Annotated in this window: 34 protein-coding genes; 18 read left to right on the forward strand and 16 right to left on the reverse strand. The window is 71.8% G+C overall.

Annotated elements, in window-relative coordinates; all coding sequences use genetic code 11:
* The first annotated feature begins 96 nt into the window (after window positions 1–96).
* The 3 genes from RM609_RS02965 to RM609_RS02975 all read left to right on the forward strand — a co-directional run bounded on the left by RM609_RS02965 (window position 97) and on the right by RM609_RS02975 (window position 3252).
* On the forward strand, window positions 97–1587 hold the full coding sequence (locus RM609_RS02965; RefSeq protein WP_311607673.1) for an ABC transporter permease: 1491 nt from the start codon (window positions 97–99) through the stop codon (window positions 1585–1587).
* A gap of 59 nt (window positions 1588–1646) precedes the next feature.
* Window positions 1647–2330 (forward strand): ABC transporter ATP-binding protein, encoded by a 684-nt coding sequence (locus RM609_RS02970; protein ID WP_311607675.1) that lies wholly within the window; start codon window positions 1647–1649, stop codon window positions 2328–2330.
* A gap of 118 nt (window positions 2331–2448) precedes the next feature.
* A complete protein-coding gene (locus RM609_RS02975) occupies window positions 2449–3252 on the forward strand; it encodes a hypothetical protein (protein WP_311607677.1) in 804 nt (267 codons plus the stop codon).
* Window positions 3253–3327: 75 nt separating this feature from the next.
* Here RM609_RS02975 and RM609_RS02980 read toward each other — a convergent pair whose 3' ends face one another.
* The 3 genes from RM609_RS02980 to RM609_RS02990 form a co-directional block, all read right to left on the reverse strand.
* Entirely contained in the window at window positions 3328–3747 is a 420-nt protein-coding gene (locus tag RM609_RS02980; protein ID WP_311607679.1) for a DUF3592 domain-containing protein, read from the reverse strand.
* A 211-nt stretch (window positions 3748–3958) separates the two neighbouring features.
* Window positions 3959–4636: a hypothetical protein gene (locus RM609_RS02985; RefSeq protein ID WP_311607681.1), complete on the reverse strand. Its 678-nt coding sequence runs from the start codon at window positions 4634–4636 to the stop codon at window positions 3959–3961.
* Window positions 4633–5223, reverse strand: coding sequence for an RNA polymerase sigma factor (locus RM609_RS02990; RefSeq protein WP_311607682.1), 591 nt, complete (start codon window positions 5221–5223; stop codon window positions 4633–4635). The genes RM609_RS02985 and RM609_RS02990 overlap by 4 nt, the downstream gene beginning before the upstream one ends.
* A gap of 347 nt (window positions 5224–5570) precedes the next feature.
* Between RM609_RS02990 and RM609_RS02995 the strand changes: the two genes are divergently transcribed.
* Window positions 5571–6878 carry a hypothetical protein gene (locus RM609_RS02995; protein ID WP_311607683.1) on the forward strand — a complete coding sequence of 436 codons (1308 nt, stop codon included), beginning with the start codon at window positions 5571–5573 and terminating at the stop codon, window positions 6876–6878.
* 89 nt (window positions 6879–6967) lie between these two features.
* Here RM609_RS02995 and RM609_RS03000 read toward each other — a convergent pair whose 3' ends face one another.
* On the reverse strand, window positions 6968–8101 hold the full coding sequence (locus RM609_RS03000; RefSeq protein WP_311607685.1) for an SDR family oxidoreductase: 1134 nt from the start codon (window positions 8099–8101) through the stop codon (window positions 6968–6970).
* 285 nt (window positions 8102–8386) lie between these two features.
* Between RM609_RS03000 and RM609_RS03005 the strand changes: the two genes are divergently transcribed.
* Window positions 8387–16033, forward strand: a complete 7647-nt coding sequence (locus RM609_RS03005) for an SDR family NAD(P)-dependent oxidoreductase (protein ID WP_311607686.1) — start codon at window positions 8387–8389, stop codon at window positions 16031–16033.
* Between the two features lie 100 nt (window positions 16034–16133).
* A complete protein-coding gene (locus RM609_RS03010; protein WP_311607687.1) occupies window positions 16134–17717 on the forward strand; it encodes a GMC oxidoreductase in 1584 nt (527 codons plus the stop codon).
* A 29-nt stretch (window positions 17718–17746) separates the two neighbouring features.
* On the opposite strand, the gene RM609_RS03015 is transcribed toward RM609_RS03010, so the two are convergent.
* Complete coding sequence (locus RM609_RS03015; protein WP_311607688.1) at window positions 17747–18364, reverse strand: hypothetical protein; 618 nt, start codon at window positions 18362–18364, stop codon at window positions 17747–17749.
* A gap of 251 nt (window positions 18365–18615) precedes the next feature.
* On the opposite strand from RM609_RS03015, the gene RM609_RS03020 reads away from it, so the two are divergent.
* The gene (locus RM609_RS03020) at window positions 18616–19173 is read left to right on the forward strand and encodes an ArsR/SmtB family transcription factor (protein WP_311607689.1); all 558 of its coding nucleotides are present in this window, start codon (window positions 18616–18618) and stop codon (window positions 19171–19173) included.
* Between the two features lie 84 nt (window positions 19174–19257).
* A complete protein-coding gene (locus RM609_RS03025) occupies window positions 19258–20709 on the forward strand; it encodes an alpha/beta hydrolase family protein (protein WP_311607690.1) in 1452 nt (483 codons plus the stop codon).
* Here the strand turns inward: RM609_RS03025 and RM609_RS03030 are convergent.
* Window positions 20698–21171, reverse strand: a complete 474-nt coding sequence (locus tag RM609_RS03030) for a YunG family protein (protein WP_438828372.1) — start codon at window positions 21169–21171, stop codon at window positions 20698–20700. The genes RM609_RS03025 and RM609_RS03030 overlap by 12 nt on opposite strands.
* A 224-nt stretch (window positions 21172–21395) precedes the next feature.
* Here RM609_RS03030 and RM609_RS03035 point away from each other — a divergent pair, with 224 nt between their 5' ends.
* Window positions 21396–22571 (forward strand): serine hydrolase domain-containing protein, encoded by a 1176-nt coding sequence (locus RM609_RS03035; protein ID WP_311607691.1) that lies wholly within the window; start codon window positions 21396–21398, stop codon window positions 22569–22571.
* Between the two features lie 51 nt (window positions 22572–22622).
* Here RM609_RS03035 and RM609_RS03040 read toward each other — a convergent pair whose 3' ends face one another.
* Together RM609_RS03040 and RM609_RS03045 are read right to left on the reverse strand one after the other, a co-directional pair.
* The gene (locus tag RM609_RS03040) at window positions 22623–24569 is read right to left on the reverse strand and encodes a hypothetical protein (RefSeq protein WP_311607692.1); all 1947 of its coding nucleotides are present in this window, start codon (window positions 24567–24569) and stop codon (window positions 22623–22625) included.
* 359 nt (window positions 24570–24928) lie between these two features.
* Window positions 24929–25447 (reverse strand): hypothetical protein, encoded by a 519-nt coding sequence (locus RM609_RS03045; RefSeq protein WP_311607693.1) that lies wholly within the window; start codon window positions 25445–25447, stop codon window positions 24929–24931.
* A 323-nt stretch (window positions 25448–25770) separates the two neighbouring features.
* On the opposite strand from RM609_RS03045, the gene RM609_RS03050 reads away from it, so the two are divergent.
* The 8 genes from RM609_RS03050 to RM609_RS03085 all read left to right on the forward strand — a co-directional run bounded on the left by RM609_RS03050 (window position 25771) and on the right by RM609_RS03085 (window position 48014).
* Entirely contained in the window at window positions 25771–29532 is a 3762-nt protein-coding gene (locus tag RM609_RS03050; RefSeq protein WP_311607694.1) for a type I polyketide synthase, read from the forward strand.
* A gap of 91 nt (window positions 29533–29623) precedes the next feature.
* Window positions 29624–30892, forward strand: a complete 1269-nt coding sequence (locus RM609_RS03055; RefSeq protein ID WP_311607696.1) for a cytochrome P450 family protein — start codon at window positions 29624–29626, stop codon at window positions 30890–30892.
* A gap of 100 nt (window positions 30893–30992) precedes the next feature.
* Window positions 30993–32807 (forward strand): asparagine synthase (glutamine-hydrolyzing), encoded by a 1815-nt coding sequence (asnB, locus tag RM609_RS03060; RefSeq protein ID WP_311607697.1) that lies wholly within the window; start codon window positions 30993–30995, stop codon window positions 32805–32807.
* An 83-nt stretch (window positions 32808–32890) separates the two neighbouring features.
* Complete coding sequence (locus RM609_RS03065; protein ID WP_311608482.1) at window positions 32891–34507, forward strand: amino acid adenylation domain-containing protein; 1617 nt, start codon at window positions 32891–32893, stop codon at window positions 34505–34507.
* A gap of 39 nt (window positions 34508–34546) precedes the next feature.
* On the forward strand, window positions 34547–36340 hold the full coding sequence (locus tag RM609_RS03070; RefSeq protein WP_311607699.1) for an acyl-CoA dehydrogenase family protein: 1794 nt from the start codon (window positions 34547–34549) through the stop codon (window positions 36338–36340).
* 29 nt (window positions 36341–36369) lie between these two features.
* Window positions 36370–45987 (forward strand): non-ribosomal peptide synthetase, encoded by a 9618-nt coding sequence (locus tag RM609_RS03075; RefSeq protein WP_311607700.1) that lies wholly within the window; start codon window positions 36370–36372, stop codon window positions 45985–45987.
* Window positions 45988–46092: 105 nt separating this feature from the next.
* Window positions 46093–47370 (forward strand): MFS transporter, encoded by a 1278-nt coding sequence (locus tag RM609_RS03080; RefSeq protein WP_311607701.1) that lies wholly within the window; start codon window positions 46093–46095, stop codon window positions 47368–47370.
* Between the two features lie 20 nt (window positions 47371–47390).
* Window positions 47391–48014, forward strand: coding sequence for a TetR/AcrR family transcriptional regulator (locus RM609_RS03085; RefSeq protein WP_311607702.1), 624 nt, complete (start codon window positions 47391–47393; stop codon window positions 48012–48014).
* Window positions 48015–48038: 24 nt separating this feature from the next.
* On the opposite strand, the gene RM609_RS03090 is transcribed toward RM609_RS03085, so the two are convergent.
* The 4 genes from RM609_RS03090 to RM609_RS03105 all read right to left on the reverse strand — a co-directional run bounded on the left by RM609_RS03090 (window position 48039) and on the right by RM609_RS03105 (window position 53548).
* Window positions 48039–51254 carry a bifunctional cytochrome P450/NADPH--P450 reductase gene (locus tag RM609_RS03090; protein WP_311607704.1) on the reverse strand — a complete coding sequence of 1072 codons (3216 nt, stop codon included), beginning with the start codon at window positions 51252–51254 and terminating at the stop codon, window positions 48039–48041.
* 303 nt (window positions 51255–51557) lie between these two features.
* Window positions 51558–52133, reverse strand: coding sequence for a CGNR zinc finger domain-containing protein (locus RM609_RS03095; RefSeq protein WP_311607705.1), 576 nt, complete (start codon window positions 52131–52133; stop codon window positions 51558–51560).
* Window positions 52134–52185: 52 nt separating this feature from the next.
* Complete coding sequence (locus RM609_RS03100; protein WP_311607706.1) at window positions 52186–52380, reverse strand: hypothetical protein; 195 nt, start codon at window positions 52378–52380, stop codon at window positions 52186–52188.
* 106 nt (window positions 52381–52486) lie between these two features.
* Window positions 52487–53548, reverse strand: coding sequence for an alpha/beta fold hydrolase (locus RM609_RS03105; protein ID WP_311607707.1), 1062 nt, complete (start codon window positions 53546–53548; stop codon window positions 52487–52489).
* A 285-nt stretch (window positions 53549–53833) separates the two neighbouring features.
* Between RM609_RS03105 and RM609_RS03110 the strand changes: the two genes are divergently transcribed.
* Window positions 53834–54241 (forward strand): peptidase inhibitor family I36 protein, encoded by a 408-nt coding sequence (locus RM609_RS03110; RefSeq protein WP_311607708.1) that lies wholly within the window; start codon window positions 53834–53836, stop codon window positions 54239–54241.
* 33 nt (window positions 54242–54274) lie between these two features.
* Here the strand turns inward: RM609_RS03110 and RM609_RS03115 are convergent, their stop codons facing one another.
* The 4 genes from RM609_RS03115 to RM609_RS03130 all read right to left on the reverse strand — a co-directional run bounded on the left by RM609_RS03115 (window position 54275) and on the right by RM609_RS03130 (window position 57308).
* Entirely contained in the window at window positions 54275–55063 is a 789-nt protein-coding gene (locus RM609_RS03115) for a VOC family protein (RefSeq protein ID WP_311607710.1), read from the reverse strand.
* Between the two features lie 157 nt (window positions 55064–55220).
* A complete protein-coding gene (locus RM609_RS03120) occupies window positions 55221–56171 on the reverse strand; it encodes a carbohydrate kinase family protein (RefSeq protein ID WP_311607711.1) in 951 nt (316 codons plus the stop codon).
* Between the two features lie 122 nt (window positions 56172–56293).
* Window positions 56294–56743: a 2-thiouracil desulfurase family protein gene (locus RM609_RS03125; protein ID WP_311607713.1), complete on the reverse strand. Its 450-nt coding sequence runs from the start codon at window positions 56741–56743 to the stop codon at window positions 56294–56296.
* A gap of 142 nt (window positions 56744–56885) precedes the next feature.
* Entirely contained in the window at window positions 56886–57308 is a 423-nt protein-coding gene (locus RM609_RS03130; protein ID WP_311607714.1) for a cysteine/serine endopeptidase inhibitor, read from the reverse strand.
* Between the last annotated feature and the right edge of the window lie 363 nt (window positions 57309–57671).

Raw genomic sequence — 57671 nt, forward strand, 5'->3', positions numbered from 1 at the left:
TTCTCCCGGGGGGGGGGGCCCCCCCCCCCCCCCCCCCACGTCTTCCTCGCTCGGGCTACCGCATGCCCGGACGGGTTCACCCGTTCAAGGATCCGCATGTTCTTCACGTACCTCCGGCGCGAGCTGGGCCGCCGCAGAAAAGCGGCGCTGGTCGTCGCCTTGGGCCTCGCCCTCGGCATCGCGCTGGTGATCACGGTCACCTCGGTGTCCGCGGGCATGGCCAAGGCCCAGGACAAGGTGCTCCAGTCGCTGTACGGCCTGGGCACCGACATGACCGTGACGAAGGCCCAGCCGGCCGACGGCAACGGCGGTGGCCGACCGAGCTTCGACTTCCGGTCGCGCACCGGCGGCTCGCAGAGCGGCGACCGGGTCGTGCCCAAGGGCTTCCAGACGCTGGACGCCTCGACGGTCTCCAAGGTCGCCGGCCAGGAAGGCGTCTCCGAGGCGGTCGGCGGGCTCTCCCTGAACATCGTCAAGGTCAACGGCGACTTCGACCCCGGCAAGGTCAAGGAAGAAGAGGGCAACCCCGGCGGCAGGCGACACGGCTTCGGCGGTGGCGGTAGCGGTAGCGGCGGGTCGGCGGCTGTCGAAGGCGGCGGCGCCAGGTTCAGCGTCGACTCCTATTCCGCCTACGGCGTCGACGTGGCCCACCCGGGCCTCGGCCCCCTGACCTCGTCGAAGATCACCAGCGGGAGCGGCTTCACCGCGGCGCAGGCGAACGACAAGGTCGCCGTGGTCGACAGCGCGTACGCGCAGAAGAACGGCCTCGCCGTCGGCAAAGCCCTTACGATCAGCGGCAACGACTACAAGATCATTGGTATCGCGACCGCCGACAGCGCCGATGCCGCCGCCAATGTCTATCTGCCGCTCCAGCAGGCCCAGGCCCTCGCCGCCGCCAAGGACAAGATCACGACGGTCTATGTGAAGGCGACGAGCTCGCAGAAGATCTCGGCCGTCAAGTCCACGATCCAGCAGAACGTCCCGGGCACCACCGTGACCACTGCCGCGGACCTCGCCTCCACGGTCTCCGGTTCCCTGTCCACCGCCGCCGACCTGGCGACGAACGTGGGCCGGTGGCTGTCCGTCGCGGTACTCGTCGCCACGTTCCTGGTGGCCGGACTGCTGACGTCCTCCGCGGTCAGCCGGCGCGTACGCGAGTTCGGCACGCTCAAGGCACTCGGCTGGCGCAGCGGCCGCATCACCCGGCAGGTGATGGGCGAGGCACTCGTCAACGGCCTGCTCGGCGGCGTGCTGGGCATCGCGCTCGGCCTCGGCGCGGCGGCCCTTGTGACCGCCATCAACCCGAAGCTCACCGCCCAGCTCGGGGGTGCCGGTGGCGGCTGGGGTGGCCCGGGCGGGGGCTCCGGTGAAGGCGGGCACGGCTTCGGCGGTGGGGGCGGTGGCGGCGGGTTCGGTCATCGGGGCGGCGGCAAGACGCTCGAGATCGCTCTCACCGCGCCGACCAGCCTCACCACGATCGGCGTCGCCGTCGCCCTGGCTGTCGCGGGTGGCCTGATCGCAGGCGCGTTCGGCGGATGGCGCGCCTCCCGGCTCCGCCCGGCCGACGCACTGCGTCGCATCGACTGACGCGCCGCCGCGTCCTCCGTCTCTCCTCTTTCTTCCTCTCCCCCATCCCGGAGCCACCCATGTACAAACTCAGCGGAGTCACCAAGCGCTACCGGCGCGGCCGCGAGACCGTCGAGGCGTTGCGCGGCGTCGACCTCGTCATCGAGGACGGCGACAAGCTCGTCATCCAGGGCCCCACCGGCGGGGGCAAGTCCACCCTCCTGCAGATGCTGGGCGCCCTCGACCGTCCCACCGAGGGCAGCATCGAGCTGGACGGCACCGACCTCGCGCGGCTGAGCGAGTCGGCGCTGACCAAGCTGCGCAGCGAGAAGATCGGCTTCGTCTTCCAGAGCTTCAACCTCATCCCCACGCTCACGGCCCAGGAGAACGTCGAGACCGCGCTCGTACCGCTCGGCGTCGGCGCGGACGAGCGGCGTCGGCGGGCGGCCGCGGCCCTCGAATCGGTGGGCCTCGGTGAGCGCCTGCGCCACCTGCCGAGCGAGCTCTCCGGCGGTCAGCAGCAGCGTGTGGCGATCGCCCGCGCGCTGGTGAAGAACCCGAGGGTCCTGCTCGCCGATGAGCCCACCGGCAACCTCGACGAGGGCACCCGGGACGAGATCATGAACCTGCTGGAGACGCTGTGGAAGGAGAACGGGTTTACCTTCGTCATGGTCACCCACGACTCCGCCATCGCCCGCTCGGCACAACGCCTCGCCGTCATCAAGAAGGGCACGGTCACGGTCACCGAGCGCGCCCGCGCCTGACGACAGCGGCTGGTGAGCTCTCATCGCTATCGACCGGCCCCCGTGCCAAGGTGATCACAAGCATCGCCCTGACCTCGCCGGCACACCGCAAGATGTAAGGTCCCAAAACATGCCACTGGTGTCTTCTGCCGACATACGCCCTCTCCTCGAGCACAGCACCATCGACATCGGCACCATCGTTTTCACCGAACGCCCCAACGACGACGACGTCGTGGTGATACCCGGAGACGGACTGCGCCTCAGCAGTCACGATCAGTCCGGCTACCCCATGGTGAGGCTGGAGCACCTCTCCCGAGACCCGCAGAGCACACCGACCGGGAACTGGGACTACCAGCGAACCTTCACCGGCATTGTGGTCGGCGGCCATGTGTCGGTACTCAGCCTGTTCGGCGTCCACTTCGGGCAGCTGAACCTCCCCAACGGCCGCTACGACCTGCGCCTCCTGAGGCGGCGCGACGAAGCACCGGTCCAAGAGGAAGAACCGCCGCAGTTCATCGACGAAACCATCGAGGAAGACGAGCTCGACGGGCCAACGGAAGACCCCATCGAGCACTGGCTGCTCCAGTTCTGGCCGAACCCTTGGCTACGGGCGATCGAGGCGGGTGGGCGCACGCTGGACAACCCGACCGTGGAAGACCTTCACGACCTACTGGCGGACATGAACCTGCGCCATCGCTTCGTGATCTTTGAAAGACTCGACCTCGAACCTGCCGATCAGCACTACATGCAGGTCTACCTGAACGACGACATGAGCTACCAGGTCGAGTACCGCGAAGGCGGCGCGGACCAGCACTACCAGGCCCACGTCCCGAAGCCACCTGAAATGATCGGCCCCGCGTCCATCGCAAAGCTGATGGTTGATTGGGCGCGTGATCAACAGGGATGGCGTGAGGCGGTCAAGTGGGTCCCCACGCCACTGTGACCAGGCATTACAGCCACGCGTTGACGGCCGCGCCGAGCACGGTGGCCTTGTAGCGCGCTGCAAGCTTGTCGTACGTCAGGGACGTCGCCGGGTCGCCAACGCGATACCTGTACCGATCCCCGTGAACACCAGCCCGATCCCGCCGAAGATCAGCGGCAGCAGCCACAGCGAGAGGAATCCCTTGATCCGCGCATCCTCGGGGGAATCCGGACGGTAGAGCACCTCGACCTGCTCACCGACCTCGTACGCCGGTGGATTGGATCCTGCGGAGTCCCGGAACTTCCTCGGCGTGCCGTCCACCGGCGTGAACTCGACCACCGGGTACGCCGCAGGCGAATCGTCGGCCCGTGCCTTGCGGGATCCGCCGTCGTGGTCCTCTCGCCAGTCCAGGGCCACCACCGTGCCCCGAACCCGCTTCGCATCCGTCAGGAAGGAAACCGACACACCGGTAAAAATCAACCCGACGGCCAAGGACAGTGCCCCGGTGGCGATCATCCCGAACATTAGCCACCGGCGGGCTCCCCGCCCACGCGTCTGAAACTGAATCTCCATACGTCCCCACGTCCCCCTTGCTCCGGACAAGCGAGAGGGACGTTATCCCAGGTGTCTCGGTCGCCATGCTTCCGCCCCGGACGGTCCGGACAGGGCCGCCGCGGACTGGCCGGCTTACGACGCTCACCATGAGACCGGCCTGACCGCGAATCCCTTACAGGACGGCTTTCAGGACCTGAGCAAGGCGTTCCCCGGGGCGGCCGACGACGCCGAAGCTGTGCAGGGTGACCGCGGCCAGGCGGTGGACCTCGTCCACTACCGGTTCAGGCACTCCGCCGCCGGGTGGCAGGTTCCGGCGCCGGTACCGGGATTCCGCGGCCAGCAGCTCGTAGTGGACCACCCCGTCGTCGCTGAACTCCGTCGGCAGGGTTGCGAACTGCTCGTACCAATACCAGCTGGCCTCATGGGTCACGTCAGCCTGTAGGTGGTGCAGGTGCAGACAGTAGGCGGCGCCCCGGTGGTCGGCTCCCGCTGCCAGCTGCCACCAGAACGTGGCGCTGCGCGAGTAGCCGAGGACGGCCAGCAGGCACGCGAAGACGAAGGCGCCCTCCGCCTCGATGCCGGCTCCGCTCGCGAAGCGGCTGAGGCGGTTCCGTGCTTCCGCGTCGTTGACCGCCCACCGGCAGATCCAGTCGAGCGCGACCTGCGCTGTCCGTGCCTCTCGTGCCTGCCAGTTGCGTACCTGACGACGGGGGCTCGGCTTTGACGCGTCGTGTGCCAGTCGGCTGAGCGCTGTGGCTGTGTCGAAGCCCGTTACCGGGGGCGCGGGGACCGTGGCGTCCGCCAGCAGCTCGTCGATCCCGGTTCCCCATCCGCTGGATCCGCCGGTCATACGTTGGCCTCCTTGATCCGGGGGCTCTCCGGCAGGTGCAGCTGTCGTCGCAGGTGTTCCTTTCCCTTCCGGGCGTGATAGTCGGCGGTGCGCTCGTCGAGGCCCAGGAGCCAGGCGATCTTGCGTGTCGGGTAGCCGAGGACGTACCGCAGGACGATGACGTCGAATTGTCTGTTCGGAAGCTGGGCGATGGCGGAGTACAGGCCGATGCTCTCCTCAAGGACCGTCAGCTGGTCACGGGTGGCGTCCATGGCCTGGGTGAAGGCGCCCTTGGCCAGGAACGCGGGCCGGGTGCCCTTCGCGTGCAGCCACCGCATGGTGATCATCCGCAGGATGGACCACGTCTCTTCCTCGAAACTTCTGCTTCCGAGCAGATCGTTCCATTCTGTACGGATTAAGCAGAAAGCCTCGTGAACGGCTTCTTCAGCGTCACGACGGCTTCCGAGGAGCTCCGCGGCGTAGGAGTGGAAGAACTCTTGGGAGTTCAGGTAGAAGGCCTGGAAGTCCAGCGGCAGATCGAACGGGGCGTTCTCGAAGTGGTCGGTGCCGACGTCGGTCACTGTGCCGCTGCCGGAGTTGAGGGGCACGTCGAACGACCCATGTGGGGCAAGGCATTCATCGGACCTCCGACGGTCGACTCCTGTGGCGGTGGAGGCGGGTGGAGCGCCTCTTGTCCCCTATCGAAGCGGTTCGAGGCCCCGAATACTCACGTCGTCGCCCATCGGAAGATTTACATCAAATCAGCGGCAGGCTCAGTCGGCACTCGCGTCTCATCGGACACTTGGAGTGCAGGAGATGACAGGCTTGATCCAATTCCGACAGAAGCGCCCAGTGGCGATGTTGCTTGCCGTGCCGTGGGCTCAAGAAAGTCCGCCGCGGGCGGAGTCGGCTTCGCCGAGCCGGAGTGTCAGTGGGGCGTTGGAGGATTGCGCGCATGCCCCACACACTTCCTCTCCCGATACCCTCCTGGCTCGTCGACCACCACCAGCTGGACCTGACCGCCCTCTACTCCAGCGGGTGGGGCATGGAACACGACGCCGCGGCGCCGGCGCCGAACGGTGACCTGTACGCGCTCTACCGGGTCTGGCGCCACCACCATGAGGCCAAGGGCTCGGCCGAACCGGCCGAGCAGAACTTCGGCTACGGGTTCATCACACGCTACGCCCCGGACGGGACTCCTCTGGCGACTGTCCTGTGCGGCCAGGACGCCCCTGACGGAACCCCATCCGCGCTCACGGCCGGCTCCGGGACGGGCCTTGCGGTCCTTCCCGACGGCACTCTCGCGATGACCGGACTGCCGGACTGCACCTACCTGATCGCACCCGACCTGAGCAGGGTCCTGGCGGCCTACACCATGCCCTACCGCTGGCCCTTCGACGAGGTCGTACCCGGCGACCCGTTCGCCACCGCGATACGGGTGACGCCTCGCGGACGCCTGCTCTGCGTCGCGAGCGAGTTCGGCGTCCATCGCTACGGCAACTGCATCCCGAACCTCATCACCCTCGCCGACGGCCCGCTCGGCCCCGACCACAAACCCAACCTCGAGGCCATCGCCTCGCTCGACTCTCGACCCGCCCACCAGACCGAGGCCGACCAGCGCCCCCACGTCCGCTACCAGGGCCGCCCTGTAGGACTCGAGCACCGGCCTTCACCCTCCCTGCCGGACCTCGTCGCCCGCGACGACGACGAACGCCACTGGTACGACCGGGCCCGCCTCGGTACGGCCGCCGAGCCACTGACCGACGAGCTGTTCGTCGTCCCGGTCCTCGGTCGCGAATTCCGCAGCGGCAGCAGAGGGCAGGTGTTCGCCTTCGCCCTGCTCAACGCCCAGGGCGAAGTCACCGGCCGGCTCGAGGGGCTCGACAAGTACAAGGACAGCCCCTTCACCGGGCGCTGCTACAGCGTCGCGACGGCCCCCGACCACGGTCTGGTCTTCCACCTCAACCGCTACGGCCTGTACGCCTGGACCGCCGACGGCCGGCTCCGCGCCCGGCTCGGCACCGAGGACAAGCCGTTCAAAGCACTCGCCCAGTTCACGCTCATGACGTGCTCCAGTGACGGCGTACTCGTTCTCTTCCACCGCAAGCAGCACCTGATCCTGCGCATCCCGACCCGAGGGGACCTCGACGGTCTCACCGCGACCGTCGAGACCGCCCTACGCGCCTACGCGCGCGAACGCGCGGCCCTGAAGAAGCAGTGGGGACCCGTCAACTGGCACTGGGTCCAGTCGGCCGCCGAGTAGCCATACCACCCGTGATCCCGTACCTCCCGCGTTCCGTCCAGCCCCGGTGCCCGGCAGTCCGGACCCATCGCCTCGCCCTCACGCTCGCCTCACAAACCGGCCGGTGCCTCGGCCGGGGTGAGGGCGCGCAGGAGGTAGGCCGTGCCGAGCGGCGGTGGGTCGGGGAGGCCGGTGACGGCACGCAGGAGGTGGGTGCGGTCGTAGGTGCGGCGTTGGGTGCTGTAGGCGGCCAGGTGGGCGGTGTCGGCGATCACGGCGGACTCCAAAGGGGTGGGAGCGGGGATCGTCGGGCTGATCTGCACGGTCATGCCGGGGTATCGCGCCTCGAAGGCGGACTTGACCAGGGCGACGGGGGTGTTGTGCGGGTGGGTGACGTGGACGGTGTGCACGCCCGCGCCTCGGGCGCGTCGCGCCATGACACGCGTCATGGCACTGACCGCGTAATCGGCCTGGACGAAGTTGAGTGAGCCCCCCGGGTCGCCGGGGACACGGAAGGTCATGGCGGCGCCGTGCGCTTCGCCGTGGAGGATCCGGGTCCGGGTGGCCTCGTCGGCACTGGTGCGCAGCGTGTGCTCGACGAGGCGGGCGAGGACGCCGAGGGGCTGTTCGGGGAGCCCGTCGGGCACGCGCCGGTCGGTGATGAGCAGGCTGGGGCGCAGGATGGTGGCGGCACGACCGGTCCGGCGGCACCACGCGTGGACCAGGCGTTCGGCGGTATGTTTGGTCTCCTCGTAGGGGACGTGGAAGCCTGCCTCGTCGCTGAGGTCGTCCTCGGTGACGTGTCCGCTCTGCCGTCGGCCTGCGACGTAGGCCGTGCTGATGTGCAGGACGTGTGCGTTCGGGGCGCTTTCGGCGAGGTTCAGCACGCCTCGGGTGCCCAGGACGTTCGTCCTGTAGAGGATGACCGGGTCGGCTTGAAGGGCGAGGAGCGCCGCGCAGTGCCAGATCACGGTGACGCCGTCCGTGACGCGCGCGCGTTCGCCGGGTTCGATGCCCAGTTCAGGATGGGCCATGTCGGCGGTGAAGCAGCGCAGCCGACGGAGTGCGTCCGGTTGGATCGGAGGGCTGTCCAGCCATGAGACGGCGGCTTCGACACGGGTACGGAGGTCCGGCGGGGTGCCACGTCCCAGGACGTGAACGGGTTCGTCGGTGCCGTCCGCCAGCAGGGCGCGGAGGATGCGGCAGCCGAGGAAGCCGGTCGCTCCGGTGAGCAGTACGGTCATCGGATCTCCGTAAGTCGTCGGACGGCCCGGGGTCGAGGCGAGAAGGCTGCCCAGGGAGCAGCGGCGCATCGACATCACCCGGCGATGTCACTCGATATAGGCATGCCGTCACTTGCCTATATTCGTCATTTCGAGTGACAGAAAGATCAACGCACCATTTGCGCATTTTGATCTATTCATCACTCAATGATCATTCGCTAGGGTGCCTGGCCGACGGACGCGCAAGGGGCCGACAGAGGCCCGGAGGCTTTGCCACCGCCGGATCCCGGAGAGGGGCACTCCGCCATGCTTCGTGACAAGGACAAGGTACGCGGCACCGACCGAGCGATCGCCATCGTGGGCGTGGCCTGTCGGCTCCCCGGCGGCATTTCCCGGCTCGACGAGCTGTGGGACACGCTGGTGCAGGGCAAGGACATGGTCGGCCGTGTGCCCCCGGACCGGTTCGACACCGACCTGTTCGTCGACACCGCGCTGCCCCGGACGGGAAAGAGCTACACCTGCGCGGGCGGTTTCCTGGAGGACGTCGCCGGGTTCGACGCCGCCTACTTCGGGATCTCCCCGAAAGAGGCGGCCCACATGGATCCACAGCACAGGCTCTTGCTGGAACTGACCGCCGACGCCCTCGACGACGCGGCCGTCGACCCGTCGGCGCTCGCCGGCACCGACACCGCCGTGTACGTCGGCATCTCCGACACTTCCTACGCCGCCTTGCAGATGCTTCAGCCACGCACCGTCGACGCGTACACGATGTCAGGCGCCGCCTCGTCCATCGCCGCCAACCGGCTCTCCCACGCCTTCGACCTGCGTGGTCCCAGCATGGCGATCGACACCGCCTGCTCCTCCTCCCTGGTGGCGCTGGACCACGCCTGCCGCACCCTGTGGCAGGGCACCAGCCGCACGGCGGTGTGCGGCGGTGCCAATGTGCTGCTCAACCCGTTCCCGTACATCGGGTTCTCGCAGGCGTCGATGCTGTCGGTACGGGGCCGGTGCGCTTCCTTCTCCGCGCATGCCGACGGGTTCGTACGGGCGGAGGGCGGCGCGGTCGTACTCCTCAAACGGCTGCGGGACGCCCTCGCCGACGGTGACCGAGTCCGCGCAGTGATCCTGGGCAGCGGCGTCAACTGCGACGGAAGGACCATGGGGCTGTCACTGCCCAGCCCGGAGGCCCAGGAGGAACTGCTGCGCCGGGTCTACGCCGAGGCCGGTGTGCACCCCGACGAACTGGTCTACTTCGAGGCCCACGGCACCGGCACCCCGGCTGGCGACCCCGTGGAGGCCATGGCCGTCGGACGCGCCTTGGGCATGCGACGGATCACAGGCGAACTGCCCATCGGCTCGGTCAAGAGCAACCTCGGGCACCTGGAACCGGCCTCCGGCATGGCCGGGCTGTGCAAGGCCCTGCTCGTCCTCCAACACCGCGTGGCCCCGGCGACCCTGCACGCCGAACCACCGCACCCGGACATCGACTTCACCGGCCTCGGCCTGACGCTGACCACCGAGAAGCGCGCTCTGGCCGACGTCGAACGCCCTGTCGTGGGCGTCAGCTCGTACGGCTTCGGCGGCGCCAACGCCCACGCCGTCCTCGCCTCCCCGCCACCACTCCCCGATCCGGGCGACGGCTGCGCGTCGCCGCCGGAAGGGCTGCCGGTCCTGGTGTCGGCCCGCACCCCGGATGCGCTGTCGGAAGCGGCGGCGGCGATGGCGGAGCGACTCGGGCGCGCCACCGACGAGGAGTTCTACAACATCGCCTACACAGCGTGCCTACGCCGGGGCAAGCACCCCCATCGCGCCGGCGTCCTGGCCCGTACCCCTGCCGAAGCCGCCCGGCAGTTCACCGCGCTCGCCGCCGAGGGCGAGGGCGAGGGCGAGCCGCATGATGTCTCTCCCCCGTCAGAGGTCCCTACGGAAACGGCCCCGGTCCCGGACTCGGCCACAGCCGCCCTTTCACTGCCGCCCGCTGCCGGTGCGCGGGCCGAGGCGGTCACTGGCGGCCGTGTCGCCTTCGTCTTCACCGGCAACGGCTCCCAGTGGGCCGGCATGGGCGCGGACCTCCTCGCCCGGGACCGTGTCTTCCGCGCCGCGGTGGCCTCGGCGGACGCCGAACTGGCCCCCCGCCTGGGCTGGTCGGTGGCCGAGACCCTGGCAGCCCCGGCCGACCAGTGGCGACTGTCCGCCACCGAAGTCGCGCAACCACTCCTCTTCGCGATCCAGCTGGGTGTCGTGGCGGTGCTGCGCGAGCGAGGCATCGAACCCGCCATGGTGCTCGGCCACAGCGTCGGCGAGGTGGCCGCCGCCCACACCGCAGGCGCACTGAGCCTGTCCCAGGCGGCACGGGTGATCGCCGAGCGCAGCGCGGCGCAGGCGGCCACGGCCGGCCACGGGCGCATGGCTGCCGCCGGTCTGTCGCCCCACCAGGTCGAGGAGGCGCTGGCCCCTTACACGGGCCGACTGGAGATCGCCGGGCTCAACAGCCCCCAGGACGTGACGTTCGCGGGCGACGCCGAGGGCCTGGCGCACCTCGGCGCGGATCTGGCACGGCGCCAGGTGTTCTTCCGCGATCTGGGGCTCGATTACGCCTTCCACAGCCGTTTCCTGGACGGCCAGGAGGCCCGCCTCACCGCCGGTCTGGCCGGTCTCGGCCCCTCGCCGCTCACCGTCCCCATGTACTCCACGGTCACCGGCGCCCGGGTGAGCGGCCTGGACCTGGGGGCGCGGTACTGGTGGGAGAACGTCCGCCGGCCGGTGCGGTTCGCGGAGGCGGCCGGCCGGGCGCTGGAGGACGGCGCGGGCGTACTTCTGGAGATCGGCCCGCACCCCGCGCTCGGTACGTATCTGCGGCGCTGCGCCGCCAAGCGTCCCCAGCAGTCCGTGGCCGTCCTGCCGACGCTGCGCCGTGGGGACGACGGGCCGTCGGCCCTCTCCACCGCGTCGGCCACCCTGATCGCGGCGGATGCCGGCATCGACTGGAGCCGGTATTTTCCACGCCCCGGCCGGGTCGCCGAGCTGCCCGCCTACCCGTGGCAGCGGGAACGGCACTGGAGTGGCACGCCGCACAGCTGGGTACGGTCGAGCGGCAGCGGCGTGATCGAGCACCCGTTGCTGGGCGAGCGGCTGCCCGCACCGCTGCCGGTCTGGGAAGGGGCTGTCGAGCCCGTGCTGGTGCCATGGCTGGCCGACCATCGCGTCGCGGGCTCGGTCGTCATGCCCGCCACCGGCTTCGCGGAGACGGCACTGGCCGCCGGCCGGGCCGTGCTGGGCGTTCCGGTACAGGCGGAGCACCTCGACATCGCCGCGGCGCTGGTGGTGCCCTGGGCGGATGCCTCCGGTGTGCGCACCCAGGTCTCCTTGAGCCGGGACGACGGCGTGGTGAGCATCACGAGTACGGATACCTCCGGCGGCGAGCCCCGGCTGCACGCACGCGCTCAGGTGCGGGCGCTCCTGCACGGGCGGCCCGTCCGCCTGGACGTCGACGCGCTGGGCCGGGAGTGCTCCCGTGTGATCGAAGGCGAGGAACACTACGCCGCGTGCGCGGAGGCAGGGCTGCAATACGGCCCCACGTTCCGCGTCCTGCGCCATCTGCGGGTCGGCGAGGGACAGGTCGTCGCCGCCTACGGCTTCGACGCGCCGGGCGAGCCGTACACCGCCCACCCGGCGGTGCTCGACGGCGCTCTGCAAGCCGGGGCACCGCTGCTCGCCGAGGCCACGTCAGCCGGTCACGCTTATCTGCCCGTCGCCATCGGCGCGGTGCGCGTCTGGAGCACGCCCGCCACGACGGGCGTCATCCGGGTCCTGGAACGCAGCCGCGTCGGCGACGAAGTGTGCTGGGACATCACGCTCGCGGACGAGGACGGTACGGTGTCGGCGCAGCTCGACGGCTGTCGTCTCAGGCGCCTCGCGGCATCCCACCGTCTCCCCGTGAGTACGTACGAGACCGTGCTTCGTGCCGCGCCGCACGCCGGGATACCGTGCGCGCCGAACCCTCTCCCCTCCCCTCGGCGCATCGAGGAAGCGGCACGTCCCGGGATCGCCGAGGTCATCGCCCATTGGCGGGAGTCGGGCCACGAGTACATCCCCCTCATGACGCAGGTGACAGCGGCGCGCTGGGCGGCAGGCGTCGCCGACACCCTCCCCGATCCGGCCGTGCCCTTCTCGCTCGACGACCTCGTGCGGCAGGGAGTGCAGGAGCGCCACCGCCGTCTGCTGGCCCTGGCCCTCTCCGTGCTGCGGGACCACGGCCTGGTGACGGTCGAGGCCGAGGGGCGGTGGCGAATGTCGGCGGAACAACTGGACCCGGACGCCCTCCTCCAGCGCTGCCTGGCGACGTCGCCCGCCCACGTCGCCGAGACATCCCTGGCGGCCTATCAGTTGGACCACGTCGCCGGCGTCCTGCGCGGTACCGAGGATCCGATGGAGATCCTGGTCCGGGATCCGGTGGCCAGGTCCCTTGAGCAGATGTACGACATCATCCCGTCGATTCGCTTTCACCACCGACTCGCCCAGGCACTCCTGCGCGAGATCGTAGGCCGCTGGCCCCGGGACAGAACCCTGCGCGTACTGGAGGTCGGCGCCGGCACCGGTGGGGCGACCGCGGCCCTCCTGCCGCTGCTGCCCGCGGACCGCACGCGTTACTGCTTCAGCGACATCTCTCCCTACTTCTTTCCTCGCGCCCAGAAGCGCTTCGAACAGTACGACTTCGTCCACTACGCGACCTTCGACCTGGAGACGGCTCCCGTTGATCAGGGTTTTACGGCCGCCGGCTTCGACCTCGTGGTGGCCTCCAATTCCCTGCACACGGCCAGGAACCTGGACACCGCCATGCGCAATGTCGCCGCCCTCCTGGCACCGGGCGGAATGCTGCTGGCGGTCGAGTCCCACGCCCCCGAGGCCCTGCTGCCTTTCTTCGGCACGCTGGACAGCTTCTTCGGCAACGACGACACCGACCTGCGGCCGGCTTGCGTGCTGCTGCCGCGTAACAAGTGGCCCGCGCTGCTGGAGCGGTGCGGATTCACCGAGGTCGTGCAGACCGGTGACGACAGGCCACCGACCCGCGACCAGTTCTCCACCCTCCTCGCCGGCGTAGGCACCGATCCACGGGCCGAGGGACTGCCCCCACTACCGGATCCCCGGGAGAAGACCGCATACGTCGTCGTGGCCGAGACGCCGGACGAGAGTGGTCTGGTGAACGCCGTGGCCGAAATTCTGGCCGGCCACGGCAGTGCTTCCGTGCGCCCGGTCACCGACGGGGCAGAAGTGACCGACTGGGGGACTCTCCTCACCTCGGGGGACGAAACCCACGCCCCGGCCACGACCACGACCACGACGGTCGAGACGATCTCCGTCGCGATCGTCCTGGGACACGCCCCGCAGACGGACCCCACCGAGCTGGTGGCCAGGGCCACCCGCCGTACGCAGACGCTGCGTTCGCTGCTGATGGCCGGCCGGGGTCTGCCCCAAGGCGTCCATACGGAGCTGTGGCTGGTGACACGACCCTCCGGCGCCGTCCCCACACCGGAGGAGATCACCGACGCGGCCGACGCCATCCCGTGGGGCGTCACGCGCTGCCTGTTCAACGAGCACCCCGACCTGGACGTGCGGCGTGTCAGCCTCCACCGGTCCGAGGACGCGGCGGCCGACGCGCGGCGTCTGGTGCGCGAGCTCCTGGATCCCACCGACGAGGACGAGATCGTCCTGACGGCCCGGGACCGGTTCGTCCCCCGCCAGACGCCGCGGAACCCGGCCCGCCCGGCGGACGGCACCGCGCCGTTCACCCTGCGGGTACGCAACCGCGGCCTGGCCTACCGGCTGGCCTGGGAAGAGACCGAGCCACCCGAACCGGGCCCCGGGCAAGTGGCCCTGGAGGTGCGGGCCACCGCGCTGAACTACCGGGACATCATGCACACCGTCGGCCTGCTGCCCGCCGATCGCGTCGAAGCCGCCGGCGGCCATGCGGACTTCGGGCTCGAATGCGCCGGAGTCGTCACCGCCTGCGGCCCCGGAGTGACCGGGGTCAAACCCGGCGACCGGGTCGCCGGGCTGGCGGCCGGCTCCCTCTCGTCCCACGTGGTCACCGACGCGCGGGGCGTCATTCCCGTCCCCCGCCACATGACGTTCGCCGAGGCCGCGACCCTGCCGGTGGCCTTCAGCACCGTTCACTACGGACTCGTCACACTCGCCCGGCTCCAGCCCGGCGAGACGGTCCTGGTGCACGGTGCGGCCGGCGGGGTCGGGCTGGCCGCCCTCCAGTACGCCGAGGCATATGGGGCCCGTGTGATCGCCACGGCAGGCAGCGACTTCAAGCGCACCTTCCTGCGCAGCCTCGGCGTCGAGCACGTCCTGGACTCCCGTTCCCTCGACTTCGCCCACCAGGTCAGGGAGATCACCGGCGGCGAGGGCGTGGACGTCGTACTCAACTCCCTCGCGGGCGAAGCCATCGCCCGCAGTCTGGAGCTGCTGCGCCCAGGGGGACGCTTCGTCGAACTCGGAAAGCGCGACATCCACGAGAACAAGCCGCTGCGTCTGCGCCCCTTCTCCAACAACATCGCGTTCTTCGGCATGGACCTCACCAAGGTCATGGACGACCCCCGGCAGATCGACGATCTCATCGCCCAGGTCGGCGACAACGTCCTGCGCGACACCTGCCGTCCGCTCCCGCACAGCGTCTACCCGGCTGCCCGTGCAGAGGAGGCGTTCCGGCTCCTCCAGCACTCCCGCCACATCGGCAAGGTCGTCGTCGCCTTCGACCCCGTGGACGAACCTCCGATGGTCGAGCCGCGTGCGCGGCCCTTCCGGCTCGACCCGGAAGGCACCTATCTCGTCACCGGCGGCACGAGCGGCTTCGGGTCCGCCACAGCCGAGTGGCTCGCCGATCTCGGTGCCCGTCACCTGGCCCTGGTCAGCCGACGCGGCGCCGAGGCGCCGGAAGCAGCCGACGTACTCGCCCGACTCACCGACCGCGGCGTGACGGCCGTCGCCTACGCGAACGACGCCACGGACCTGGAGACCATGCGGGCGCTCGTACAGGAGATCGACCACGGAGGCCACCCCCTGCGGGGCGCGGTGCACTGCGCCATGCACGTGGACGACGGCCTCCTCACCGACCTGGACGCGGAGCGCTGTGCCGCCGTCCTGGCGCCGAAAGCGGCCGGCGCGGCGGTTCTGGATCTGCTCACGCGGGACCCGGAATGCGACCTGTTCCTGCTCCACTCCTCGGCGAGCGCCGCGTACGGGACCGTCAAGCAGGCCCCCTACGCCGCGGGAAACCTCTGCCTCGAAGCCCTGGCGCGCCGCCGCCGGCAGCGCGGCGCTCCCACGACCGCCGTCGGCTGGGGGGCCATCGGCGGGACCGGATACGTCGCCCGCCACGGGCTGGAGGATTCCTTGCGGGCCTTGGGCTTCGCTCCCCTCACCCCGAGCGAGGCGTTCGCCACCGCCCGGGAGCTCCTCGCCGATCGCGTGGACGTCGCCGTCGTCACACGAAACGATCTCGCGCAGAGCGCCTCCCTGCTGCCGCTGTTCGGCAAGGCACGCCTGCGCGACCTGGTACCGGCCCAAGGCGAACAGGGCGGGCTCACCACGGAGGAACTGGTCCGGGCCATCGGCCGGATGACCGTCGAGGAGGCGTATGACTTCATCGCCGACGGTCTGGCGCAGCAGATCGCCGGAATCCTGCACATGGATCACGGGCAGCTGGACCACCACCGCAGGCTCGACACATACGGCATGGACTCCCTGATGGGCGCCGAGCTGCTGATCTCCCTGCGCGGGCGCTTCGGCATCGAGATCCCGCTGATGGAGCTGCTGCGCAGCAACGGCACCATCGCGGACCTCGCACGTCTCGTCCACCTGCGGCTCGGGCTCGTGCAGCCGCCCGGGGAATCCGTTGCCGCGTCTGATCTCCAAGAGCGCTCGCTCCCCGGGGATGTCCCGCGGTGACCTCGGCGCACGGCCGGAGCCAAGCCGGCGAGCGCTGAACCGCAGTCCTCCCCCCGTCAGCAGACCAGCTCTCCGCTCGCGGAAAACGCCAGGAGGATTCGTGCCCGATCCGTGTCGCCGGGATGTAGTGGGGCTCGCGGCCAAGGGGGCGCTCGCCGGCATCGCCAGTGCCGTCCTCGGCCGGCCCGGCGGTCCGGCCCTCGCAGCCGCCGCGTCCCGCACACACTTCCGTGCCCTGGTGATCGGCTCGGGCTTCGGCGGCTCGGTCGCGGCATTGCGCCTGGGGCAGGCAGGCGTCGACACCCTGGTCGTGGAGCGCGGCCGGGAGTGGCCCGTCCTCCCTTCCCGGCCCTTGTTCGGCTCGTCCACCCGGATCACCAGCACGATGTTCTGGTTCCGCCGCACCACCCGATGGCCCGGCATGCTCCCCGTTCCCGTCACCCCTGCCCCCGGCGTCGTGGAACTGTCCGAGGAACGCAACCTCGACATCGCCTGCGCGGCGGCCGTCGGTGGTGGCTCCGTCGTCTACACCGGGGTGACGATCGCCCCGCCGCGACGCTATTTCGAGCGGCTGTACCCGCGCGGTCTCCCCTACGACGAGTTCGTCGGCAAGTGGTACCCCACCGTGCGGGCCATGCTGCGCGCCGCCCCGATGCCCAAGGATGTCTACGACTCGGCGCCTTTCACCCACTCCCGGCTGTGGGACCGGCAGATGGCCAACGCGCGGATGACGACCCGCCCCGCCGACTCGACCTTCGACTGGCATGTCGTACGGCAGGAGCTCGCCCACGTCCTCCCGCCCTCCTCGACCATCGGCGAGTCCGACTTCGGCTGCGGAACCGGAGCCAAACGGGACCTCACCCGCACCTACCTCCCGGCGGCCCTGGCCACCGGGCACGTCCAGCTGCGCGCACTGCACGAAGTACGGTCCGTCGGGCGCGGACGCGACGGCACCTACTCCGTCGTCGTGCGGCGCCTGAGCGAGGACGGAGCCACCCTCGGCACCACGGAGTACACCTGCGAGATGCTCTTCCTCGCAGCGGGCGCGCTGAACACCAACCGGCTCCTCGTGGCCGCCCGCGAGGAAGGCCGGCTGCCGGACCTGCCGGACACCGTCGGCACCGGGTTCGGGGACAACGGCGACCAGGTCAACCTGCGCTCCCAGCCCTTGGAGCCCATCGGCCCCACCCAGGGCTCGCCCTGCGCCTCCACCGCCTTCCTTCCGACGGGATTCGGCCTCCCGCTGCGCGTCGAGAACTGGGTGCTGCCCGGCTTCGCCTCCCTCCCGGCGACCGCCACCTTCGCCGTGACGGTGGACACCGACCACCGGGGCACCTTCCGGTACGACCCGTCGAACCGGCGCGTGGTGCTGGCTGACTGGACGAGGGAGAAGTCGGCGGCCGCGGCCCGGGCCGTGCTCGCCTTCAGCACCCGGGTCGGCGAGGCGAACCCCGGCACCCTCCCTGTGACGGTGAACGACCTCCACCCCTTCACCGGCCATCCCGTCGGCGGGTGCGTCATCGGCCGTTCCACGGACTTGGAGGGCCGGGTCAAGGGCTGCAAAGGGTTGTACGTGGTGGACGGTTCGCTGCTGCCGGGAAACGTCGGGGGCGCCAACCCCTCTCTTACGATCGCGGCGATCGCCGAGCGGGCGCTCGCGGGGATCGTCGCCGCGGGCGGATGATGACGGGGGCTGCGGCCGGTCGGGCCGTGTCAGCGGTAGAGCACGAAATCCGCCACACGCCAGGGCTGGAGCCCTTCCTCTGTCAGCGTCACCACGCCCGCGTACACCCCTGGCCGCACCTCACGAATCCAGTCCGTGACAACTCCGCCCATGTCACGCGGGTAGACGACCCTGATCGCCTCGCGGCCGTCGTCCGGGTAAACGGCGTAGTCGACCTCGCCGCGGACCACGCGCAGGTCCGGGCCCATGACCTGGAGCAGATGGCCTCCGCGCTCGTCGGTGTGGAAGACCTTGCCGTGCCACACCGCACCCGCCAGCAGACCGAGCACTCGGTCGGCGGCCGGCTGTCCGCACGCGCTGCACCTCAGCAGCCGGCCGCGCATGGGCCCATGGGGCATCCGGCCCGCGGGGGCTTGCGCGAAGAGCCGGTCGAACGCAGTGCGGCTGCACTCGCCGAGTTCCTCGGCGGCCTGCTCGCCGTCACCACTGCGCACCGTGCACTGCCGCGCGGCGGCAGCCTTGCCCGGCTTTGCCGCACCCTGGGCAGGCGTGGCGCAGAGGGAGAGCGCGAGGACAGATCCGAGGGCGAAGGAGGCAAGGGCGGAACGGCAGTGGTGAGCCGAGCGGGTGACACGTGTGATGTTCATACCCGGAACAACGGCTTCAGGGGCTCGCCGACACGGAAGTCTCGGCCTGAAGCGACACGGTCACCGTCACCGTCACCGTCGCACGGGCTGTGGGCCCCAGCCGGAGCCGATAGGTGGAGCGGGAGAAACTTGCGGTGCATCGGGTTCACCCGCCCGGGAGCAGCTGCCCTCTGGTTCTGCGGAGATGCCGGCTGAGCCCGAGTTACAAAGGGGCCTTGCAAAGCTTCTTTGCAACTTCTAGAGTGCCTGGCATGGCACCCGCTCCTCAGGAGATCACCGACGTCGAGGCCCTCAGGGTGCTCGCGCACCCCATGCGGCAGAAGATCGAGCAATGTCTGCGCAAGGGACCGGCCAATTCCGCGACGCTCGCACGAGAACTCGGCGAGAGCACTGGGCTGACCAGCTACCACCTGCGCCGGATGGCCGAGCACGGGTTCGTCGAGGAGGTGCCCGAGCTGGCCAAGGGCCGGGAGCGCTGGTGGCGCGCCGTGCCCGGTGACCGCAGGTTCCCGCCGTACAGCCGTCAGAGCCCCGAGATGCGGGAGGCGCTGACGCAGATGCACCAGCTGAACCTGGCCGAACTGGTGGAAGAAGCCAGGAAATTCGAGAGCGCCCGCGACACCCTCGGCCCATGGGCGGACGCCGCCATCTTCTCCCGCGCCACCCTGCGCGTGGCCCCGGACCGGCTCGCGGAGTTCTTCGAGGAGTACGTCGCGCTGATCCAGCGCTTTTCCGCACCGCAGCAGGATCAGGCGCCGGATACGCGTGCCGTCCTGCTCCGCCTGCTCGGCCTGCCCGAGACCGACTGATCCGGGCCAGGGCCCTGGCGCTGGCGCTGGAACCGTCCTGCGAACGGCCGTCCACAGACTTTCAGTCAGAAGGGAGAGCACTGCGTGTTGCTGCTCTCGTCCAGAACCCTGATACGCCTGCCGGCCTTCGCCCTGGTGTGGGCCGTGCTGGGCGTCCTCCTCCTGCCGGTGGCCGAGGCCCGTGCCGACGGTGACGGTCTGGTCCGTGAAGAGGTCTCCTTCGCCGGCGGCGATGGCCTCACCCTGCACGGCACCGTCCTCGCCTCCGCGACAGCCCGGGGAAAACGGCCGGGCATCGTCCTGGTCGGCGGCTCGGGTCCCGGCCCCCGGGAGGAATACCGGCAAGAGGCCGAAGCCTTCGCCCGCGCAGGCGTCACGACGCTCGTCTACGACAAGCGGACGGTTCGCTATTCCACGACGCACCGGGACTTCGGGCTGCTGGCCGACGACGCACTGGCCGGAGTGCGCTTGCTACGCGGCCGGGGCGGGGTGGATCCGCACCACGTGGGTCTGTGGGGGTTCAGCGAAGGCGGCTGGGTGGCACCGTTGGCCGCCACCCGTTCCTCCGACGTCGCCTTCGTCATCACCATCGGCGGCCCGGGACACTCCCCGTTGCGCACTCAGGCATGGAATCTCAACACCCACTTGCGCCACCGCGGAGTCACCGGCTCCTTCCCGGACACCGTCGCAGGACCGGCCGCCCGGCTCATCGCCTCCACAGGAGCCTTCCCCGCCGGGGACTATGACCCACTGCCTGTCCTGGAACGCCTGGGACACACACCGGTACTGGCCCTGTGGGGCCGGCACGACACACAAGTACCCCCACAGGAAAGCGCCCAGATCTTCCGGCGCGCCCTCGCCAGGGCCGGCAACGAGCACGCCGTCATCGGCTTCGTCGCCGGCGCCGCGCATAACGGACACCGCACATCCGACGGATTCGACCGGCTGGGAGGCCCCCTTTACCACGGCAAACCCCTGGGCGCCCTCGCCCCCGGCTATGCCGACACCATGACCTCGTGGGTGAACGAGGTGGCCGCCGATCGCCCGCCTGCCTCCCACGCGGCCCCCGCCCCGCCCCAAGCCGTCACGAGCACCCCCGTCCCTGACGGGCGGTACGCATGGCTCGCCCCAGCGTTGCTCCTCCTCGGCTTCGCCGCCCACCCGGCGGTCGCGGCACTACGACGGATCGCCCGGCGTCCGCGCACCCGCGCCCGCACGCCCCGCAGCACGATCCTGCTGCGCTGGCTGACCGCGCTGGGCATCATCGAGGTCACCGGCGCACTGCTCTGCCCGCTCGCGGTCTTCGCAGCAGGCGACGCGGCTGCTACGCCCGTGGTGGCGGGAAGCCCGGCATTCTGGCTGCTCTTGAAGGTACTCGCCATCGGGCTGCTCGCGCTTGCGGCCACCACGGCGGTGACGGCATGGCGCGAACGACACGCGCTGGGCCGCACCCTACGCCTCCGGACGCTGACGGCTCTGACGACGGCGGCAGGCTTCGCGCTCTGGGCACCGTGGTGGGGCCTGCTACGCCCCTGACAGTCTGCCGCGTGGCGTCGACAAAGTCGGGGCCATCCCCCGGCAGGCAGCAGCCGAAGCGTTCCACCGCGCAGGCCCCGGCAGGTCACCGAGATGCTTGGCGACGCGCTTACGCAGCAGCAAGTACTCCTCCCGGCGGCGGAGGGGGCCCGGCGGGCGCTCGACGACACGGGCCGCGGTGACGGTCTGGCCCTGCCGGAACTGCTCGCGTGTCAGGTCGAGTTCGACACCGCTGGGCAGCCTGTTCCACCAGTGGAAGCCGTGCTGGTCCCCGTCTAGGTGGACCTCACCGACGACGAGGTCGCCGGCGAAGATGTCGTTCACGATGAGTGCGGTGATGTCACAGTGCCCCCAGGCGGGATTGTCGGGGCCCCAGTCGGCCCGGTTGTCGGGCGAGCAGGTGTCGGCAGCCCAGCCGGCTCGGAGGGCCCTGTCGAGATCGAGCAGGTTCCAGGTAGTCATCAGGGCAGCATCACAGCCACCACTGACATCAGCCACGATGCTCATCGTCGCTCGACGACCATCCACACGCCCTGAGGGGCGACCCCGACGCGGGCTCGGGGAAGCCTGTAGGGGACGGCCACCGGACACTCATCCCTGATCATGATCACGCCACCGGGATGCGCGTCCTACGGTGACAGGGCATCAGAAAACCGCCTCCGAAGCCCCCGAAAGGCAGCCCGATCATGCGTCGCCGTACCGCCGCCGTCTCCTTCCTCCTCGCCGCCGCCACGCTCGCTCCCGCAGCGGCACCGGCCGTCGCGGCAGCCCCCGCCGATGGAGGAAGCGGCGCCGCCGCCCGTGGGGCCGACAGGGGCGAGCTGCAGCGGGCCCTGGACGCCGTCGTGGCGCAGGGCGTCCCCGGTGTGGTCGCGGAGGTGCGGGACGGGCGTGGTGTCTGGCGGGGCGGCAGTGGTGTCGCCGATCTCGCTGATGGGCGTAAGGCGCGGCCCGGGGACCGTTTCCGGGCGGGCAGTGTGACCAAGAGCTTCGTCGCCACCGTCGTGCTCCAGCTCGTCGCCGAGGGCAGGGTCGGGCTGGACGACCCGGTCGGGCGTCATCTGCCCGGCCTCGTCCCCGACAAGGACGGCGTGCCGGTCACCGTGCGGCAGCTGCTGAACCACACCAGCGGACTGCCCAACTACACCGACACGTTCCAGGAGGAGGGCGCTGCCTACATACGCACCGTCCAGCACTCCGACTACACGCCGCGCGGCCTGGTCGAGGAGGCCCTGAAGCGGAAGCGCACCGACAAGCCCGGCGACAAGTGGGCGTACTCCAACACCAACTACGTCGTCCTCGGCATGCTCATCGAGAAGGCCACGGGCCGCACGCTCGCCCAGGAGATCGACCGGCGCATCGTGCGCCCGCTGCACCTGACCGGTACGTCCGTCCCCTCGACCGCCCACCTGCCCGGACCTCACCTGAACGGCTACGAGCGGCTGCCCGGCGAGTCCACCACGACGGACTTCACCGACTTCAGCCCCACCGCCTTCTGGGGTCCCGGCAACCTCGTCTCCACCACCGCCGACCTCAACCGCTTCTTCCGCGCCCTCTCCGGCGGCGAGCTGCTCCCGCGGCACCTGTGGCGCGAGATGAACACCCTGCACGCCACGGATCGCGGCCCGGAGCGCATGTACGGGCTGGGGCTGGAGAGCAACTCCGGCTTCTGCCCCGGCGAGAAGCCCGTCTGGGGCCACACGGGCAGCGTCCCCGGCTACAACACCTTCAGCTTCACCACGGCCGACGGCAAGCGGCAGATCACCCTCGCCCTCGGCATGAACCTCTTCAAAAGCAAGGAAGCCGATGTGGCAACCGTGAAGGTCCTGTCGACAGCGCTCTGCGCGGCACATGGCAAGTAGCCGGCGAGGCGAAGGGTGCCTCCAGGCACTCTCCACGCCGCTGGGCCGTGGTCAGGCCCGCGTATAAGCATCGCGTGCGAGCCTGTCCTGTAGCAGGGAGTGGCGGAACTGGTAGCTGGCGCCTTCCGCGCGGAAGAGGCGGTGGTCGTACGCGTCCTTGAGGAAGCGCATGCCCAATAGCGGGAAGTCGCCACGCAGTCGCAGTTGGAGGAAGAGCAGGCTGGTCCGCCAGTGATCGGAGATTGCCGCCATGCTCGCGCAGGCGAACGGCAGGCCGAAGCCGATCACGATGAACGGTACGACGCCCCAGCCGGGACCATCCGGCGTCGCGCCGTCGTCGGTGGCTCCGATCACCTCGTTCACCCCGAAGGCAAGGCCGATGCCGAGGCCGAAGACAGTGCTCGTCGCGAGGGCCAAGTTGCGGTCCTGTCGCCACGACGTGTAGGGATCGGTCACCGGGTCCACGAGGGATGCGGGGCGTGCGGCCACGACCATCAGGCTTACGCAGGCCACAGTGAGCGTCGTCAGGATCCCGGCAGGCAGGGCACGGTCCGTTGTGCCGTTGCCCTGGGCGAGGGCGACGCATGTGCCTGCCAAGCCCGCCGGGGCGAGAGCCGGCCAGGAGTACAGGCCCCTCCACCGGGACCATCCGCTCCACCCGGGTGCCGGGGGGATGAGTGTCGCGGTGAAGCCGGCCAGGACGCCGGTCACGACCCCGGCGGCGATCGCGGCGGTCCAGCTGATCGGGCTGACGATGCTGGGGATGGCCGTGACCGTGACCGCGATCGCTACGAGGATGCCGGTCGCCGGGTGGAAATGTCGTCGAGGTGAGGCGCGTTGGGCATACAGTCGTTTGAGCCGGCCCGGCGCCGGGTCGCGTAGTTCGGCGAGGGCCCCTGCCCCGGCTCCCATGGAGATACCCACGATGCTCCCGTAGAGCGCCCCGAACTTGATGCCACGGAAACCGTCCCACGCAACGTATCCGCCAGGACCGTAGGCCAGCACGCAGCCGGACGCGCCGAGGAGGGCACCCGTGATGGCGGTCAGGGCGATGCGGGGCCAGGGTGACGCCCAGTGGTGCAGTCGCCGCCAGTTGAGGTTGTATGCCCTTCCGGCGGCAGGCCCGTCGTGATCGTAGGTCTTCTGCTCGTTCATCCGGCCGGCCACGTAGCCCAGCCACCGCTCGGCCTGCCGTGGCTGATACACCGGCCGGGACGCCGACGGTTCCAGCCGGTAGCGGATCTTCACCAGCCGGCCGAGCAGATATTCCTCGACCTCGTGCCGGGACTCGAACCGTTCGGCGAGTACGCCGTCCAGGTCGGTGATACGGCGTGGAGGGAAGGCGTCGCGCAGCAGCGTCAAGGTCAGCGGCGTGGTGAGGGCTTGGGAGAGCGTGCTGTCCGGCTCGTTCTCCAGGTGTGTGATCAGTCGTTGCCAGGAGGCGAGCCTCGGCATGCTCCTGAGAAAGGCGATGGCGTCGGACGCGGGTACCGGGGAGAGTTCCAGGGCGACGGCTCCGAGCAGATGTCCGTCGGCGACGGCAGCCTCGAATGCGTCGGGGCGGGAGAAGACCACCACACGGTAGGCGGTGCGGTCGAGCTCCCGGAGCGCGGCATGGCGCAGATCGTTCGCCATCTCGTCGAAGCTGTCGAGGAACAGCGAGATCCAACCACCCCCGATCAGCTCCTCGGCCTGCTTGCGCCCGATGCGGTAGTCGTCGACGAGCCGGGCGGCGAGCCAGTCGTCGAGCCTGCGACCGTCCCACCCGACGATGCTCAGCAGCACGGGCACGGGACACTGCGCACGGTCGCCCTCGCGCAGCGTGTCGCGGTGGTCCAGGGCGCGCAACACTGTCAGTAGCGCCGCGTCGGTTTTACCGGCTCCCGGTGCACCCAGCACGACGACGCGACCGGAGACCACCCCGGCGTAGACGGAGAAGAGTCCGGGGATTCCGCCCTCGCGGACCGTCGCGTCGCCGAGCGAGGCGACTTGTGGCACCGACCGGACCAGACGCGGCCGACCCGGGTCTTCCCACACCACCGCTCCTTCACCGGCGACCGGGCGCCGGGTACGGAACCAGCGGACGGGTATCTCCTGCTGCAACTTCCGTTGCCGAGCGGCCTCCTGCCACTGTCTGCGGACCGCGCGTGCCAGCGCTTCACCCGCATCCGGCGGCATCACGTCCCGTCCCCGTATCGAGCCGGGATCTTTGGGGACACCGCTCAATGCGGGGGCGGCAGGCACTCCCACGTAGTAATGGTGGTGTGTCTGCTGGTGGAAGTCACGACCAACGGCCGTCGACCCCGCGCCGCTGGCCGCCGCGTGCGGGGAGCTGGAGGTGCCGTCCGGGTGACCGCTCAGCTCGGCTGCGGGCCCGGTGCGGGAGGGGAGGAGGAAGCCCCGCTCTTGGTGCCCGTGCGCGGAGCGTTGCTGGTGACGGGTCCGGTGACGCTGCCGCCCACCGCGATCGCGCCGGCGCCGCTGGCCGTGACCGAGAGGTCCCCACCAGCGGCCGGACCGCCTTGGCCGGTCGAGACGCCGCCTTCGGGGGTGTGCTGCGCCAGCAAGGTGCGAAGCTGTTCGGCGGCCTGGGTTCGCTCAGCCTCGGCCAGGCTTTCCAGAAAGAGCTCGATACGGGCCTGCCACGCCGCACTCTGACGGATACGTACCTGCTCCGCCGCGGCTGCTTCCGCTGTTTCCAGCTCGCCCGCGGTCCGGTCCAGACGCTCCAGTTCCGCCCGCTCGCGCTGCCCGTTTCCCCGGCCGAACCAGTTCGCCACCGCCTGCCGCAACCCGGTCCACGCGTCCGTACCCGCAGCCTGCACCACGGCCGCCCCACCTGCTGCGGCCAGTGCTGTTAACGCCTCCTCCAACATTCCCACCACCATGCTCTCTCTCAAGAACAATCGCTCTCGTCAGCACGGTATCGCTTCACCCAGTGCCTGCGCAGTGCCATGAGGGAACACACATACGTCGAATCCGTCATCGGTTCTGTCACCGTGGTGGAACCGGGGTGGTGGCTCAGAGCCCGGTGAATCAACGGGCGTGAGGGCGGTCCGCCGCCAGGTTGCGCGTTGCTCGCGTAGTGGCCGTGCCGGGATTCATCAACCCCGCGTAGATCTTCCATAGATATCCCGCGGCTAGCGTCCCAGGACGTCAGCGGGCGAATACGTGTTTGCCCCGGAGAGGGGTTGTCCCGATGGGCCTTGAAGACGCGACGGGCCAGGAAAACGCGATCGCGATCACCGGAATGTCCTGCCGCCTCCCCGGTGCCCGGGACGTCGAGGAGTTCTGGCGCAACCTGCGGGCCGGCAGGGACAGCATCAGCCGGTTCGGCCGGGACGAGTTGCTCGCCGCGGGTGTGGACCCGGCGCTGGCCGACCATCCCGACTTCGTAGCTGCCCGTGGTGTGATCGCCGATGGCGACCGGTTCGACTGGGAGCACTTCGGGTACAGCGCGTCCGAGGCCGAGGGGATCGACCCACAGCAGCGGGTGTTCCTGGAGTGCGCGGCGCAGGCGCTGGACGACGCCGGGGTCGACCCCGCCCGGGCCGAGGGGTGGATCGGTGTGTACGCGGGGTGTGACATCGCCGCCGCGCCGCCGGTGCCCGGCGGCGATCCGGCCCGGGCCACCATGCGGATCATCGGGTACGAGAAGGACTTCCTGGCCACCCGCGTCGCCTACAAACTGGGGTTGCGCGGGCCCGCCGTCACCGTTCAGACCGCCTGCTCGACCTCTCTCGTCGCCGTGCACCAGGCCTGCCGCGCGCTGCTCGGCTACGAGTGCGACACGGCGCTGGCCGGAGGCGTGACGGTGCGGCTGCCGGAGGCCGGAGGGTATCTGTATCAGGACGGCAACATCCTTTCCCGGGACGGGCGTTGCCGTCCCTTCGACGCCTCCGCCAGCGGAACGGTCAGCAGTAGTGGCGTCGGTGTGGTGGTGCTCAAGCGGCTGTCCGACGCCTTGGCACAGGGGGACCGGGTCATCGCGGTGATCCACGGTTCGGCGGTCAACAACGACGGCGGCGAGAAGATCGGGTTCACGGCTCCCTCGGTGACCGGGCAGCGCGACGTGATCGAGCTGGCGCTGGCGCAGGCCGGGGTGGAGCCGGAGCGGATCGGTTATGTGGAGGCCCACGGGACGGGGACGCGGGTGGGCGACCCCGTCGAGCTGGCCGCGCTCACCGCCGCGTACCGGACGGAGGCCGGCGGCGTGGGGAGCTGTCTGCTCGGTGCCGCGAAGGCCAACATCGGTCACACCGGTGCCGCGTCCGGAGTCGCGGGGCTGATCAAGACCGCGTTGATGCTCCAGCACCGCGAGTTCGTGCCGACCCCGCACTTCGAGCGTCCCAACCCCGAACTCAAGCTGGACACCACGCCGTTCCGGATCAGCACGGAGCTGCGGCCCTGGGCGAGCGAGGAACCGCGACTGGCCGGGGTGAGCTCGTTCGGGGTGGGCGGGACCAACGCGCACCTGGTGCTCGGCGAGGCGCCACCGGCCGGGCCCGGGGGCGAGCCGGTGGCGGAGCCGGCCGTCCTGTGCCTGTCGGCGTCCTCGCCCGAGGCGCTCGGCTCGCTGCGCGAGCGGCTCGCCGACCGGCTCGACGCGCCGGACGCCCCCGCCCTCGCCGACGTCGCCCGGACCCTGGCCGCCCGGCGCCGGTTCCGGCACCGGGTGACGGTGGTGGCCGACCGGCCCGCCACGGCCGCGCTGCGGCTGCGCGAGGCCGAGCGGTCCGCGGCCGCCGGGCGGGATCCCGAGACGGCCTTCCTCTTCCCCGGCCAGGGCGCGCTGCGGGCGGGGTACGGACGGGGGGCGCACGCCCTGCTGCCGGTGTTCCGGGACGTCTTCGAGGACTTCCGCGCGCAGGCGCGACGGCGGTTCGGGGTGGAGCTCGCGCCCGTACTCGACCCGGCCACCCCGGCGGAGTGGTTCGCCGACACCAGGCATCAGCAGCTCGGCCTGTTCGCCCTGGGCTACGGACTCGCCCGGCAGCTGGAGAGCTGGGAGGTGCGGCCGGCCGCGCTGTTCGGGCACAGCGTCGGCGAGTACACCGCCGCCGCGGTGGCCGGGGTCTGGAGCCCGGCGGACGCGCTCGGTCTGGTCTGGGAGCGTGCCCGGGCCATGCACGAGGCCCCACCGGGACGGATGCTGGCGCTGCGGATCGACGCGGAGCGGGCCGCCGCCCTGCTCGGCGCGGACGTGTCCCTCGCCGTGGACGGCGGCGACCACGTCGTCCTCTCCGGCCCGGTACGGGCCATCACCGAGCTGGCCGTGACGCAGCGCGAGCAGGGCGTCGAAGGGCGCCTCCTGACGACCGGCCACGCCTTCCACTCGCCGCTGATGGCCCCCTCGGCCGACGAGCTGCGCCGGGCCGTGGCCGGGACCGCGCACCGGGCCCCCCTGGTGCCGTTCGTCTCGAACCTCACGGGCGGCTGGGCCGAACCGGCTGCCGTGGGCGACCCCGCGTACTGGGCCGGGCAGCTCCTGGGCACGGTCCGGCTGGCGGACGGGCTGCGCACCCTGACCGGCGGCGGCGCGCGGGTCCTGGTGGAACTCGGGCCGGGCGACGGGCTGAGCCGACAGGCCGTCGGCGGCGCGCGGGCCGACGGGGTCACAGCCGTGCCCCTGCTCGGCCGTGACCCGGAACGGGAGGAGTCCGCCGTGCTGCGCGGTCTGGGGCGGCTGTGGGAGAGCGGGGTGGAGGTGCCCTGGGACGAGCTCCGTCAGGACGAGCCGCGTCAGAGTGGTGACCGGGGCCGGATGGTGTCGTTGCCGCCCCATCCGATGGCGGGGAGCCGCTGCCGTCCGGCGCCCCACCAGAATCAGCCGGAGGCCGCCGGGGTCGGGCAGACGCCTGTACGTCCGGCCGCTGCCGTACGACAGGACGGATCCGACACCCTCACCCAGCAGCTGGCCGGAGTCTGGCGTGCCTCGCTCGGGACCGACTCCGCGCTCGCCGGGGACGACTACTACGACCAGGGCGGCTCGTCCCTGATGATCGTGGGGCTGCTGGCCGGGGTCAGGGCGCGGACCGGGGTCCAGATCCCCGCCGCGGCCGTCGCCACCTCCCTGACCTTCGGTCAGCTCGTCGCGATGGTACGGGAGCGGGCACCGGACGTCACCGGGCCCGCCGCGCCCACGGCCACCGCCACCGTCACAGCGCCCGCCCGCACAGCCGTGCCCGACGTGCCGGGGCTGACGCTGCTGCGCGACGGCGGACCGCGCGCGCCACTGTTCCTGATCGCGGCGTCGGACGGTGGCACGATGAGCTACCGCCACCTGGCAGCGGCGCTGGACGGCTCCCGCCCCGTCTACGGCATCGAGTCGCCGGGGATGCTCGACCGGCGCCGCACGCTGTACCGGCTGGAGCAGATCGCCGCCCACCAGATCGGCGTCCTGCGCCGTGCCCGCCCGGACGGCCCCTACCTCCTCGGAGGATGGTCGTTCGGCGCGATGGTGGCCCATGAGATGACCCGTCAGCTGGCCGCCGAGGGCGCCCGGGTGGAACTGCTGCTGGCGATCGACGGCTACCTGCCGGACACCGGCGGCCGCCCGGTCGCCACCCGGCCGAGCTGGCTGAAGCAGGCCCTTTCCTTCCAGTTGGAGGCGAGCGTCAAGCGCGGCCGTTCGAGACTCATCGGCGACAGCGGCCCGGCGCGGGGGGCGAGGCACCGGGCCGGCGGCTCCGCCGGGGTGCCCGATCTCGTCCGCGTGCACAACGCGAACCTCACCGCGATGCTGCGGCACCGTCCCCGGCCCGCGCCGTGCGACCTGGTGCTGTTCAAGGCGGCGGCCGACGAGGCCACGTGCGCCGAGCTCGCCCGGCGTCTCGCCCCGCTGTACGGGGGCGGGGTGCGGGTCGAGCCGGTGCCCGGCGACCACTGGTCGGCGCTGGGCCCCGAGCACGCCGCCGTCCTCGCCGACCGGCTGAGCGCGCACCTCGACGCGCTGGCCTGAGCGCGTCCGGCGGCCCGGGCCTGCTCAAGCCGCCGGAGCGCCCTCCCTGATGAACACCGACGAAACCGACCGATCCGAGACGAGGATTCCCGTGTCAGATACCGACCGGGCGAGCTGTCCGCACCTCGCGGGCGCCGCCGACACCGTCCAGGAACTGGGCGCAGGCTTCACCCAGAACCCCTTCCCCGACCTGGCCCGGCTGCGCGAGGCCGGCCCGGTCCACCGGGTGCGGCTGCCCAACGGCACCGAGCGCTGGCTGATCACCCGTTACGACGAGGTGATGGCCGCCCTGGCCGACCCCCGGCTCAGCAACGAGCTGGCCCGCGGCCTGGCGAAGGTGCTGCCGCCCGAGCCGCTGCCGCCGAGCTGGCAGGTGGCGCTGCGCACCAGCGCCCTGCTCGGCCGCGCGATGGCCAACCTCGACCCGCCGGACCACGACCGGCTGCGCAAGCTGGTGGTCCGGGCCTTCAGCGCCAAGCGGATCGAGGGCATGCGCCCGCGGATCCAGGAGATCACCGACGAACTCTTCGACGCGCTCGCCGGGCACACCGAGTTCGACCTGGTGGAGGCGGTGTCCAACCAGCTGCCGATCACGGTGATCTGCGAGCTGCTCGGCGTGCCGTCCTCGGACGCCGACCTGTTCCGCACCGCCGCGCGGGTCCTCGGCGGCTTCGTGCCGGACGACGAGGCAGCCCGCCGGACGATCGAGGCGCTGGACGCCTTCGACGCCTATGTGCGCTCGCTGGTCGAGGCGCGCCGCGCCGAACCCGGACCCGACCTGTTCAGCGAGCTCGCCAAGGTGCCGGAGGACGGACAGGGGCTGACCGACGACGAACTGGTCAGCATGGCGGGGCTGTTGCTCTTCGGCGGTTACGAGACCTCGGCGCAGCTGATCAGCAGCGCGGTGCTCTCGCTCCTGCGCCATCCCGACCAGCTGGCGGCGGTGCGCGCCGACCCCTCGCTGCTGGCGGGCGCCGTCGACGAGGTGCTGCGTTTCGAGGGCCCGGTCAACCCGGGTCTGAACCGCTACGCGCTGGAGGATGTCGAGATCGGCGGTGTGACGATCCCCCAGGGTTCTTATGTGGTCCTCGGGGTGGCCGCCGCCAACCGTGATCCGCGGCACTGGCCGGAGCCCGACCGCTTCGACGTCACCCGGACGGCGACCGCCAAGCAGCTCGGCTTCGGTTACGGACTGCACTACTGCATCGGTGCCCGGCTGGCGCAGCTGGAGGTCGAGATCACCCTCGCCACGGCGCTGCGCCGCTACCCGAGGCTGCGGCTCGCGGTGCCGGCCCACAAGCTCCAGTGGCGGGCCGGGTCGGTGCGCGGGGTGTCCGAGCTGCCGCTGCGCGTCGACTGACCGGGCCGGCCCGCACCGGCGCCCGTAGCGCGGCGCGCCGCCGGCTCCCCTCGTAATTCCCTCCGTTCTCCGCTCTGTTCTTCCTCCGAGAGGTACTGCTATGTCCGGGATCGCCGGTTGGGTCGACCGCGGCCGCGACCTGACCCGTGAAGGTGCGGCCGCCGCTGTGATGACGGCCCGCCTCGTCACCCGCGGCCGTCACGGCGAGGGGCTGTGGTCCAGCCGCTCCGCCGTGCTCGGCCACCGCTCCGACGCGCTGGACCGGGCGGGCGCGCAGCCCGCCGTGGTCCGTGAGGACGGCGAGCCGATCGCCGTGATCACCTTCGACGGGGTGCTCTACAACGCCTCCGAGCTCCGCTCGCGGCTGGCCTCGGACGGCCGCCGAGGGCCGTTGGACACCGACGCGGAGCTGGTGCTGCGGGCCTATCTCCGCTGGGGCCCCGGGGTGGCCGAGCGCCTGGAGGGACTGTTCGCGTTCGCGGTGTGGGACGTGCGGGAGTCGGCGCTGCTGCTGTGCCGCGACCGCTTCGGGGTGAAGCCGCTGAGCTATCTGCCGCTGCCCGAGGGGGTGCTGTTCGCCTCGGAGGTGGCGGCGCTGGCGGCGCACCCGCTGGTGAGCACCGAGCTGGACGCCGAGGGCCTGTGCTCGGTGCTGGCCCAGGTGCGCCGTCCCGGGCACGCGGTGCTGCGCGGGCTGCGCGAGGTCAGGCCCGCGCACGTGGTGCGGTTCGGCCGGGACGGGGTCACCGAGCGGCGCTACTGGGCGCTGGAGGCCCGTCCGCACACCCACGACCTGGCGCGGACCGTCGAGACCGCGCGCGGTCTGCTCGACGACGCGATCGCACGGGAGGCGGGTGCGGGCACGCCGGCGGTGCTGCTCTCCGGGGGCCTGGACTCCAGCGCCCTGACCGGGCTGGTCGCCGGGGTCGCGGGCGGTGCCCCGCGCACGTTCACGGTGTCCTTCGGGGACAGCGCGGCGGCGGTGCCCGACCGGCCCTTCGCCCAGGCGGTGGTGGACCGCGTCGGCTGCGACCACCGGGAGGTCCTGGTCGAGCCGGGTGAGCTGACCGATCCGCTGGTCCTCGACGCGGTCCTCGCCGCCAAGGACTTCCCCTCGCCGTTCGGCGACAAGAACCTCACCCCGTACCTGTTCTACCGGCGCGTCGCCGAGCACGCTCCGGTGGCGCTCAGCGGGGAGGCCGCCGACGCCGTGTTCGGCGGGCTGATCAGCGAGCAGGAGCGGGCCTCCGCCGGGCACCGCACCTTCCCGTGGATCGAGCGGGCCCGCACCTTCGGCATGACGCACGGCATCGGCAACGGGCTCTTCGACGCGGAGCTGCTGGACGAGCTGGGCTTCGCGTCCTTCTGCGCGGAGCGCTACGAGGAGGCCGTGGACGAGGTGGTGCACCTGCCCGGTGCGCCCGGCGACGACCGGCGGGCCCGCGAGATCGACCACCTCCATATGACCAGGCTGTACGAGCAGGCGGTCAACCACTCCGAGCGGCTGGGCGCCGCCGCCGGGCTCCAGGTCCGCTTCCCGTTCTCCGACCACCGGCTGTTCGGCTACCTGTACAACGTCCCGTGGCGGATGAAGTCCTTCGACGGCCGGGACAAGAGCCTGCTGCGGACGATCGCCAGGGACCTGCTGCCCGCCTCCGTGCTGGACCGGCCCAAGGTGCCGTTCCCGATCACCTACCACGCGGGTTACAAGGAGTCGCTGACCGCGCGGCTGCGCCGGGTGCTGGAGGATCCGGGCGCGCCGGTGCTGCCGCTGCTGGACCTGTCGGCCGCGCAGCGCACGGCGGACGACCCCAAGTCGCTGGACCGCGGCGGCTGGCTGGGGCGGGCCGACGTCGAGATGGTGCTCCAGCTGGACGGCTGGCTGCGTACCCGTCAGATCGTGCTGGCGCTGTGAGCGCCCTTCCCGCGCCCCGCGCCGGCGCCCCAGCCCCCGCCTCGTACTCCCCCACCCCCACCTCAGCGAAGGCCCACGTGACGATGACCGGACCCGACCGTCCGCTGCTGCACGAACTGTTCGACGAGCGCGCCGGGCGCCACCCCGACCGGATCGCGCTGCGCGACGCCCATGGCTCGCTCGCCTATGCCCAGGTCAAGCTCCGTTCCGACTGGCTGGCGGCCGAGCTGCACCGCCGCTGCCCACGGCCCGGGGCGCTGGTCGGGCTGCATCTGGAGCGCGGGGCCGACGTGGTCGTCGCGATGCTCGCGGTGCTCAAGAGCGGGCACACCTACGTGCCGCTCGACCCCTCGTACCCGGCCGAGCGCCTGCTGTTCACCGCCAGGGATGCCCGGCTCGCCCTGGTCGTCTCCGACCAGGAGATGCCCGCCGAACTCGCGGAGCTGCCGGTCCTGCGCCTGGACGCGATCGACCAGCCCGTCGCCCCGGTGCCCGCTCCCCCGGCCGAGGTGACGCCGGACGCGCCCGCGTACGTCATCTACACCTCGGGCTCCACCGGCCGTCCCAAAGGCGTGGAGGTGCCGCACCGCAATGTGGCGGCCATGGTCCGGGCCTGCGCCCGCCGCTACGAGCTGCGCGAGGGTGATGTGTGGACCCTCTTCCACTCGTACTCCTTCGACTTCTCGGTGTGGGAGATCTGGGGCTCGTTGCTGACCGGCGGCACGCTCGTCGTGGTGCCGCACGCGACGGCGGCCTCGCCGCAGGCGACGCTGCGGCTGCTGATCGACGAGGCCGTGACGGTCCTCAACGTGGTGCCCTCGGTGTTCCGCCATCTGACCCGGGCGGCCGTGCGCACCGGCGCGCTGCCGGCGGGCCTGCGGTACGTGATCTTCGGCGGCGAGTCGGTCGACATCCGGGACGTGCGGGCCTGGCGGCAGGCGGCGGGCCGGACGACCCGGTTCGTCAACACCTACGGCATCACCGAGGCGACCGTGTTCGTCACCTACCGGCTCTTCACCGACGAGGAGCTGGACCGGGCGGAGGACGCGCCCGACGGCTCCGCGTTCGCGTTCGACATCGGCGAGCCGCTGGACGGCTGGGAGTTCCGGGTCGTCGGCGAGGACGGCGCGCCGGTCCGTCCCGGAGAGACCGGCGAGATCCTGGTGGCCGGCGACGGCGTGGCGCTGGGCTATCTGAACCGGCCCGAGCTGACCGCCGAACGCTTCCCGGTGCTGCCCGTCCCCGGGGGCGGCACCCGGCGCCACTACCGCAGCGGGGACCTGGCCCGGCTGCTGCCCGACGGCATGTTCTGCTTCGCCGGGCGGGCCGACGACCAGGTGAAGATCAACGGCTTCCGGATCGAGCTCGGTGAGGTCGAGGCCAGGCTCCAGGACGCGCCGGGCGTCCGGGAGCTGGTGGTGGTCAGGACGGTCAGCCGGATCGGCGAACCGATGCTCACCGCCTTCTACACCACGCCCGAAGCCTCGTCGGTGGACGCCTCGTCGGCGGGCGGGGAGCTCGACGAGCGGGAGCACGCCGAGCGGCTGACCGCGCACGCCCGCCGGACGCTGCCCGCGCACATGGTCCCCGGGCGGTTCGTGCGCCTGCCCGAACTGCCGGTCAACCCGTCCGGCAAGACCGACCGCAAGGCGCTCTCCGCGTGGCAGGGGCACACGCCCCGGCCCGCGTCCGCCCGCTGACCCGACCTCCGATCTCCTGTACGCCCGAAGAGGACCGTGATGGCTCCACGCACCCGCAATCTCGCCAGCGACCCCGACCGGCCCAGCTTCCTGGAGGAGCTGTACCAGGGCCGGTTCCGCTGGGATCTGATCCACCCCTTCCCCGAGCAGCGGCCCGAGGACCGTGAGCGCGGCGACGCGGCGGTGGCCTCCGTCGGCGCCCTGCTGCGCGAGCGGATCGACCCCGTCGAGGTCGACGCCGACGGAGCCCTGCCGGACGGCTTCCTGGCCGAGCTGGCCGAGCGCGGCTACCTCAGGATGCAGGCCGGCCCCGACGTGGGCGGCCATGGTCTGTCCTCGTACAACACCTTCCGGGTCATCGAGGAGGCCGCCTCCTGGTGCTTCCCGGTCGCGGTGCTGCTGGGCATCGAGAACGCCCTCGGCGCGGGCGCCTTCCTGCCGGTGCTGCCGCCGGGTCCGCTGGCCGACCGGGTCAGGGCGCACGTGCTGGCGGGCGGTCTGTCCGGCAGCGCCGACACCGAGCCGGAGGGCGCCGCCAACCAGGGGCGCGGCACGACGGCGACCGTGGTGGAGGACGGCGCCGCCTATCTGCTCAACGGGCGGAAGATCCAGGTCGTCAACGCGCCGACCGGGGGCCTGTTCAGCGTCACCGCCTCGGTTCAGGGCCCCGACGGCACCGAGCGCAACCGGCTGTTCTTCGTCGACGCCGACACCCCCGGCGTACGGCGCACCGGCCCCCAGGAGCTGATGGGGATGCGCGGGCTGCCCTTCGGCGGGCTCGACCTGGACGACGTGCGCGTCCCGGCCGAGCTGGCGCTCGCCGAGCCCGACCCGGAGCACAGCTCGCGGCTGACGCCGGCGGTCTCCCTGCTGGTGGTCCGGGGTCGGCTGTACATCATCGCCGCTCCTTCGCTGGCCACCGCGAAGCTCTGTCTGTCCTGGGCGCGGGACTTCGCGGCCCGCCGGTCGGTGGACGGCCGGGGGCTCGGCGAGTACGAGGAGATCCGGCGGCGTCTCGCCGAGAGCCGGGCGGAGGTCTTCGCGCTGGAGAGCACGGCCCGCTGGAGCCTGCTCGGCGAGGACAACGGCACGGACGTCAACCTCAAGTTCGAGCAGAACGCGTCCAAGAACATCTGCTCGATCCTCGGCTGGCGGGTCGTGGAGCGGACGCTGTCGATGCTCGGCGGCGAGGGGTACGAGAACGCGCGGAGCAAGCGGGACCGGCAGGCGCCCCCGCACGCCGTGGAGCGGGCCTTCCGTGACGTGCGCGGCCTGCGGATCACCGGCGGGGTGGACTTCCTGCTGGACCACTGGAGCGCGTCACGCACCCTGCTGTCCTACTACTACCCCGAGCCCGACCACGCGGACGGGCTCGCCGCGGAGCAGGCCCCGCCGGCCGGCTTCGGGGACGACCACGCGCTGTCGGCCCGCAACCTGGAGCACCTGACGTTCGTCCGGGAGCAGGTCCACCGCTTCGGACGCGACTGCCTCGAACTGACCCGGCGCCACCCCGACCGCGCCGGACTCGCCGCCAAGCAGCGGCTGATGATCCTGCTGAACCGCACCGCGACCGAGCTGCTGACGATGTCGCTCACCCTGGCGCGGGCCGCGAGCACCAGCACCTCGGGCGACCAGGAGGTCCAGGACCTGGCCGACGTGTACTGCGCCGCCGCCCGGGCCCGCCTCGCCGCGCTGCGCCACCGGCGCGCGCAGGAGGAGGACGAGGAGGGCGCGGGCAGCGCCGCGGCCGCCGCCGACCGGCTGGCGGCCGCCTTCAACCACCAACCGACCACGAACGGCACCACCGACGGCACCACCGGGGCCGGCCGATGAACGAGGAACCGATGAGCGAGGAACCGACCATGACCGACACCCCCGGGCTCCCCGCGACCGTATGCGAACTCCCGCTCTCGGTCGGCCAGGAGGCCATGTGGATCTCCTGGCGGCTCGACCCGCAGCAGTGGACGCACATCATCCCGACCCCGTACCGCGTCACGGGCGTCCTCGACACACGGCGGCTGCGCCGAGCCGTCGCCGCGCTCGGCGAGGCGTACCCGCAGCTGCGCGCGCGGGTCGTGGAGGGCCCGGGAGGCCCCCGGCTCAGCTGGGCCGACGCGCCGCCCATCCCGGTGACCGAGCACACCGTCGAGGGCGACCCGGTGAGCGCCGTACGGCGCACCTGGCAGCGTCCGTTCGACCTGACGACGGGCCCGCTGGCCCGGGTCGACGTGCTGCACGGCGACGAGGGGAGCGTGCTGCTGATCGCCGCGCACCACCTGGTCCACGACGGCGCCTCGATCCTGCTGCTGCTGGACGCGCTGCGCCGGGCCTACGCCGGGCAGTCCCTGGCCCCGGCCGACCACATCGGGCCGCTGACCGCCTTCGCCCGGCGCTCGCGCGAACTGGCCGACACCCCCGCCGGCGACGACCGGCGCGCCTACTGGCGCTCGGCGCTCGGCGACGGCACCGGCTTCGAACTGCCCGCGACCGTGGACGAGCCCGGCTACACCGTGCTGAGCACCGAGGTGCCCGCCCCTCTGGTGCCGCGCCTGCGGGCGCGGGCCGAGGAACTCGGCGTGTCGTACTTCACCGTGCTCCTCGGCGCGTACTTCGCGCTGCTGCGCCGCTTCGCGGGCGAGGACGACCTGCTGGCCTCGATCCCGTACCACGGCCGCTCCGCCGTGGAACTGCGCGACAAGGTCGGTTACTTCGTCAACGCCCTGCCCATCCGCCGGCGGGTGGGGGGAACGGAGAGCTACGCCGATCTGATCCGCGCCCTGCGCGGCGACGTCAAGGCGGCGATGGCCAACGGCGACCTGCCGCTGCCCTCGATCCTGCGCGAGGTCGGTCTCACCGGCTGGCAGGCGCACGCGCGCAGCCACCAGACGGTCTTCCAGTACTGGCACGCCGGGCTGCGCCAGGACGTCGACGTGCAGCGGTTCGAGCTGCGGCCGGACGGGGCCCTGGACGGGGCGGGGTGCGTGCTGAGCCTGCTCGACATGGAGAGCAGCGCCGACTACACCCTCGCGGTCATGGTCCGGGAGGACTCCGGCGGCACCCATGTGCTGTGGAAGGACCCCGCCGGGGCCTGCGGCCCCACCATGGTGGCGATGATGGCGGCGCACTACACCGAGGTGCTGACCGCCGTCGCCGCCGACCCGCAGGCGCCCGTGGGTGCGCTCGGCGAGCGCGTCGACACGGTGGCGGGCCCGGTGAACACCCGCGAGGTGGCCGCCCTGCTGCATGACCACCCCGCCGTGCGGCACGCCGTGGTGACGCCGACCGGCGGCGACGCCGAGCTCGCCGCCCGGCTGACCCTCGACCCGGCCGGCGCCGACGTGCCCGTCGAGCGGCTGACCGCCCTGCTGCGCGAGCGGCTCGGCGACCGGGCGCCCCGGGTCCGCTTCGACTTCGGCACGGCCGGCTCCGGCGACACCGTCGCGTCCGAGCAGGTGTCTTCAGCGGACAGTGCCACCACCGCCGTACTGATCGAGCTGTGGCAGGACGTCCTCGGCATCGACGGCATCACCCCCGAGGACTCCTTCTTCGAACTCGGCGGGCACTCCCTGCTCGCCGCCGAACTCGCCGATGCCATCACCCGGCGCCTCGGCCTCGACGTCTCCGTCCGCGCCGTCTTCGAGCACCCCCGCCTGGGCGAGCTCGCCGTCCGGCTCGACGCCCTGCGCGCCCCCGAGCCGGTCGAGGAGGCGGTGGCCGAGGAGCCGCCGTCGTTCCCCGCCTCCGGCTTCCAGGAGCGCATCTGGCTGGCCGAACGGCTGGAGGCAGGGAGCGCCGCGTACAACGTGCCGCTGGCCTGGCGCATACCCGGCGGGCTGGAGCACGGCGCCCTCGCCCGGGCGCTGGCCCTGCTGGTGTCCCGGCACGAGATCCTGCGCACCTCCTTCGTGGAGCACGACGGGCGCCTGCGGCAGGTCGTCGACGAGCCGTGGTCGCCGGAGCCGGAGTTCCTCGACCTGCGCGGCCGCGACGACAGCGAGGAGATCCTGCGCGAGCGGCTGAACCGGCTGGCCCACCACGCGTTCGACCCCGCCTCGGGGCGGCTGCTGACGGCCGCGCTGGTCCAGCTGGGCGAGGACGACCAGGTGCTGTTCGTCTGTCTGCACCACCTCGTGTGGGACGGCGGGTCGGCCGGGGTCTTCCTGCGCGAACTCGCCGACTGCTACGCGGCCGCGGAAACCGGCCCGGCCACGGAAGCCGGCCTGCCCGCGGAAGCCATGGAAGCCGCGGAGGCCGCCGGTGCCGTGCCCGCCGCCGGGGCGCTCCACCCGGCCTCCGCGCACCAGGGCCGGATGGGTTTCATCGACCACTTCGAGCGTGGCGTGGTCTACGACGAGTCGCCCGTCTACCACAACCTGCCGCTGTACGTTCGGCTCGACCGGGCGCCCGAGCCCGAGGCGCTGCGCGCGGCGGTGGCCCGGGCGGAGCTGGCCCACGAGGCGCTGCGGACCAACCTGGTCCTCGTCGACGACCGGATCGCCCAGTGCGTCACCGCCGACGCCCGCATCGCGCCGCAGTGGTTCGAACCGGTGGCCGACCACACCGATGTCGTTCCCGACGCCCTGCGCGTCTGGGCCGCCGAGCCCTTCGACCTGGCCGCCGGACCGCTGCTGCGCGTGGCCGTCCAGCCCGGCGCCGACGGCGGGGCGTGGCTCGCGCTGGCCGGGCACCAGGCGGTGGTCGACCGGGTCTCGCTGACCGTCCTCGCCGAACAGATCCTCGCCGCCCCCGACGCCGCGCCGACCGCCGGCCCCGGTTACCGCGACTGGCTGGAGGCCCTCCCGCAGGACCGCAAGGAGCTCGACCTCGCCGCCCGCGCCGAGGAGCTGCGGGGCGAGATCGACCCGCTGCGCCTGCCCGAGCGGCACCCCCGCGAGGCGGTGCACGTCTACCGGGAGCAGTCCGTCCCGCTGCGTCTGCCCGCGACCCTGCCCCTCGAACGCTTCGCGCGGGAGCGGGGGCTGAGCGAGGAGCAGGTGCTGCTCGCCGCCTTCGCCACCCTGCTGAGCTGGTACTCCGGCCAGGACGAGATGGTGCTCGGCGTCGCCGACGCCAACCGCCGGGACGGGTCCGGCACGGTCGTGGGGCCGCTGGCGAACCTGCTGCCGCTGAGGCTGCGCACCCCGGTCTCGGCCTCGTTCGAGGACCTGGCCGCCGCGACCGGCACCGCGCTCGACCGCGCCCGCAGCCACCCGCTGGCCCCCTTCGACGAGCTCGTGGCCCTGCTCGACCCCGGCAAGGACATGAGCCGGACCGCCCTGTTCGACGTGTTCTTCTGCTACGCCGCCGGGCCGGGCTCCCTCACCCTGCCCGACGGCGGCGAGGCACGGCTCGTCGAGGAGGGCAGCGGCTACGGGAAGTACGACCTGACGCTCTTCCTGCGCCCCGACGGCGCCGTGCCGGCCGGGCGGCTGGTCTTCAACGGCCTGTATTTCGATGAACCTCAGATCCAGCTGATGGCCGAGCACTACGCGCGGCTGCTGGAGCAGCTGCTCGCCGAGCCCGGGCGGCCGGTCGGCGAGGCCGATCCGCTGACCGAGCAGGAGGCGCACACCCAGCTGGCGGTGTGGAACGCCACCGAGGCGCACTATCCGCAGACCACGCTGCACGCGCTGGTGCGCGAACAGGCCGGGAGGCGGCCGCACACGGTGGCGCTGTCCTGCGGGCAGGACCGGCGCGGCTACGGCGAGTTGCAGGCCCGCGCGGAGCTGCTGGCCAGAGGGCTGGTGGCGCGCGGGGTCCGGCCGGGCGAGCTGGTGGCCCTGCTGCTGCCCCGGGGCGTGGCCCAGGTCGAGGCGATGCTGGCGGTCCTGCTGGCGGGGGCTGCGTACCTGCCGATCGACCCGGCGGTGCCGGCCGAGCGGCAGTCGTTCATCCTCACCGATTCCGGCGCCCGCTTCGCGGTGGCCGGTGACGACGCGGCCGGCCGTCTCGGCTTCATGGGCACCGTGGTGACGTCCGAGGAGCTCGCCGCGACGCCCGGCGCCGACGTCGCGGTGCTGCCCGACACCGGTCCCGACTCCCCCGCGTACTGCATCTACACCTCCGGCACCACCGGCCGCCCCAAGGGCGTCGTGGTCAGCCATCGCAACGCCGTCCGGCTGATCGTCAACGACCGCTTCCCCTTCAGCTTCGGTCCCGCCGACGTGTGGACGATGTTCCACTCGTACGCCTTCGACTTCTCGGTGTGGGAGCTGTTCTGCGGGCTGGCTCACGGTGGCCGGGTCGTCATCGTTCCCGAGGAAGAGGCCCGCGACGCCCGGCAGTTCTGGCAGCTGATCCAGCATGAGCGGGTCACGGTGCTCAACCAGACGCCCAGCGCCTTCCGGCAGCTGCTCGCGGTGGAGGAGGAGTCCCCGGCGCCGCTCGACCACCTGCGCTATGTGATCTTCGGCGGGGAGCAGCTCCAGCCCGCGATGCTCGGCGGCTGGCTGGAGCGCCGCCCGCAGGTCCGGCTGGTCAACATGTACGGGATCACCGAGACCACCGTGCACGTGACCGTCCGCACCGTCACCCGGGCCGACGCCGACGCGGACCGCAGTGTGATCGGCACCCCCATCCCGACCACCACCGTCCACCTGGCCGACCCGCGCACCGGCGGCCGGCTGCTGCCGGTGGGGGCCGTCGGCGAGATCCTGGTCGGCGGCGAGGGCGTCACCGCGGGCTACCTGGGGCGCCCGGAACTGACCGCCGAGCGCTTCGTGACCGCCCCGTTCGGCGGGGGCACCCTCTTCCGCAGTGGTGACCTGGCCCGCTACCGCACCGACGGCTCCCTGGAGTACCTCGGCCGCGGCGACTCCCAGGTGCAGCTGCGCGGCTACCGCATCGAGCTCGGCGAGATCCAGTCCTGCCTGCGCGAGCACCCGGCCGTGGCGGACGCCACCGTACTGGTCGAGGACGACCGGCTCGTCGCCTATCTCCAGACCGCCGGCGAGCCGCCGACCGGGGCCCAGCTGCGCCGCCACCTGGGCGCCAAGCTGCCCGAGTACATGATCCCGGCCCGGTTCCGCACCGTCCCGGAGATCCGGCTGACCGTCAACGGCAAGCTGGACACGACGGCCCTGCGCGCCGTCGGCGTGCCGCTGGAGAACGCCGGCACGAGCGAGCCGCGCACCCCGACCGCGCGGACGCTGGCCGCCCTGTGGGCCGAACTCCTGGACGTGCCCTCGGTCGGCGCGGACGACTCCTTCTTCGCCCTCGGCGGGCACTCGCTGCTCGCCGTACGGATGCTGGGCCGGGTCACCCGCGACTTCGGGCCCGCCCTGCCGCTGCGCACCCTCTTCGAGAGCCCCCGGCTCCAGGACTTCGCCGACCTGGTCGACACCCACGCGGGAACGGTCGCCGCTCCCGCCGGCAAGGACGAGCCGTCCGGGCAGCTGCTGCCCGCCTCCGGTTTCCAGGAGCGCATCTGGCTGGCCGAGCGCGCCGCCCCGGACGACGCCCGCTATAACGTGGTGCTCGCCTGGCGCGCCGAGGCCGGGCTCGACGCCGGTCCGCTGCGCGGGGCGCTGGACGACCTGATCCGGCGCCAGGAGATCCTGCGCACCCGCTTCGTGGAGCACGGGGACCGGCTGCACCAGCTCGTCGGCGAGGCGTGGAGCCCCGAGATCGAGCTGCTCGACCTGCGATCCTCCTTCGCGCCCGACGACGGTCTGCGGGACTGGCTCGACCGGGCGGCGCGCCGCCCCTTCGACCCGGCCTCGGGCCGGCTGCTGCGGGTGGCCCTGGCGGACACCGGCGGCACGGACCGCGTCCTGCTGCTCTGCCTCCACCACCTGGTGGTCGACGGCGAGTCGGTCCCGGTGCTGCTGCGTGAACTGGAGCGGTCCTGGAACGCGGTCGCCCAGGGCCGGACGGCCGAGCCGCCCACCGTCCAGTACCGCGACTTCGTGGCCGACCAGGAGGCCGGACGCGACGGCGCCAAGCGCGCCACCGACCTCGCCCACGCCGCCGAACGGCTCGCCGGCGCCCCCGCGTACGCCCGGCTGCCCGAGCCGGCGGTGCCCGGACCGAACGGCGCGGTGGCGATCCCGCTGCCGGCGGACACCATGGAGCGGCTGCGCAGGTTGCAGTCCGAGCAGGGCGTGTCCTGGTTCATGGCCGCCGCCGCGGCGCTGGCCGTCCTGCTCCACCGCTGGACCGGCCGCCAGGACGTCACCTTCGGCGTCCCCGTCTCCACCCGCGACCGCGGCCGCTTCGCCGAACTCCTCGGCCCCTGCCTGGACCTGACGGTGCTGCGGTCGCGTCCCGACGCGGACGCCACGCTGCGGGACGCGGTGCGGGCGATGCGGTCCGAGGTGCTGGAGGCCTTCGAGCACCGCGGCGCCCCCTTCGACGAACTGGTGGAGGCGCTGCGGCCGGAGCGACGGCCGGGCCGGACGCCCTACGCGGACGTCGCGCTGAACATGAACCTGCTCAGTGGCCGACGCACCGTGCTCGGCGGCGGCGAGCTGCGCCCGCTGTTCTTCGACTCCTTCTGGGAGCAGGAGACCAAGTTCGCGCTGACCGTCACCCTCTCCGAGCAGGACGGCGCGCTCTCGGGCGCCTTCTCCTACCGGGGCGACCGGTTCGCCGCCGAGGACGTCCGGCTGCTGGCCGAGGCGTTCGGCCGGCTGCTGGCCGGACTGCCCGAGCTGCTGGACCTGCCCCTGGACGGCCTCGGGCTGCCGACCACCGGTCCCGGGCTGCCGGCCGCCGCCGACGGTGAGCCGCTCCGGCCGCTCCCCGTGGCCGCCTCCGGTGTGACCGCCCCGCGCGGCCGGGTCCAGTACCGGGACTACGTCGCGGCCCAGGAGGCCCGGCGGGACGGCGCCAAGCGCGCCGCCGACCTCGCCCACTGGACCGAGCACCTGGCCGGGGCCCCGCCGTACCTGGACTTCCCCGCGCCCCGGACGAGCGGCCCCAACGGCGCCGTACCGATCCCCCTGGCCGACGGACTGCTGGAGCGCTGGCGTCCGTTGCAGCGGGAGCACGGCTTCACCCCGTACCTGACGGCGGCCGCCGCCCTGGCCACGCTGCTGCACCGCTGGACCGGCACGGACGACGTGGTCTTCGCCGGGCCGCTCGCCCACCGCGACGAGCCGGAGTTCGCCGATCTGCTGGGCCCGTGCCTGGACACGGTCGTCCTGCGGTCGCGTCCCGCCGACGGGGCGACGGTCCTCGACCTGCTGCACGCGATGCGCTCCGAGCTGCTGGGCGCCGTGGAGCACCGGGACGCGCCCTTCGAGGAGATCGTCGACCGCCTCAACCCGCCCCGCCGGCCGGGACGCACCCCGTACGCCGACGTCCAGCTGAGCCTGGAGACCGCGAGTGACCGGCCGCCCACCCTGGCCGGCCGTCCACTGACGCCCTTCGCCTTCGACCGGCAGGGCGCCGGGTTCATCGGCAAGCTCGGGCTGACCGTGGTGCTCACCGTCGACGGCGGCAACCTCAGCGGTGTGCTGACCTACCGGGGCGACCGCTACCGGCCCGCCGACGTGACGCAGTTCGCCGCGCTCCTCGGCCGGATCATGAACACACTGCCGGACCGGCTGCACATGCCGATCGGCGAACTGGACCTGGTCGGCACCGACCTCGTGCCGCTGCGCGCGGCCGAGCGCGGCCCGTCCGCTCCGCCCGTCACCACCGTGCCCGAGCTCGTGGCGCACTGGTGCGCGCTGCAGCCCGGGGCACCGGCGGTGGAGACGGCCGGCGGCACGCTCGACTACCGGCGACTGGCCGAACGCGCCGACGCGCTCGCCGACCGGATCCGTCCGCACCTGCGCGCCACCGATCCCATGGTCGCGCTGGTGCTCGGCCGGGGCGCCGCACTGCCCGTGGCGATGCTGGCCGCGTGGCAGGCCGGGGCCGCGTTCTGCCCGATCGAGCCGGGGCATCCCGCCGACCGGATCGACTTCATCCTGGACGACCTGGACGCCGGCGTCGTCCTGACCGACGACCCGGCGGTGCTCGAGCGGCTCGCCGCCACCGGCCGTCCGGTGCTCGACGTCACCGACACCACGGGCGCCACGGCCACCGCCTCCCCTGTGACCCTGCGCGCCCCCGATCCCGAGTCCGCGGCCTACGTCATCTACACCTCCGGCACCACCGGTCGCCCCAAGGGCGTCACCGTCCGCCACGGCGCCCTCGGCCGGCTGGTGCTGTGGGGCCAGGAGTCGTTCGGCCTCGGGCCGCACGACCGTGTCGCCCAGGTTCTCAGCCCCGGCTTCGACGCCTCGCAGTGGGACATCTGGTCGGCCCTCGGTTCGGGCGGCTGCCTGGTCCCGCTGGAGGGCACGATGATCGCCCCCGAGCTCGCGGGCTGGCTGGACGCGCGGCGGATCTCGACCTGCCTGGTCATGACCCCGCTCGCCGAGGCGATGTGGAACACGGACGCCCCCGCGCCCCGGCATCTGCGCCACCTCCTGGTGGGCGGTGCGGCCTTCACCCAGTGGCCGCCGACCGGTCTCCCCTACCGGGTACGCAATGTCTACGGCCCGACCGAGACCACGGTGTTCGCGCTCCACCACGAGCTCACCGACGGCGAGGAGGGCCCGCTGAACCGGCTCGGCCGGCCGCTCACCGGAGTGGAGGCCCTGATCCTCGACTCCCGGGGCCGGCGCTGCCCGGTCGGTGTGGTGGGCGAGATCTGCCTGGGCGGCGCCCTCGTCGCCGCGGGCTACTGGCGCCGGCCCGAGCTCACCGCCGAACGCTTCCGCCCCACCGGGCCGGACGGCGAACCCGGAGTGGTCTACCGCACCGGCGACCTCGGCCGGCGGCTGGCCGACGGCACCGTTGAGTTCCTCGGCCGCGCCGACCGGCAGGTCAAGGTCCGTGGCTACCGGATCGAACCGGGCGAGATCGAGGCCGTTCTGCTGGCCGAGCCCGAGGTGGCCCTGGCCCGGGTCCAGGCGGACCCGAAGCGCTCTCCGGCGCTCACCGCCTACCTGGTCCCGAGCGCCGAGAAGCGCCCGGAGGCGACGGAGTTGCTCCGGCGGCTGCGTGGCACGCTGCCCGCCTTCATGGTCCCCGAGGCCGTGGTCTGGCTGGACGCGCTGCCGCTCACGCCCAACGGCAAGGTCGACGAGGCCGCGCTGCCCCGGCCGGGGCGCGAGGACCTGGCGACCCGCTCCGACTGGGTCGCGCCCGGCACCGGTCTGGCGCGGCGGATCGCCGCGGTGTGGTCGGAGGTGCTGGGCCTGGCCGAGGTCGGCGCCCACGACAACTTCTACGACCTGGGCGGCAACTCCCTGCTGCTGGCCAAGCTGCACAGCCGGCTGACCGCCGTACTCGAGCGGGACCTGCCGATCTCGCAGCTCTTCGAACACCCGACGGTCGCGACGCTCGCGGACGCCCTCGGCGACCACCCGCAGCCGGCCGGCCGGGTGGGGGCCGACGGCTCCCGGACCCGGATCGACCTGCGCGACCGGGCCGCCCGCTCCCGTAGCGCCGCCGCCGCGCGGCAGGCCCGACGCCGCCGCTGACCACCGCCCCTCCCGGCCCGGGCCGCGCCCCCCGAGACTCCCTCGGGGACGCGGCCCGGGCCCGCGGAGGCCTGGGTTCCGCCTTCATCAACCGAAAGGGACGACATGGAATCGACGACTCCCGCCGCTTCCGCTTCACCGGTCTCGGCGACCGCGGCCCACCACCGGGGCACGCTCCGGACCCTGCTGTGCGCGGAGGTGCTGTCGATGACGGGCTCGCAGCTGAGCGCCGTCGCGCTGCCGTGGTTCGCCCTCCAGAGCACCGGGTCACCCGCCGCCATGAGCAAGGTGATGGCCGCTCAGATGGTCGCCGTCGCGGTCTTCGGCCTGCTGGGCGCCTCGCTCGCGGGACGGCTGGGACCCCGGAAGGTACTGCTGCTCGCCGACACCGCCCGCGCACCGCTGATCGCCCTGGTGCCGCTGCTCCACTCGGCCGGACTCCTCAGCACGCCCATCTTCATGGTGCTGCTCTTCGCGGTCGGTTCGTTCTTCGCCCCCTACGTGGCCAGCCAGCAGGCCATCCTGCCCGCCCTCGTCGGCGACGACGAAAACCTGCTCAGCAAGGCCAACGCCCGTCTCCAGGGCGCCACCCGGCTGACCATCCTCCTCGGCCCCCCGACCGCCGGACTGCTGATCGCGGCGATGGGAGCCCCGGCCGTACTGTTCCTGGACGCGCTCAGCTTCCTGGCCTCCGCGGTGCTGCTCCGCTGGGGCCTGCCGCGCGACCTTCCCCTCACCGTGGCGCCGCGCCGCGGCCGGCTGCGCGACAGCCTGACCGTCCTGCGCCGGAACCGGCTGCTCGGCCACTGGACGCTCGCCCAGATCCTCGGCGAGAGCGCCTGGCAGGCCCTGTTCGCGCTCATCCCGGTCTTCGTCCTGCTGCGGCACGGATCGTCGACCCTGTCCGGTGTGCTGCTGGGCGCCTTCGGCGGCGGTGCGCTGCTGGGCACCTTCCTGGTGGGGCCCGCCCTGCGCCGGCTGTCCAACCTGCGCCTGGCCGTCCTCGGCCGGGCCGGCCAGGGCATCGTCTTCCTGGCGCTGCTGCTCCCGCTCGGACCGGGCGCGTTGACGGCCTTCCTGATCGTGGTGGGCCTGCTGAACGGTGTGTCGAACGCCCCGATGGTCGCGGTGCGCACCGCCGCCATCCCGGCGGCGCTGCGCTCCTCCACCCTCACCGTGATCGCGGCCGGCGCGCTCTCCGGCGGCACCCTGGGCCTGGCGGCGGCGGGCACCGCCGTGGAGTCCGCCGGCATCGAGCGGACGTTCATGGGCCTGGCGATCGTCCAGGCCTGCGGGGCCGCGCTCTTCGTCCTGGGCGCCGCGGCCGCCGCCCGCCCAAGGGAGGAGCAGCGACTCGGTCACGCGACTCATTCGTCCGACTAGGTCGTCGCTACAATGCGCGCATGGCTCATGTCTCCGCGGCCGAGCGCCGCCCTCAGCTGATCAAAGCGGCCATCGACCTCATGACCAGGGAGGGCGTCGCCGCCGGCAGCACGCGTGCCATCGCCACCGAACTCGGCGTCGCGCAGGCCACGGTCCATTACACCTTCGGCACGAAGGCGGACCTGTACCGGGCGGTCATGGAGCAGATCACCGAGGACCTGACCGCGCAGATCGAGCGGGCGGCGCCGGAGGGCGCCGGCTTCGAGGAGACGGTCGTCGCGCTGGCCCACGCCTCCTGGCGCACCGTGCGGGAGGAGACGACCCATTACCGTCTGCTCACCGAGCTGAGCATGCTCGCCCTGCGCACCCCCGGCCTGAGCGAGGCCTACCAGGACTACTACCGGGCGATGGGCAAGGTGACGGCACGGCTGGTGACCGAGGCCGCCGCGCGGACCGGGTACGAGCTCGCCCAGCCGGCGGAGACGATCGCCCGGTTCTTCCTCGCCGGATTCGACGGGCTGACGATGCAACACCTCTACGCGCCGGATGAACTCTCGGAGGACATCGGCCTCCGGGCGTTGATCTCCGCGACGATCGCCCTGGCCGGAGGCCGACTGGAGCTCGCGGAGATGCCGACGGGCTGACAGGCTGACAGAACTCGGCCGGGCTCAGCCGGTCCAGACGTCCTCGACGTAGCGACCGGACTCGGCGAGGGAGACCAGCCAGGTGGCCGCCTCCTCGTCGGACGCGCCGGTGTTCTCACGGTAGACCGCCATGAGCGCCTCCCGCACCGCGGGGGCCATACGGCGGCCGTCGCCGCAGACATGGACCCGCCCGCCGGCCTCCAGCACGGCCCAGACCTCTTCGCTCTCGCGCGCGAGGCGGTCCTGGACGAAACGGTCGCCGTTCTCGGGCATGTGCATAAAGGCGGGGCGCATGCTCACCGCCCCGGCCGCCTCGGCGGCTTCGAACTCCTCCCGGTGGAGATAGTCGACGTCGGGGTGGTCGCAGCCGAAGTAGCACAGCAGCGTTCCGGCCGGCCGGACGTACAGCCGGTCGAGGACCGCGCCGCGGAAGGGCGCCACCCCGGTGCCCGCGCCGACCAGGACGACCGGCACGGACGGGTCCTCGGGAAGCCGGAAGGCCTCGCTGCACGGCAGCACCCGGGCCTGGACGGTGTCCCCCGCCGTCACGGTCTGGACGTAGTGCGAGGCGATGCCGTGGAAGACACCCTCGCCGCTCCGGTGGGGCGCGGCGAGCAGCGACACCATCAGGTCCACCTCGCCGGGAGAGGCCTCGGCGGACGAGGAGATCGAGTAGTGGCGCGGGCGCAGGACCGGCAGCAGCTCCAGGAAGCGTGCGAAGGGCAGTTCGCAGGCGCGATAGCGCTCCAGCAGATCCAGGACGCTGCGTCCGGCGTCCGTCACCCGCTCACGGAAGGTGTCGGGGTCCGTCGCGGCGAGTTCGGCCAGGGGCCACTTCTCGGGCGGGCAGGCGGTGTGCTCGGTGAGCACGGCGACCTGTTCCCGGGTGGCGGGGTCCTGCAACTCGACGAAGTCGGTCAGCAGCCGGCGCAGTGTCAGCGGGCGGTCGACGGGCAGGGCGTTGCCGCCGCGGCGGCGCGCGTGCAGCCGGACGGTACGGTCCAGGTCGAGGCCGAACCGGTCGGCGACCCGCCGTACGAGGACGTCCGGGTTGCTCGGGAGCACGGCCAGGTGGTCGCCGGTGCGGTAGGTGACGCCCTCGGGAAGTCGTAGCCGCAGGAATCGCTTGGAGCGGCCGAGTTCATGGTCCATGTCGACGAGTTCGTAGGCGTCGAGGACCTCCATCGGCTGTACGCCGTGCCGTGCCGCGAGTCCGCCGGTGACCGATTCGGGGGTGTCCTGGATTTCGTAGAGGCCCTGTTCCTTCTCCGGCTCGGCGGCGGCCGCCGTGGCCCGGTCCACCGGGTGGCCGTACCGCTCCAGCAAGGCGGTCCACAGGTCGCCGGTCCACCGGTCCACGGCGCCCGCGAAATCACCGGAGGCGTCGGCGGCGCCGCGCTCCAGCAGTGACGTTGCGCCGGCAGCCGCCAGGCGCTCGTCGATGAGGGAGGGGACGCGCTGATAGGTCGCCGCCCAGTTGCGGTCGCCGACGCCGAGCACGGCGTACTGGACTCCGTCGAGCGAGCCGGGCTCGAGTCCCTCCAGCGACGTGACGAACTCGGCGGCGTCGTCGGTGGGCCTGCCGTTGTAGGAGGCGGCCACGATCACTACCGGGCCCTCGGCGGAACTCAGCTTGCCGACGTAGTCGTTGAGGGGTGCCACGGACGGAGCGAACCCGTGCTCGTCGCCGTCCGATGCCAGATCACGGGCGATGCCCGCGCAGGTACCGAGGTTGGAGCCGTGCAGAAGGGTGAGCGCGGTGCCCGTGGCCCGTCGGACCGCTCGACTTTCCAGGCCGACGGGGGCGTTGCTCGCGGTGGCCGTGGGCAGCCGGCGCTCGCCGCTGGTACGCCGGGCCAGTTTGAGGGTGAACCCGTCGGGCTTGATGGTCAGGGTCTGCTTGATCTTCAGCCGGTAGTCGGCGTGGTCGATCAGCCGGTAGCGGTGCGTCAGCAGACCGAGCAGCAGGGTGGCCTCGTGGAGGGCGAACTGGCGGCCGATGCAGGCGCGTTCGCCGTTGCCGAACGGTTTGAACAGGTGGACCGAGCGTTTCTCCTCCCGCTCGGGTGCGAAGCGCTCGGGGTCGAACAGCTCGACGTTCTCGCCCCAGGCGGGGTCGCGGTGGAGGGCCGGGGTGTAGACCGTCAGCGTCTCGCCCTCGCGCACGGCGTACTTGCCGCCGATGACGGTGTCCTCAAGGGGCTCCACGGCGAAGCCGGGCGCGGTCGGCCACAGTCTCAGACTCTCGTTGAGCACCCGGCGGATGTAGGCGAGCTTGCCTATGTCGCCGTAGTCGGGTTCCGGGTTGTCCGTGTCTCCCCACAGCGCGTCCACCTCGGCCTGGGCCCGCGCGAGCGCCTCGGGGTGCTTGGTCAGGTAGTACAGGGCGAAGGACAGGGCGCCGCTGGTGGTCTCGTGCCCGGCGATGAGGAAGGTGATCACCTGGTTGCGGATGTTCACGTCGTCCAGGAGCTCGCCGGTCACCGCGTCCCGCGTGTGGAGCATCCGGCCCAGCAGATCGTCCGTACTCGTGTCGCCGGATGCCCTGCGCCGCCGGACGACCTCGTCGACCAGGTCCGTCATCAGCTTGACGTCCTTGCGGAACTGCTCGGCCTGCTTCCGCTTGAACAGCTCCGTGCCCGGGATGGACTCGACCCTGTCCTGAGCGAAGGCCAGCGCCCGTGACATCGCCTCGACGAAGGGGTGCGGCTGGTCACGGCGGAACGACTGGAAGTCGTAGCCGAATCCGCACAGCCCGATGGTGTCGAAGGTCAGACGCGTCATCTCCTCGGCGACATCCACCGCCCGCTCCCCGGCGACCCGGTCCCACTTGCCGATCAGGGACCGGGCGACCCGGAGCATGGTGCCGTGGTAGCCGCGCATCGCGCCGAGCGAGAACGCCGGCATCAGGATGTCGTGGGCCTTGCGCCAGTTCGGCTCGTGGTTGAAGGCGGTGAACAGGCCGTCCCCGGCGAACCGGCGAACCTCCAGCAGGTCCGGGGACAGGCTCTTGCGGAACCGGGACTCGTCCGACAGCTCCGTCACCAGATCCAGGCCGCCGACGACGACGGTCTCGGCCCCGAAGACGCGGATCCGGAACACCGGTCCCATCTCCTTGACCTCCTTCATCAGGAAGTCGTGGCCGTCGGCGCCCTTGAGCAGTTCGAGGCCGTGGCCGATCAGGGGCAGCGCCGGGCGCTCGGGGATCGCCCGGGCAGCACGGACGGACGTGTGAGTCATGAGCCTGCCTGCCTTTCGTTTCGCAGCAGCAGTCGATTGCCGACCAACGTACAGACGACATTGTCACTCGACAATGTCTATCGATTGTGTTGAACGACAAGGTCGATTGACTCAACCCAGGAGAGGCGTAACGCGTCGGCGTGCCGGCGCGCGAGGCGCGGACAGCGGGAAGGCATTGAGGAGTTGACGCACCGACGGGAGCGGCGTCGGCATGCCCGCCGGTACGGGCACTGGTACGGGCCTGGAGCCTGTACGGGCCTGACGGGCCTTGGGCCGTCGTCATGGCCGACGGCGCGGGCCGGGCTAGTTGGCCGCCGCGTGCGTGGTCTTGTCGTGCGCGGTCTTCTTGCGGGCGCGGTACGCGGCCGCCTTGATCTTGTTGCCGCAGGAGTCCATCCCGCACCACTGGCGACGCATGCCCCGCGAGCGGTCGATGTAGGTGCGGGTGCACTCGGGGTTGCCGCATTCCTTGAGCAGGGGCACATCCGCCCCGCTCAGGAGCTCGATGGCGTGCCGGGCCACCATGGAAAGGGCTTCTTCCGGCGTCGCCTGCGTCCATCGCCCCGACGGAGTGAGCTGCGGTACGGCGGGCGGCTTGCGTGCCGCGTTGTTCACCACGGTCAGCGCCGCCCTGTCGCACTCCTTCCCGAGCCGACGGGCCGTGACCAGCCGGTAGACGGCTTCCCGTACGGCCCTCGCCTGGTCGACGTCGGCCTCCTGACCGGGAGAGACCGCGTCGACGAGGCCGGATTCCACATACCAGGCGTTCAATCTGTCGGGCGTCGTGAACATCTCGAAGCGCACCGAGCGCCGCGCTCGCAGCGTCGCGGCGAAGTCGAGTGCCGGGTTTCCGCACACGAAGACATGATCGAGGTTCACATCACCATTTTGGCAGGTGACTATGGGGCGGGCAAGGTCCGGTCGCCTCGACTCACAGGCCGAGGTCGACGGCGAGGCAGGAGAAGAACTTCCACGATCCCTCGGGGTCGTAGGCGTGACGCGCCGAGCCGTTCGCCGTCGCCGCCCTTTCCTCAACCATGTCCTCGTGGCGAATACGCTCGGGCAGCTTGCCGAATCGCGCTTGACGTGCCGCGGCGGCGCCGTCCGCGGTGTTCTGGCGTTCCATGGTCGAACTCCGTTCGGTCGCTGGCGGATCAGGGTCTTCCGATGGTTGGAGACTTCCGCCAGTCACCTGCCAAGAGGGTGAGCAGACAACCGGGGCGGACACTCCGTCAGAAGCGGTCCACGTCGACGACGGCCTGAACGAACGCAGCGGGTTCCTCCTGGGGCAGGTTGTGGCCGATCCCCGCCAGGGTTCGGTGCTCGTACGTGCCCGTGAATCTGTCCCGGTACGAGGCGCCGTCGCCCGGAGCCGTGAAGGGGTCCCGCTCGGGGTCGAGGGTGATGGTGGGCACCTCGATGACCGGCCGTGCTGCGAGCCGCTTCTCGAGTCCGTCGTAGCGGCGCTCGCCGTCGGTGAGGCCGAGCCGCCAGCGGTAGTTGTGGATGACGACGGCCGCGTAGTCGGGGTTGTCGAATGCCGTCGCGGTGCGCTCGAACGTGGCGTCGTCGAAATCCCACGTCGGGGAGACCGTGTCCCAGACAAGCCTGGTCAGGTCGTGCCGCAGAGTCTTGTCCTCCATGGCGAGCCGGCCTCGCTCGGTGGAGAAGTAGTACTGGTACCACCAGGCGTGTTCGGCTTTGGGGGCCAGCGGCTTCAGATTCGCCTGGCGGTCGGTAATGAGGTATCCGCCCACCGACACGAGGGCCTTGCAGCGTTCGGGCCGGAGCGCGGCGACGATGCCGGCGGTGCGCGATCCCCAGTCGAAGCCAGCCAGAATCGCCTTCTCGATCTTCAGGGCGTCCATCAGGGCGATGAGGTCGAGGGCGATGGCCGATTGCTGACCGTTCCGGAACGTCCGGCCGGAGAGGAAACGCGTCGTGCCGTGACCGCGCAGATACGGGACGATCACCCGGTAGCCCTCCTCCGCCAGGAGAGGGGCGACGTCGACATAGCTGTGGATGTCGTACGGCCAGCCATGCAGGCAGATGACCGCGGGACCGTGGGCGGGGCCCAGTTCGGCGTAGCCGACATTCAGCAGGCCGGCGTTGATCTGCTTCAACTGCGGAAAGGTGGTCCGCGCGCCGGTGGCGGCAGCGGGAACGGCCGGTGTCGCGGATGAGCTCGGGACGGTGGCGAACGCGGTCTGCGGGTCCCGCAGACCGGTCAGTGAAACGGCGGCCGCGCTCGTGCCCAGCCCCAGGGCCCTGCCGAAGTTACGCCTGCTGATCATACGAATCACTCCGTGCGTTCACTGTGCACCGACTTCTTCGATGGCCGACTGTCGCACAAGTCGCGTCACCAGTCAAACAGGTGACGATAGATCATTTACTTGCGGACACGCGCATCAAGCCACCGCCCGAGCAGGTGATGCGAGAAGGGTTCTGAGGGCGCGCGACTCTTGGCACCGAGCACCGGTTCCTCGATCCTTGACGCAACAGTCGGTGACAGGGGCGGCGGGCGGTGGCCCCCAGCCCGTCGACGCGACTTCGGAACCCGGCTCAAGGAGTACACATACATGAGAAGTCCCTTGCGCGCCCTGCTCGTTCCGGTGGCCGTCATGGCCTCCGCCGTGCTGCCGGTCTCCACGGCCCACGCCGCCGACGGGTACGACCGTTGCCCGGCCGGCTATTACTGCATGTTCTCGGGCCTCGACGGCACCGGCGACATGATCAAGCTGAGCGGGAACGCTCCGGACCTCGCCGTTCTCGGTATGAACGACCGGGCCGAATCGGACTGGAACCGCACCTCTTCGACCATCCACCTCTGGTCCGACGCCAATTACACCGGCTGCACGGCCGTCACGTCCGCCGGGCCGACGGGCAAGGGCAACTTCTTCCCCGCCTACCGGGACTTCTTCAGCTCCGTGCAGTTCGACGGTCCGGGCGGCCCGAGCTGCGGCACGCCGCCCGGCGAGGGCAGCTGACGGCACCATCGGCACCGGGGCCGGGGCCAGGCGTCAGCCGGACTCGGCGCTCCTGATGACCGCGAACGGGGCTCCGGAGGGGTCGAGGAACATGGCCACTCGCCCGATGCCCGGAGCGTCCATGGGCGGGATGAGGACGATGGCGCCGTGCTCCGTGGCCGCGGCCACCGCGGCGTCGCAGTCGGCGACCTCGAAGTAGGGGTGCCATTCGGAGTGGGCGCCCGCGGCCAGGTGCCCCTCCGGCAGCTGCATGAGGCCGCCGTGCACGGTGTCCACTCCGCCACCCGCCGGCCCGGCGATCTTGTACTCGAGCCCGCCGCCCACCGGCATGTCCCGGGTGTCCCAGGGCAGGACGGAACGGTAGAACGCGTCCGCCGCCGCCAGATCCGTCGTGTAGAGCTCGACCCAGCTGACCGAGCCCGGTTCGTTGACCAGGTCCAGCCCCTCCACACCTCCGGCCTGCCACACCGCGAACTCGGCGCCGGCGGGGTCGGTGAAGCCGGCCATCCGGCCGGCGGTGAAGACGTCGCCCGGCGGGATGCGGACCGTGCCGCCCGCCTGCTCCACGGCCTTCGCCGTGGCGTCGGCGTCCTCCGTGCGGAAGTACACCGTCCAGGCCGAGCCGGCGCCCTCCTCCGTCAGCGGCCCGACGCCGGCGACGGTTCTGCCGCCCAGCCGGAAGAAGCCGTAGCCGACGGCGGGGCCGGCCGAGGCGTACTCCCAGCCGAGGACCGCGCCGTAGAACGCGACGGCGGCGTCGATGTCGGGGGTGCCGAGGTCGAGCCAGGCCGGCCCGCCGGGGACATGGGTGGACGTCAGCATGGGGTGCCCTTTCGGCCGCTGGAGCATGCGGGTGCGCCCGGCGGGGGCCGGGCGGCCGTGCGGGAGACGATCGGCTCTCAGCATGGCAGGGGGCACTGACAATCCCGCCGAGGCGCCGACCGGCGTGCCGGGGTAGGCCGTCGCGACACGCGGCGGGTCAGCGCACGACCGGATGCTCCCCCACCTCGAGTTCGGAGGCGTACGGCGGCTGCGCCCCCGCCCGCGAACAGGTCAGCGCGGCGGCGCGGGCGGCGAAGGCCAGGACGTCGTACCACTGGTCCGCGTCCAAGGAGGGCATGCCGGTGAGCGCGCCGTGATGGTCCAGGCGGTGCAGCAGCGCGGCGTTGACGGTGTCGCCGGCTCCGATCGTGTCCACGACGTCCGTCTCCGTGCCGGGGACGGACAGTTCGAGGCCGTCGCGGGTGCGGACGGTCAGGCCGGCGCCGCCCCGGGTGAGCACGACGGCGTACGGGCCCGACGCGAGCCACTCCTCGACGGCGGCCGCGAGATCGGTGGACTCCGCGAGCCAGGCCGCGTCCTCCTCGGAGAGCTTGAGCACGGTGGTGTGGGGCAGCCAGGAGCGGAAGCGGGCCCGGTAGGCGTCGGCGTCGGGGATGAGGCCTGGCCGGATGTTCGGGTCGAGCACCGTGAACAGGCCGTTCCGGGACGCGCGGCGCATCAGCTCCTCGTACGCCCCGGCCCCCGGTTCCAGCACGAGGGAGCAGGTGCCGAAGGAGATCGCGCGTGCCGCTGCGGGCAGGTCGTCGGGGAGCCGGAAGAGGCGGTCCGCGGTGCCCTCCGCGTGGAAGGTGTACGTGGCCGAGCCGCCGTCGCCGATGTGTGCCACCGCCAGCGTGGTGGGTTCGGGGCCGCGCTGGACGAGGGAGGTGTCCACGCCGTCCGCCGTCAGGGCGCGCAGCAGGGCTTCGCCGAAGTGGTCCGTGGACAGCCGGGAGCAGAAGGCGGCCGGGGAGCCGAGGCGGGCGAGGGCGACGGCGGTGTTGTAGGGGCCGCCGCCGCGCCGGGGCAGCAGGGCGGGCAGTTCGTCGTCGGCGGCGGGCCCTGCGGGGACGAGGTCGATGAGGGCTTCGCCGGCGACGATGATCATGGGAGGGTCGGACCTTTCGACAAGTCGTGATGGTGACGTGCGGGAGTGGGCATGGGTGGCCTCGCGGTGACCACGGCGCGATGGGCGCCGTGATGCCCCCGTCGACGGCTCCTGGGCGCGACTCACACTCCTGGTGCGGACCGTACGGCGATCCCGTTCCGTTCGAGCAACGCTGACGTCACCCCGTCGCCCGGCACCAGTTCCCCCGTGAACGACCCGTCGTAGACCGTGCCGCGTCCGCACGAGGGGCTGCGCGCCATCAACAGCGCCTCGGTGCAGCCCGCGCTGCGCGCGGCCGTGAGCGCGCGCCGCGCTCCCTCGACGAACTCCGCCGTCACATCGCGCCCGGTGTCCTCGACGACCCGCGCCGTCCCGTCGAGCACGTCGTGCCCGTCGCCGCCCACCAGTTCCGCGGGGCGGCGCGGTGTCGCGAGCCCGCCCGCGGTCTCCGGGCAGAAGGAGACGACCTCACGGCCGGCCACGGTCTCCTCGATCTCCGGCGACGTCTTGTGCCGCCCGTCGAACCGGCACGGCACTCCGCGCAGACAGGCGCTGACCAGGATTGCTTCCATGCCGCCAGGCTAGCCGCGCCGCCACGGCCCACGGCCGGTGGGGGCGGGGAGTGTCGGCTCCCCGCCCCTCGACGCAGGAACTGCCGGCGCCAGAACTGTGGGCGTCAGAACTGCCAACGTCAGAACTGCCGGCCCGCCTTTGTCAGCGGACGAACTTCCAGGTGATGCCGTTGATTACGCCCTTGTCGAGCGGTGCCAGCTTCTGGAAGGCCGGCTGGCTGAGATCTATGTGGTTCCGGTCGCACGAGGGGCACTTGTCCTTGACCGGTACTCTGATGGTTTTGCCGTTGTAGGTGACCTCCACCGATATTCCCTTGCAGAGCGGGTCGTTGTTCGGGTTGCCGGACGTCCACCACGCGGCCGAGACCGCGACCAGGTTCTCGGAGGTCGCGTCGATGGGTGTTCCGCAGGCGCCGTAGCCCTTGTCTGTGTAGTAGGTCATCTTGCCCGTCGTGGACCGGCCGATCGGGATGTCCGCCGCCGCCGGTCCGGCGCTGAGTGCGATACCGGTGGCCGCGGCCGCCAGGACAGTGGCCGCGTAGCGCGCACGCTTGAAGTCACGCATGAATCTCTCCTCGATTTCAAGGGCCATTCGGGCAGGCTTTTCACCCGGAGAGGCATCGGTGGCGGCTCGTCGCCGCGCAAAGCACGAAGCACGAAGCACGAAGCCGTGGGGCAGCGGCATTTCATCGGCGCGCGTCCGGCTTCCGGCCTATGGATGCCATGCTTCTCAAGACCCTCGCAACCCCCGGCCGCCGCAGTTGTCCTGAAGTCATTGGTAAATGCAGCGAGTTAGGCCGGTGGCGGTGTGTGCTGTTGACAGCCAAACTCGCATGGCTATTCACTTCGCGATGGCGAGAGATCCCCGTAGTCCACTGCGGCCCTGATTCGCCGTCAGCGATTCGCTCGACCCCCACTAGGAGCCATC

This window comes from Streptomyces hesseae (genome assembly GCF_031845785.1).
GTDB lineage: Bacteria > Actinomycetota > Actinomycetes > Streptomycetales > Streptomycetaceae > Streptomyces > Streptomyces hesseae.

Coding starts and splice junctions, on each gene's coding strand:
- RM609_RS03065 (WP_311608482.1), top strand. CDS start 32,891: ATGACCGGACCCGACCGTCCGCTGCTGCACGAACTGTTCGACGAGCGC.
- RM609_RS02995 (WP_311607683.1), top strand. CDS start 5,571: ATGCCCCACACACTTCCTCTCCCGATACCCTCCTGGCTCGTCGACCAC.
- RM609_RS03130 (WP_311607714.1), bottom strand. CDS start 57,308: ATGCGTGACTTCAAGCGTGCGCGCTACGCGGCCACTGTCCTGGCGGCC.
- RM609_RS03000 (WP_311607685.1), bottom strand. CDS start 8,101: ATGACCGTACTGCTCACCGGAGCGACCGGCTTCCTCGGCTGCCGCATC.
- RM609_RS03070 (WP_311607699.1), top strand. CDS start 34,547: ATGGCTCCACGCACCCGCAATCTCGCCAGCGACCCCGACCGGCCCAGC.
- RM609_RS03030 (WP_438828372.1), bottom strand. CDS start 21,171: ATGACTACCTGGAACCTGCTCGATCTCGACAGGGCCCTCCGAGCCGGC.
- RM609_RS03005 (WP_311607686.1), top strand. CDS start 8,387: ATGCTTCGTGACAAGGACAAGGTACGCGGCACCGACCGAGCGATCGCC.
- RM609_RS03015 (WP_311607688.1), bottom strand. CDS start 18,364: ATGAACATCACACGTGTCACCCGCTCGGCTCACCACTGCCGTTCCGCC.
- RM609_RS03075 (WP_311607700.1), top strand. CDS start 36,370: ATGACCGACACCCCCGGGCTCCCCGCGACCGTATGCGAACTCCCGCTC.
- asnB (WP_311607697.1), top strand. CDS start 30,993: ATGTCCGGGATCGCCGGTTGGGTCGACCGCGGCCGCGACCTGACCCGT.
- RM609_RS03105 (WP_311607707.1), bottom strand. CDS start 53,548: ATGATCAGCAGGCGTAACTTCGGCAGGGCCCTGGGGCTGGGCACGAGC.
- RM609_RS02980 (WP_311607679.1), bottom strand. CDS start 3,747: ATGATCGCCACCGGGGCACTGTCCTTGGCCGTCGGGTTGATTTTTACC.
- RM609_RS03035 (WP_311607691.1), top strand. CDS start 21,396: ATGCGTCGCCGTACCGCCGCCGTCTCCTTCCTCCTCGCCGCCGCCACG.
- RM609_RS03100 (WP_311607706.1), bottom strand. CDS start 52,380: ATGGAACGCCAGAACACCGCGGACGGCGCCGCCGCGGCACGTCAAGCG.
- RM609_RS02970 (WP_311607675.1), top strand. CDS start 1,647: ATGTACAAACTCAGCGGAGTCACCAAGCGCTACCGGCGCGGCCGCGAG.
- RM609_RS03120 (WP_311607711.1), bottom strand. CDS start 56,171: ATGATCATCGTCGCCGGCGAAGCCCTCATCGACCTCGTCCCCGCAGGG.
- RM609_RS03110 (WP_311607708.1), top strand. CDS start 53,834: ATGAGAAGTCCCTTGCGCGCCCTGCTCGTTCCGGTGGCCGTCATGGCC.
- RM609_RS03045 (WP_311607693.1), bottom strand. CDS start 25,447: ATGTTGGAGGAGGCGTTAACAGCACTGGCCGCAGCAGGTGGGGCGGCC.
- RM609_RS03020 (WP_311607689.1), top strand. CDS start 18,616: ATGGCACCCGCTCCTCAGGAGATCACCGACGTCGAGGCCCTCAGGGTG.
- RM609_RS02985 (WP_311607681.1), bottom strand. CDS start 4,636: ATGACCGGCGGATCCAGCGGATGGGGAACCGGGATCGACGAGCTGCTG.
- RM609_RS03125 (WP_311607713.1), bottom strand. CDS start 56,743: ATGGAAGCAATCCTGGTCAGCGCCTGTCTGCGCGGAGTGCCGTGCCGG.
- RM609_RS03090 (WP_311607704.1), bottom strand. CDS start 51,254: ATGACTCACACGTCCGTCCGTGCTGCCCGGGCGATCCCCGAGCGCCCG.
- RM609_RS03050 (WP_311607694.1), top strand. CDS start 25,771: ATGGGCCTTGAAGACGCGACGGGCCAGGAAAACGCGATCGCGATCACC.
- RM609_RS03080 (WP_311607701.1), top strand. CDS start 46,093: ATGGAATCGACGACTCCCGCCGCTTCCGCTTCACCGGTCTCGGCGACC.
- RM609_RS03115 (WP_311607710.1), bottom strand. CDS start 55,063: ATGCTGACGTCCACCCATGTCCCCGGCGGGCCGGCCTGGCTCGACCTC.
- RM609_RS02965 (WP_311607673.1), top strand. CDS start 97: ATGTTCTTCACGTACCTCCGGCGCGAGCTGGGCCGCCGCAGAAAAGCG.
- RM609_RS03085 (WP_311607702.1), top strand. CDS start 47,391: ATGGCTCATGTCTCCGCGGCCGAGCGCCGCCCTCAGCTGATCAAAGCG.